Annotated in this window: 49 protein-coding genes and 1 other RNA gene (1 of these 50 running past the window's edge); 14 read left to right on the top strand and 36 right to left on the bottom strand. The window is 62.8% G+C overall.

Features of this window, described 5'->3' with window-relative positions:
* The 22 genes from recN to V6766_RS19800 form a co-directional block, all read right to left on the bottom strand.
* On the bottom strand, positions 1-1,275 hold the 5' portion of the coding sequence (gene recN / locus V6766_RS19905; RefSeq protein WP_448469421.1) for a DNA repair protein RecN. 393 nt of this gene lie to the left of the window's left edge; only the first 1,275 of its 1,668 coding nucleotides appear in the window; it begins with the start codon at positions 1,273-1,275; its stop codon lies beyond the left edge, outside the window.
* Between the two features lie 28 nt (positions 1,276-1,303).
* The gene (locus tag V6766_RS19900; RefSeq protein ID WP_448469419.1) at positions 1,304-2,164 is read right to left on the bottom strand and encodes an outer membrane protein assembly factor BamD; all 861 of its coding nucleotides are present in this window, start codon (positions 2,162-2,164) and stop codon (positions 1,304-1,306) included.
* Between the two features lie 247 nt (positions 2,165-2,411).
* Positions 2,412-3,350 (bottom strand): UDP-3-O-acyl-N-acetylglucosamine deacetylase, encoded by a 939-nt coding sequence (gene lpxC / locus V6766_RS19895; protein WP_448469417.1) that lies wholly within the window; start codon positions 3,348-3,350, stop codon positions 2,412-2,414.
* A gap of 283 nt (positions 3,351-3,633) precedes the next feature.
* On the bottom strand, positions 3,634-5,223 hold the full coding sequence (gene ftsZ / locus V6766_RS19890) for a cell division protein FtsZ (RefSeq protein ID WP_448469415.1): 1,590 nt from the start codon (positions 5,221-5,223) through the stop codon (positions 3,634-3,636).
* Positions 5,224-5,281: 58 nt separating this feature from the next.
* A complete protein-coding gene (gene ftsA, locus V6766_RS19885; RefSeq protein ID WP_448428239.1) occupies positions 5,282-6,601 on the bottom strand; it encodes a cell division protein FtsA in 1,320 nt (439 codons plus the stop codon).
* Complete coding sequence (locus tag V6766_RS19880; protein WP_448469413.1) at positions 6,598-7,476, bottom strand: cell division protein FtsQ/DivIB; 879 nt, start codon at positions 7,474-7,476, stop codon at positions 6,598-6,600. Before V6766_RS19880 ends, ftsA begins: the two co-directional genes overlap by 4 nt.
* A 35-nt stretch (positions 7,477-7,511) precedes the next feature.
* Positions 7,512-8,435, bottom strand: a complete 924-nt coding sequence (locus V6766_RS19875; protein WP_448469411.1) for a D-alanine--D-alanine ligase — start codon at positions 8,433-8,435, stop codon at positions 7,512-7,514.
* Positions 8,436-9,083: 648 nt separating this feature from the next.
* On the bottom strand, positions 9,084-10,484 hold the full coding sequence (gene murC, locus V6766_RS19870; RefSeq protein WP_448469409.1) for a UDP-N-acetylmuramate--L-alanine ligase: 1,401 nt from the start codon (positions 10,482-10,484) through the stop codon (positions 9,084-9,086).
* Positions 10,484-11,596, bottom strand: a complete 1,113-nt coding sequence (murG, locus tag V6766_RS19865; RefSeq protein ID WP_448469407.1) for an undecaprenyldiphospho-muramoylpentapeptide beta-N-acetylglucosaminyltransferase — start codon at positions 11,594-11,596, stop codon at positions 10,484-10,486. The genes murC and murG overlap by 1 nt, the downstream gene beginning before the upstream one ends.
* Before the next feature lie 3 nt (positions 11,597-11,599).
* Positions 11,600-12,760: a putative lipid II flippase FtsW gene (gene ftsW / locus V6766_RS19860; protein ID WP_448469405.1), complete on the bottom strand. Its 1,161-nt coding sequence runs from the start codon at positions 12,758-12,760 to the stop codon at positions 11,600-11,602.
* Between the two features lie 3 nt (positions 12,761-12,763).
* On the bottom strand, positions 12,764-14,170 hold the full coding sequence (gene murD, locus V6766_RS19855; RefSeq protein WP_448469403.1) for a UDP-N-acetylmuramoyl-L-alanine--D-glutamate ligase: 1,407 nt from the start codon (positions 14,168-14,170) through the stop codon (positions 12,764-12,766).
* A gap of 4 nt (positions 14,171-14,174) precedes the next feature.
* Positions 14,175-15,275 carry a phospho-N-acetylmuramoyl-pentapeptide-transferase gene (gene mraY, locus V6766_RS19850; RefSeq protein ID WP_448469401.1) on the bottom strand — a complete coding sequence of 367 codons (1,101 nt, stop codon included), beginning with the start codon at positions 15,273-15,275 and terminating at the stop codon, positions 14,175-14,177.
* A gap of 128 nt (positions 15,276-15,403) precedes the next feature.
* Entirely contained in the window at positions 15,404-16,825 is a 1,422-nt protein-coding gene (locus V6766_RS19845; protein ID WP_448469399.1) for a UDP-N-acetylmuramoylalanyl-D-glutamyl-2,6-diaminopimelate--D-alanyl-D-alanine ligase, read from the bottom strand.
* Positions 16,822-18,285: a UDP-N-acetylmuramoyl-L-alanyl-D-glutamate--2,6-diaminopimelate ligase gene (locus V6766_RS19840; RefSeq protein WP_448469397.1), complete on the bottom strand. Its 1,464-nt coding sequence runs from the start codon at positions 18,283-18,285 to the stop codon at positions 16,822-16,824. Before V6766_RS19840 ends, V6766_RS19845 begins: the two co-directional genes overlap by 4 nt.
* 45 nt (positions 18,286-18,330) lie before the next feature.
* Positions 18,331-20,088: a peptidoglycan D,D-transpeptidase FtsI family protein gene (locus V6766_RS19835; protein ID WP_448469395.1), complete on the bottom strand. Its 1,758-nt coding sequence runs from the start codon at positions 20,086-20,088 to the stop codon at positions 18,331-18,333.
* Complete coding sequence (gene ftsL / locus V6766_RS19830) at positions 20,085-20,462, bottom strand: cell division protein FtsL (RefSeq protein WP_347442995.1); 378 nt, start codon at positions 20,460-20,462, stop codon at positions 20,085-20,087. Before ftsL ends, V6766_RS19835 begins: the two co-directional genes overlap by 4 nt.
* On the bottom strand, positions 20,462-21,481 hold the full coding sequence (gene rsmH / locus V6766_RS19825) for a 16S rRNA (cytosine(1402)-N(4))-methyltransferase RsmH (RefSeq protein ID WP_448469392.1): 1,020 nt from the start codon (positions 21,479-21,481) through the stop codon (positions 20,462-20,464). Before rsmH ends, ftsL begins: the two co-directional genes overlap by 1 nt.
* Positions 21,482-21,498: 17 nt before the next feature.
* Positions 21,499-21,936 (bottom strand): division/cell wall cluster transcriptional repressor MraZ, encoded by a 438-nt coding sequence (gene mraZ, locus V6766_RS19820; RefSeq protein WP_018063609.1) that lies wholly within the window; start codon positions 21,934-21,936, stop codon positions 21,499-21,501.
* A gap of 334 nt (positions 21,937-22,270) precedes the next feature.
* Positions 22,271-22,666: RNase P RNA component class A (gene rnpB / locus V6766_RS19815), an RNA gene on the bottom strand.
* A 40-nt stretch (positions 22,667-22,706) separates the two neighbouring features.
* Positions 22,707-23,894 (bottom strand): NAD(P)/FAD-dependent oxidoreductase, encoded by a 1,188-nt coding sequence (locus V6766_RS19810; protein WP_448469390.1) that lies wholly within the window; start codon positions 23,892-23,894, stop codon positions 22,707-22,709.
* A gap of 87 nt (positions 23,895-23,981) precedes the next feature.
* Positions 23,982-24,632, bottom strand: coding sequence for a DUF1176 domain-containing protein (locus V6766_RS19805; RefSeq protein ID WP_448469388.1), 651 nt, complete (start codon positions 24,630-24,632; stop codon positions 23,982-23,984).
* A 1-nt stretch (position 24,633) separates the two neighbouring features.
* Entirely contained in the window at positions 24,634-25,344 is a 711-nt protein-coding gene (locus V6766_RS19800) for a TerB family tellurite resistance protein (RefSeq protein WP_448469386.1), read from the bottom strand.
* Positions 25,345-25,582: 238 nt separating this feature from the next.
* On the opposite strand from V6766_RS19800, the gene ftsH reads away from it, so the two are divergent.
* The 6 genes from ftsH to V6766_RS19770 all read left to right on the top strand — a co-directional run bounded on the left by ftsH (position 25,583) and on the right by V6766_RS19770 (position 32,774).
* Positions 25,583-27,412: an ATP-dependent zinc metalloprotease FtsH gene (gene ftsH / locus V6766_RS19795; protein ID WP_448469384.1), complete on the top strand. Its 1,830-nt coding sequence runs from the start codon at positions 25,583-25,585 to the stop codon at positions 27,410-27,412.
* Between the two features lie 181 nt (positions 27,413-27,593).
* On the top strand, positions 27,594-28,808 hold the full coding sequence (locus tag V6766_RS19790) for a pyrophosphate--fructose-6-phosphate 1-phosphotransferase (RefSeq protein WP_448469382.1): 1,215 nt from the start codon (positions 27,594-27,596) through the stop codon (positions 28,806-28,808).
* A gap of 44 nt (positions 28,809-28,852) precedes the next feature.
* Positions 28,853-29,494: a hypothetical protein gene (locus V6766_RS19785; protein ID WP_448469380.1), complete on the top strand. Its 642-nt coding sequence runs from the start codon at positions 28,853-28,855 to the stop codon at positions 29,492-29,494.
* A gap of 112 nt (positions 29,495-29,606) precedes the next feature.
* On the top strand, positions 29,607-30,845 hold the full coding sequence (locus V6766_RS19780) for a DUF3419 family protein (protein ID WP_448469378.1): 1,239 nt from the start codon (positions 29,607-29,609) through the stop codon (positions 30,843-30,845).
* Complete coding sequence (locus tag V6766_RS19775) at positions 30,838-31,479, top strand: class I SAM-dependent methyltransferase (RefSeq protein WP_448469376.1); 642 nt, start codon at positions 30,838-30,840, stop codon at positions 31,477-31,479. Before V6766_RS19780 ends, V6766_RS19775 begins: the two co-directional genes overlap by 8 nt.
* A gap of 101 nt (positions 31,480-31,580) precedes the next feature.
* Positions 31,581-32,774 (top strand): lytic murein transglycosylase, encoded by a 1,194-nt coding sequence (locus V6766_RS19770; RefSeq protein WP_448469374.1) that lies wholly within the window; start codon positions 31,581-31,583, stop codon positions 32,772-32,774.
* A gap of 78 nt (positions 32,775-32,852) precedes the next feature.
* On the opposite strand, the gene prfB is transcribed toward V6766_RS19770, so the two are convergent.
* The 3 genes from prfB to V6766_RS19755 form a co-directional block, all read right to left on the bottom strand.
* Positions 32,853-33,981, bottom strand: a protein-coding gene (prfB, locus tag V6766_RS19765; protein WP_448469372.1) for a peptide chain release factor 2 whose coding sequence is annotated in 2 segments (ribosomal slippage) — positions 32,853-33,911 and positions 33,913-33,981 — 1,128 coding nt in all. Because the reading frame shifts where the segments join, the coding sequence is not laid out codon by codon here.
* Positions 33,982-34,060: 79 nt separating this feature from the next.
* Positions 34,061-36,511, bottom strand: a complete 2,451-nt coding sequence (locus V6766_RS19760; protein ID WP_448469433.1) for a penicillin-binding protein 1A — start codon at positions 36,509-36,511, stop codon at positions 34,061-34,063.
* A gap of 240 nt (positions 36,512-36,751) precedes the next feature.
* Positions 36,752-37,960 (bottom strand): N-acetylmuramoyl-L-alanine amidase, encoded by a 1,209-nt coding sequence (locus V6766_RS19755; RefSeq protein WP_448469370.1) that lies wholly within the window; start codon positions 37,958-37,960, stop codon positions 36,752-36,754.
* A 697-nt stretch (positions 37,961-38,657) separates the two neighbouring features.
* Here V6766_RS19755 and V6766_RS19750 point away from each other — a divergent pair.
* On the top strand, positions 38,658-41,675 hold the full coding sequence (locus tag V6766_RS19750; RefSeq protein ID WP_448469368.1) for an Rne/Rng family ribonuclease: 3,018 nt from the start codon (positions 38,658-38,660) through the stop codon (positions 41,673-41,675).
* Positions 41,676-41,989: 314 nt separating this feature from the next.
* Here the strand turns inward: V6766_RS19750 and V6766_RS19745 are convergent, their stop codons facing one another.
* Positions 41,990-43,144, bottom strand: coding sequence for a pyridoxal phosphate-dependent aminotransferase (locus V6766_RS19745; protein WP_448469366.1), 1,155 nt, complete (start codon positions 43,142-43,144; stop codon positions 41,990-41,992).
* Between the two features lie 245 nt (positions 43,145-43,389).
* Here V6766_RS19745 and V6766_RS19740 point away from each other — a divergent pair, with 245 nt between their 5' ends.
* The 5 genes from V6766_RS19740 (at position 43,390) to aat (ending at position 47,232) form a co-directional block, all read left to right on the top strand.
* Entirely contained in the window at positions 43,390-44,202 is an 813-nt protein-coding gene (locus V6766_RS19740; protein WP_448469364.1) for a DsbA family protein, read from the top strand.
* 107 nt (positions 44,203-44,309) lie between these two features.
* Positions 44,310-44,747, top strand: a complete 438-nt coding sequence (gene aroQ, locus V6766_RS19735) for a type II 3-dehydroquinate dehydratase (protein WP_448469362.1) — start codon at positions 44,310-44,312, stop codon at positions 44,745-44,747.
* A 22-nt stretch (positions 44,748-44,769) separates the two neighbouring features.
* The gene (accB, locus tag V6766_RS19730) at positions 44,770-45,249 is read left to right on the top strand and encodes an acetyl-CoA carboxylase biotin carboxyl carrier protein (protein WP_448469360.1); all 480 of its coding nucleotides are present in this window, start codon (positions 44,770-44,772) and stop codon (positions 45,247-45,249) included.
* Between the two features lie 15 nt (positions 45,250-45,264).
* A complete protein-coding gene (gene accC, locus V6766_RS19725; RefSeq protein WP_448469358.1) occupies positions 45,265-46,611 on the top strand; it encodes an acetyl-CoA carboxylase biotin carboxylase subunit in 1,347 nt (448 codons plus the stop codon).
* Between the two features lie 3 nt (positions 46,612-46,614).
* Positions 46,615-47,232: a leucyl/phenylalanyl-tRNA--protein transferase gene (aat, locus tag V6766_RS19720; RefSeq protein ID WP_448469356.1), complete on the top strand. Its 618-nt coding sequence runs from the start codon at positions 46,615-46,617 to the stop codon at positions 47,230-47,232.
* 7 nt (positions 47,233-47,239) lie between these two features.
* Here aat and V6766_RS19715 read toward each other — a convergent pair whose 3' ends face one another.
* The 5 genes from V6766_RS19715 to gatB form a co-directional block, all read right to left on the bottom strand.
* Positions 47,240-47,650 (bottom strand): DUF2155 domain-containing protein, encoded by a 411-nt coding sequence (locus V6766_RS19715; RefSeq protein WP_448469431.1) that lies wholly within the window; start codon positions 47,648-47,650, stop codon positions 47,240-47,242.
* Positions 47,651-47,870: 220 nt separating this feature from the next.
* Positions 47,871-48,269 carry an NADH:ubiquinone oxidoreductase subunit NDUFA12 gene (locus V6766_RS19710; protein ID WP_018063635.1) on the bottom strand — a complete coding sequence of 133 codons (399 nt, stop codon included), beginning with the start codon at positions 48,267-48,269 and terminating at the stop codon, positions 47,871-47,873.
* A 143-nt stretch (positions 48,270-48,412) separates the two neighbouring features.
* Entirely contained in the window at positions 48,413-48,892 is a 480-nt protein-coding gene (locus tag V6766_RS19705; RefSeq protein WP_448469429.1) for an N-acetyltransferase family protein, read from the bottom strand.
* A gap of 1 nt (position 48,893) precedes the next feature.
* Positions 48,894-49,397: an N-acetyltransferase family protein gene (locus tag V6766_RS19700; protein ID WP_448469354.1), complete on the bottom strand. Its 504-nt coding sequence runs from the start codon at positions 49,395-49,397 to the stop codon at positions 48,894-48,896.
* Positions 49,398-49,401: 4 nt separating this feature from the next.
* Positions 49,402-50,904, bottom strand: coding sequence for an Asp-tRNA(Asn)/Glu-tRNA(Gln) amidotransferase subunit GatB (gene gatB / locus V6766_RS19695; protein WP_448469427.1), 1,503 nt, complete (start codon positions 50,902-50,904; stop codon positions 49,402-49,404).
* A gap of 571 nt (positions 50,905-51,475) precedes the next feature.
* On the opposite strand from gatB, the gene V6766_RS19690 reads away from it, so the two are divergent.
* The gene (locus V6766_RS19690; RefSeq protein WP_448469352.1) at positions 51,476-51,733 is read left to right on the top strand and encodes a YjhX family toxin; all 258 of its coding nucleotides are present in this window, start codon (positions 51,476-51,478) and stop codon (positions 51,731-51,733) included.
* Between the two features lie 151 nt (positions 51,734-51,884).
* Positions 51,885-53,315, top strand: a complete 1,431-nt coding sequence (locus V6766_RS19685) for a DUF1254 domain-containing protein (RefSeq protein ID WP_448469350.1) — start codon at positions 51,885-51,887, stop codon at positions 53,313-53,315.
* A gap of 79 nt (positions 53,316-53,394) precedes the next feature.
* On the opposite strand, the gene V6766_RS19680 is transcribed toward V6766_RS19685, so the two are convergent.
* The 5 genes from V6766_RS19680 to V6766_RS19660 form a co-directional block, all read right to left on the bottom strand.
* Entirely contained in the window at positions 53,395-53,667 is a 273-nt protein-coding gene (locus V6766_RS19680; RefSeq protein WP_448469348.1) for a hypothetical protein, read from the bottom strand.
* Positions 53,668-53,697: 30 nt separating this feature from the next.
* Positions 53,698-53,850 (bottom strand): hypothetical protein, encoded by a 153-nt coding sequence (locus V6766_RS19675; protein WP_448469346.1) that lies wholly within the window; start codon positions 53,848-53,850, stop codon positions 53,698-53,700.
* Entirely contained in the window at positions 53,819-54,454 is a 636-nt protein-coding gene (locus tag V6766_RS19670; protein ID WP_448469344.1) for an EAL domain-containing protein, read from the bottom strand. Before V6766_RS19670 ends, V6766_RS19675 begins: the two co-directional genes overlap by 32 nt.
* Before the next feature lie 119 nt (positions 54,455-54,573).
* On the bottom strand, positions 54,574-56,169 hold the full coding sequence (gene serA / locus V6766_RS19665; RefSeq protein ID WP_448469342.1) for a phosphoglycerate dehydrogenase: 1,596 nt from the start codon (positions 56,167-56,169) through the stop codon (positions 54,574-54,576).
* Positions 56,170-56,258: 89 nt separating this feature from the next.
* Complete coding sequence (locus V6766_RS19660; RefSeq protein ID WP_448469340.1) at positions 56,259-57,428, bottom strand: phosphoserine transaminase; 1,170 nt, start codon at positions 57,426-57,428, stop codon at positions 56,259-56,261.
* Between the last annotated feature and the right edge of the window lie 243 nt (positions 57,429-57,671).

Below are 57,671 nucleotides of genomic sequence, written 5' to 3'. Positions count from 1 at the left end.
CGGCCCTGCCCTGGTGCCCGGATTGGTCTGCACCTCGAAGGAGACGGTATCGATGCCCTCCGCGCCGGCCGCCTCGTCATCGGCGGAAACCACGGCGGTGAACCGCGCCCGCTCCAGTTTCAGCGCCGGCAGCTCCGCCATCACCGCGGCGCTCAACTGCTCGCCGGCTACCTGGCGACGCTCCGAAAGCGCGCGTGCCGCGGCAAAATAGGCGGTTTCGGCAGCGGTCACGGCCTCGGTCAACGCCGCAAGCTTCGCCTCGCCGGCATCGAGTTCGTCGAGATCGGCAACCATGCGTTCGGCCAGCGCCGGCAGTTCCGTGACCGGCACATTGTATTTGCGGGCAGCGCCCCGCAGCGCAAACAGCCGCTCCTCGGTAAGCTCCAGTTCCTTCGGGTCGAAGGCCGCACGATTAAGCGCCGCCTCCACCTCCATCTGCGCGCTGGAGAGCTTTTCGAGCGCGGCATCCAGAAGCTCGACCGTCTCTTCCAGCAGGCCCGGCGCCTCGTGCGACTTGCGCTCCAGCCGGCGCACCAGCGAGGCGATCATCGGCACCGGCGAGGCATTGCCGTTTAAGAATTCCAGCGCCTCGGCGATGTCGCCCGCGATCCGCTCGGACTTCATCATGGTCGCGCGTTTTTCGGCCAGCGCATCCTCCTCGCCGTCCACCGGGGAAAGCTCCTGCAACTCATCCACGGAGGCGCGCAAATAGTCCGCCTCACGCATCGCCGCCTCAATATGGGCACGATGCTGTTTCAGCTTGCGCTCCGCGTCCCGCCAGCCGCGGTAGAGACCGGCGACGTGCTCTGCTTCAGCCGTCAGCCCGCCGAAGGCATCGAGCAGAAGGCGGTGGCCGTCGGTATCGATCAGCGCGCGCTCGTCATGCTGGCCGTGGATCTCAACAAGCAGCCGTCCGGCCTGCCGCATCATCTGCACGCTCACCGACTGGTCGTTGATAAAGGCGCGGGTGCGGCCATCGGCCGATTGCATCCGCCGGAAGATCAGGTCGCCATCATCGTCGAGACCGTTTTCGCGCAGATGCAGCCGCACCGGATGATCCATCGGCACGTCGAACACCGCGATCACCTGCCCCGAATCCTGCCCGTGACGCACCAAGGCGCCATCGCCGCGCGCGCCGAGCGCGAGCGAAAGGCTGTCGAGCAGAATGGATTTTCCCGCGCCAGTCTCGCCGGTCAGCACCGAAAGACCCGCGCCGAGGTCAAGCTCCAGCCGCTCGATCAAAACGATGTCCCGAATGGAAAGCTGGACGAGCATGTTTTTCGCGACCTGGCGGATGCGCCGTTTAGCTCGGCGTGGCGTCCGAAACAGCGGAGCCCCGGCCGGCCGATTTCGGTTCAAGCCCCTTGGAATTCAGGAGCTTATACGCACGCGCATACCACGGGCTGTCGGGATAGTTATGCCCGAGCACCCAGGCCGCGTTCTGCGCCTCGGAGACCACGCCCATGGCGTAATAGGCCTCGACAAGGCGCTCCAGCGCTTCCTCGATCTGGTTGGTATCGGAATACTCGTCGACCACCTGATTGAAGCGGGAGATCGCGGCGACATAATCCTTGCGTTCCAGATAGTAGCGGCCGACCTGCATGTCCTTGCCGGCGAGTTGGTCGCGGGCGTAGCGGATCTTGGCGCGGGCGTCACCGACGTAATCGGAGTTCGGATAATTGTCGATCACCTTCTGCATCGCGACGATCGTTTGCTCGGCCGCCGTCTGGTCCTGGGTGACGTCGACGATTTCCTTGGAATAGGCAAGGCCGATCAGATACTGCGCATAAGCCGCATCCTTGGAGTTCGGATAAAGCTGAACATAGCGCGTGCCGGATTTGACCGCCGCCTCGTATTTGCGCGAACGGTATTCCAGATAGGTCTGCATCAGGAGCGCCTGCCGGGCATAGTCGGAAAGCGGGTTCTGGTCCTGCACCGCCTTGAACTTCCGCAGCGCCTCGCTCACCTTGCCGGCATTGATGTTGGCAAGCGCCTCATCATAGACCTGCTGGGGCGGATCGGCCTCATACTGCAGCGTGGTGATGTCGACATCCTTGTCCCGGGAGCAGCCGCCAAGAACGATACCTGCTCCGATAATTATGGCCGCCGGCAGCGCCGCTGCGCGAAACGCTCCCCGTCTTTTCCGGTTCAAAGTATCAGACATTGCTTGTGCCCCAGTTGCGCGTCATACCGACGCATTTCTGTTTCAACCGACGTTTTACGCATATCCCGCTGCCAAGAGCAATCGCAGGCGCGCGAAAAACGCACAAATTAATGGCGCTTCAATAGCGCATTCTTAAGCAGCCCGAAAGGCAGGAAGCGGCCCGAGCGGACAGAGCCAGCAAATGAAAAGGCGGACCGCCGCAAATGCGCCGATCCGCCTGAATATTTTAGCTTTATCCGATAAAACCTCAGGACGCGGGCCCGGCCGCCACCACGTCTTCCTGACGCAGGCGGAATGGCAGCGCGCCCCGCGGCGAAACGATAACGGCAGCGCCGGGCGTTTCGAACAGCTTGCGCACGGCGGCGGCATTCAGCGCGTGACCGCCGCGATAGGAGCGGAAGGCGCCGGCGAAACGCATGCCCATCATCGCCAGATCGCCAACGGCGTCGAGCGTCTTGTGACGAACGAACTCGTTTTCGTAGCGCAGGCCCTCGGCATTGATGACGCGGTCGTCATCGGCGATCACCACCGAGTTTTCGAGCGACGAGCCGAGTGCGAAACCACGCGCCCACATCGGCTCGACGTCACGCATAAAGCCGAAGGTGCGCGCGCCGGAAAGTTCCCTGCGGAAGGTATCGGCGTTCATGTCGCCGGCCCATTTCTGGCGGCCGATGACCGGCGTCTCGAAATCGATCTCGACGTCGAAACGGGTGCCGTCATAAGGCGAGAACTCGGCCCAGCCGGCGCCGCTTTCAACGCGCACCGTCTTGGCAACCTTGATATAGCTGCGCTGCCTGGAAAGCTTGACGATGCCCACCTCATCCAGCGCGTCGACGAAAACCCGCGAACTGCCATCCATGATCGGCATTTCTGCGCCGTCAACGGAGATGACGAGATTGTCGATGCCAAGCGCGTAGATCGCGGCCATCAGGTGCTCGATCGTGGCGATCCATTCGCCCGGATGCGTGCCGAGAACGGTGCAGAGCGCGGTCGGGCCGACATTGTCGGCGACAGCCTTGAAGCTACTGATGCGCTTGCCGTTTTCGTAGCGTTCGAACAGGATGCCCTGATCGGCCTCGCCCGGCTGCAGGACAATCGTCGCCGGCTTGCCCGAATGCACGCCGATCCCCGAAATCCTGACGGAGTTCGAGATGGTCGTCTGCAATCCGAAAATACCTGTCGACATGATCATGTCCCTACTCAACTGAATTGCGACCCTGCCTTATCAACGCCAAATACCGTGTTCAGGTTGCGCGGCGACCTCCAGAGGACGGCGTGCGCATGGCGTGCGGCGAGTCGATGCCTTGCATGTAGTTACGCATACGTCCGCACGATTCCAAATCACTGTTTCTTTCGTAATGTTACGAAACACATAAAAACCCGGCCGCGCGGGCGGCCGGGTTCGTTGTGCGAGAAGGTTTTCAAAAAGACGGTTACCGGTCCCCTAACGAATGGGGACCGATCGAGATTCAGTTCGCCTGACGACGCAGGAAGGCGGGGATATCGAACTGATCGTCATCCTGACGGGCCGGCTGCGCTTCGGCACGGCGCGGCGCGTAGGGGTTCTGCTGCGGCTGAGCCGGCTGCGCGGGTTCGCGACGAGCCGCCGACTCCTCGTGATGGCCCTCGAAGCTTTCGTCGCCGCGGCCAAGCGTGTTGGAAAGGCGCTTGAACAGGCCCTTCGGTCCGCGCTCTTCATGCTCCTGACGACGGCTTGCGCTCATTTCGCCCTGAACCACCGGCGGAAAGTCGGAGACTTCCGGCATGCGGCGCGGCTCGGCCATCTGCGGGCGAGCTGCCTGCGGCGCGGCCTGACGCGGAGCCTGAGCGGAGAAGATCTGGCTCTTCGGCTGCATCTGCGGGGCCTCGGCGCGCGGCTGCGGCTTTGCCTGCTGCGGCTGATGGCTCATCGCCATCTGCAGCTCGCGTTCCATTTCAGCTTCGGCGGAACGGATCGTTTCGGCGATCGGGTCCTGGCGCGGCTGGGGGGCTGCAGGCTGAGCCGGCTGGCTCGGCTGGGCGTTGCTGGAGCGGATTTCCGGCGCGCGGGTCTCGCGGCGCGGTTCCGGCGCATCCTCGTCGCCGTGGTTGATCGAACGGTCGATGCCGGTGGCGACGACGGAGACGCGGATGATGCCTTCCAGTTCCTCGTCGAAGGTGGCGCCGAGAATGATGTTGGCGTCCGGATCGACTTCTTCTCGAATACGCGTTGCAGCCTCATCGACTTCGAACAGCGTGAGGTCACGGCCACCGGTGATCGAGATCAGCAGGCCCTGAGCGCCGCGCATCGAGGTTTCGTCGAGCAGCGGATTGGCGATCGCGGCTTCGGCGGCCTGCATTGCACGGCCTTCGCCGGATGCCTCGCCCGTGCCCATCATGGCGCGACCCATCTCGCGCATCACCGAACGGACGTCGGCGAAGTCGAGGTTGATCAGGCCTTCCTTGACCATCAGGTCGGTGATGCAGGCAACGCCCGAATAGAGCACCTGGTCGGCCATCGCGAAGGCGTCGGCGAAGGTGGTCTTGTCATTGGCGATCCGGAACAGGTTCTGGTTCGGAATGACGATCAGCGTGTCGACCGACTTCTGCAGTTCCTCTATTCCGGCGTCAGCGAGACGCATGCGGCGCTGGCCTTCGAACTGGAACGGCTTGGTGACGACGCCGACGGTCAGGATGCCCTTGTTGCGGGCGGCCTGTGCGACGATCGGAGCAGCGCCCGTGCCGGTTCCGCCGCCCATGCCGGCGGTGACGAAGCACATATGGGTGTTGTTGAGGTGATCGATGATCTCATCGATGCACTCTTCGGCAGCCGCGCGGCCGACTTCCGGCTGCGAGCCGGCGCCGAGACCTTCGGTGACGCCGACGCCAAGCTGGATGACGCGTTCGGCCTTGGTCATGGTCAGCGCCTGGGCATCGGTGTTGGCGACAACGAAGTCGACGCCCTGGAGGCCCGCGGTGATCATGTTGTTGACGGCGTTGCCGCCGCCGCCGCCGACACCGAAAACGGTGATGCGCGGCTTCAGTTCAGTAATATCTGGCTTCTGCAGCGTGATAGTCATGAGTTTCGTTCCTTCTCGCTATGGCCGTACCGCCTAGCCGGCCAATCTCTGGTGTTCGTTAAAAACTTTCCCTGAACCACTGGCCGACGCGTGCTAGGCGTCCGCCACCCGACGACAGAAAGCCCCGCTGCTCGCTGCCATAGGTTTCGCTCTCCGCAAGCTGCGGATAGATCAGAAGGCCCGCGGCCGTCGAAAACGACGGCCCCTTGGCCGGAAGCGGCAGACCGGAAACGCCCATCGGACGACCGATGCGGACATTCCTGCTCAGGATCCGCCGCGACAATTCACTGAGGCCGATCAACTGGCTTGCGCCGCCGGTCAGCACCACCCGCTTTCCGACAACCGCCGAAAAGCCCGAAAGCTGGATCCGGTCGCGGATCAGTTCCAGCGTTTCCTCGATCCGCGCCCTGACGATCTTCGAAAGCAGCGCCTTCGAAACCTGACGGGGCTGGTCGTGATCATCCTCGCCGATGGAGGGCACCGCGATCATCTCGCGCTCATCGGCGCTGGAGGTGATCGTCGAACCGTGCACGCATTTCAACCGCTCGGCGTCTTCCATCCGGGTCGAAAGACCGCGGGCCAGATCGGTCGTCACGTGATGGCCGCCGAGACTGATCGCATCGGTATGAACAAGCCGGCCTTCGGAGAAGACCGAGATCGACGTGGTGCCGGCGCCCATGTCGATCGCCGCGCAGCCGAGTTCGACTTCATCGTCCACCAGAGCGGCAAGACCGCTGGCGTAGGGGGTCGCCACCATGCGCTCCACGGAGAGATGCGCGCGGTTGACGCAGAGTTCGAGATTGCGCAGCGCCAGCCGTTCCGCCGTCACCACATGCAGGTCGACGCCGAGCGTCTCGCCATACATGCCGAGCGGATCGCGGATGCCGCGCTCGCCGTCGAGCGTGAAGCCGGCGGGCAGCGAGTGCAGCACCTGCCGCTCCTCGTTGATCGAGCGGCGGGAGACGGCGGACAGGACGCGGCGAAGATCGGAGGAGTCCACGTCCTGCCCGCCAAGGTCGATCGCCGCGGTATAGGTATCGCTCTTCAGGCGACCGGCCGAAACATTGACGATCAGGCTGTCGATGGTGATGCCGGCCATGCTTTCGGCCGCGTCCACCGCAAGCCGGACCACATGTTCCGCCGCATCCAGATTGACGATCACGCCGCTCTTGATGCCCTGCGAACGCTGATGGCCGATGCCGATGATCTCGATATTGTGGGTGCGGCCCGGCAGGATCTGGCTCTCCTCACGCGGGGTCAACCGCGCGATCATGCAGACCACCTTGGAGGAGCCGACATCGAGAACGCTGACGATATGCGTCTTCTTGGCCGAAAGAGGCTTGGCGCGACTGAAGCCGGACGAGCGGAACAGAGTCAAAGTCGCCTCCCCTTGTTCTTGAATGTCTTCTGCAGCGCTTCCGTGGCCTCAGTGCGGCGCTCCATGGCGTCGGGCGTCAGCTGGATCGCGACCCGGTCGTCGAGACGAAGGTCGACGGCGGCGATTTCGCGCTCGAGGATGGAGCGTTCGGCCTCAAGCTTGCGCAGGCGAACCAGCGCCGCATCGCTGCCTTTTTCCGGCAGCTTCACGATCATGCCATTGTCGAGATAGAGGTCCCAGCGGCGTTCATCGACGCGCTTGAAGGCGCGCACGCGCTCGGAAAGCTCCGGCCATTCCTGCATCAGGTCCTCGACATCCTTGGCCGCGACATTGCCGCCCTGGCCAAGCACCAGCGGCAGGCGGCGGAATTTCGGCGCGCTCAGCGGACCGATGATATTGCCGTCACGCTCGACCATCAGAAGCCGACCGTCTTCCTGCTGCCACAGCGCATAGGGAACGCGCTCCTTCAGCGAAATCTTGAGCGTCGAGGGATAGACCTTGCGGATATCGGCATCGGCGACCCAGGGGAGATTCAAAAGCTGGCCGCGCGCCATCTGGATATCGACGCCCTGCAGCGAATAGGCGCCCTCAAGGCCGAGGCTCTGCAGGACCACGATTTCCGAGGTCTCGCTATTGCCCGAAATCTCGATATCCTCCACCGCGAAGCCGGAGAGCTGGAAGGCGGCGCGGCGCACGAGATCACCCTTGCCGGCCACGATCACGGCGTTGGCGCCGACGGCGGCGAAAAACACCAGCGCGGCGGCGCTGCCGATATGTCTGGGAGCGCCGGTGCGACCGGTGAAGATGCCGGTCGTGGCGCGCACCAGACGGCGGAAAGGACGCGGCAATACGCCCGCGCGGCTGCCCTGAGCCATGCGATCGCTTACCCCGCTATCATCCCTTCCAGTCTTCAACGCAAACACGAAGCGTCCTCCACCATCCAACGGAGAAAAGCACCAAAACTCATACCGGCTTCCGCCGCCATTTCAGGAACCAGGGAGGTGGGGGTCATGCCGGGCTGGGTATTGATTTCCAGCCAGATCAGCCCGTCCTCGCCCCTCTCCTCATCAAACCGGAAATCCGAACGGCTGACGCCGCGGCATCCCATGATCTGATGCGCCTGAACGGCCAATGATTGAATCTTTTGGTAAATATTCGGTTTAACTTCCGCCGGCAGAATGTGTTTTGAGCCGCCGGGTTTGTATTTTGCGTCGAAATCGTAGAATTTCTGACCCACCGGCACGATTTCGGTCACGCACAGCGGCTTGCCGTCGACCACACCGCAGGTGAATTCGCGCCCGCGCACGAAACGCTCGACCATGACGGCTTCACCATAAGGCCATTCGGCAGACGTGATCGACTGCGGCGGCGCGCTCTGGCCTTCATCGACGATGACCACGCCGAAGGACGAGCCTTCATTGACGGGCTTAACCACATAGGGCGGCGCCATCGGATGCGTCTTGCCGATTTCGGAACGCTGCATCAGCCGGTCTTCCGCTACCGGAATGCCGCCGGCGGCAGCAATGCGCTTTGCCTGGATCTTGTTCATGGCAAGCGCCGAGGCCAGCACGCCGGAATGGGTGTAGGGGATTTCCAGATATTCGAGGATGCCCTGAATGGTGCCGTCTTCGCCGAACGGCCCGTGCAGCGCATTGAAGGCGACATCGGGCTTCAGCTCGGCAAGCACGCTCGCCACATTGCGGGTGACATCGACGCGGGTGACGCGGAAGCCTTCCGCCTCCAGCGCGTCGGCGCAGGGGTTACCCGAGGCAAGGCTCACCGGCCGCTCGGAGGAAAACCCGCCCATCAATACCGCTACGTGTAAGGCACCCATGCCCGTCCCCATCTTTTCCAGCCAAAGCCGGAAAGCACACTCACAATGCCGCTTTTTTAAGGAAAGCGTGATGGGGCCATTAGTGAACGAGGATGGTTAATGAAGCGTTTACTTTGGTTAACCGGGCCAAAAAAATCCATGCGATGAAACGGGTTAAGGGGGCGATGACAGCGCTGGTCAATTGATCGAGAATGCGCTGTTAGCACAGTATTCTTGGGTCAGAAGCGTGTTGCAACTGTCATGGAATGACCGAGCACAAAACAACAGATGAACCAGAAATACCTGAAACGCCCAACGGACGGCGTAACCACAACGCCCCAACCAACTTGAAATCACCTGATAGCTTTTCGGCCCGCGCCGACCCCTCAGCACCGATCTCCCCCTTTTGAGGGGGAGATGTCGCATATGACTTTTTCGCATAGCCCCCAATCTTCTCGCCCCGGAGGGGAGAGATGTCGCGAAAGCGACAGTGAGGGGGGAGCATATCACCGCGAGCGCCCTCACAGTTCTGGGAGGCTGCTTCACCCTCACTGCCCCTGTCGGGGCATCTCTCCCGCAAGCGGGAGAGAGTATCGGGAGCAAGCTGCCACGCCATATGCGATACCCCTGCCTTTCAAGGGGAGAGATTGTGGGGGGCAATCTCACGAATCACGCCTGCGCCGCCAGTTCCCCCGGCAGCTTTGCAGCCCAGTTGGTGATGCTGCCGGCGCCGAGCAGGACGACGAAGTCGCCGGGTTTGGCGATCTTGGCCACGGCGCCCGCAAGGCCCGATTCATCGGCCAGATATTGCGCGTCACGGTGGCCGGCGGCCTTCATGCCGGAAACCAGCGTTTCGGCATCGAAGCCCGGGCGCGGATCCTCGCCGGCAGCATAGACCGGGGCGATGAACACGGTGTCGGCGTCGTTGAAGCAATTGGTGAAATCCTCGAACAGGCTTTCGAGGCGGGAATAGCGGTGCGGCTGGTGGACGGCGATGATCCGCCCCTGACAAGCCTCGCGTGCCGCCCTCAGCACCGAACGGATTTCAACCGGGTGATGGCCGTAATCGTCAAAGATCTGCGCGCCATTCCATTGGCCCACCAGCGTGAACCGGCGCTTGACGCCGCCGAAGGCGGCCAGCCCCTTGCGGATATCCGCCTCGGAGATATGCAGTCGGTCGGCGACCGCGATCGCCGCCGTGGCATTGGAAACATTGTGGCGGCCCGGCATCGGCAGGGAGAGGTTTTCGAGCTTGACCGAGGGACGGCGACGGCGGCGGATATCGACGTCGAAGATCGTGCGCGTGCCCTCGTTGCGGATATTGGAAAAGCGCACATCGGCCTGACGGTTCTCGCCATAGGTCACGATGCGGCGATCCTCGATCTGGCCGACCAGCGTCTGCACTTCGGGATGATCGAGGCACATCACGCCACAGCCATAAAACGGCACGCTCTCGACGAATTGCCGAAAGGCCGCGCGCACGCCGTCAAACGTGCCGTAATGATCGAGATGTTCGGGATCGATATTGGTAACGACCGCGATTTCGGCGGGGAGCTTCAGGAAGGTGCCGTCGGACTCGTCGGCCTCGACCACCATCCACTCGCCCTCGCCCATGCGCGCATTGGTGCCATAGGCATTGATGATGCCGCCATTGATGACCGTCGGGTCCAGCCCGCCGGCCTCCAGGAGCGTCGCCACCATAGAGGTGGTCGTGGTCTTGCCATGGGTGCCGCCGATGGCAATCGCATCGCGGAAGCGCATCAGCTCGGCGAGCATTTCGGCGCGGCGCACCACGGGCAGATGTTTTTCGCGCGCGGCGGTGAGTTCCGGATTGGTACGTTTGATCGCGGAGGAGACAACGACGACTTCGGCATCGCCCAGATTTTCGGCCTTGTGGCCGATGAACACGGAAATGCCTTTCTCGCGCAGCCGGACGACATTGGCGCTTTCGGCTTGGTCGGAGCCCTGCACCTTGTAGCCGAGATTGTTCAGCACCTCGGCAATTCCGCTCATGCCGATGCCGCCGATCCCGACAAAATGGACGACGCCGATCGCTTCAGGCATTCTCATCAGTCAATTCCTTCAATCTTCTGTCCCGACGCCAACGCCTCCGCCATGTCGGCGAGTTTCTGCGTTGCATCGGGCCGGCCGGCCGCGCGCGCGGCGGCGGCGGCGGTTTCAAGTTTTTCGGGATGCTCGATCGCATCCTTCAGAATGTCCGCGAAGCGCTCGGTGGTCAGTTCGGACTGGCGCACGACTTCTGCGCCGCCCTTGGCCTCGACGAGGGCGGCATTGGCCGCCTGATCGTGATCGAGCGCATGCGGATAGGGCACATAGATCGCCGGCCGGCCGATCACCGAAAGCTCCGACACGGTGGAAGCTCCCGAGCGGCACACCACAAGATGAGCGCCAGCAATCCGTTCCGCCATATTGCCGAAGAACGGCGAAATCTCTGCCGGCACGCCAAGCGCCTCAAAGCGTTCCGTGACGGCCTCGACATCTTCCGGGCGGGCCTGCTGGGTCACCGTCACGCACCGGCGAAGCTCTTCCGGCAGCGCGGCAATCGCATCCGGCACAGCTTCGGCAAAGAAATGCGCGCCCTGGCTTCCGCCGAAGACCAAGAGGTTGAAGGTTTCGCCTTCGCTGCGCGCCGGATAGGACGTCTTCGCCGCTTCGAGCACGGCCGGACGCACCGGGTTTCCGGTCTCGAATATCTTCGCGCCTTGCGGCTCGCCGGAGCGGGTCAGGAAACCGCCTGCAATGGCGTTGACGCGTGGCGCCAGCATCTTGTTGGCCCGGCCCATCACCGCATTCTGCTCATGCAGCATTGTCGGGATGCCGCCGCTTGAGGCAGCGTAAACCGGGGGCACCGTCGGGTAGCCGCCGAAGCCAATCACGGCTGCCGGCCGGTATTCTGCAAAAAGCGATCTGGCGATCCGCGACCCCTTGAACAGGGTGAAGCCAGCGCGAATGACGGCAATCGGGTTCTTCGACCCGATCGTCGCAGACGGCACGACATGGATTTTTTCGGCCGGAAAGGTCCCGGCGTAACGCTCGGCGCGGCTGTCTGTCACAAAGTGCACTTTGTGCCCGCGCGCGATCAACTCATGGGCCAGAGCTTCAGCCGGAAATACATGTCCGCCTGTCCCCCCGGCAGCCAGGAAAAACAGTTTGCTGTCCATCATCTACTCCGCCGGTACGCCGCGCGGTCGGCCCGGCTCGAAGAAGTGGTCCTGGCGCGCGCGCTTGTCGGGGCGGTGGCGGGTGAGCGCCAGCACGAAGCCCGCGCCGATGCAGGTTGCGATCATGGACGAGCCGCCGGCCGAAATCAGCGGCAGCGTCATGCCCTTGGCCGGCATCAGCTGCAGCGCCACGCCGATATTGATCACCGACTGCATGCCGATCTGCAGCACGAGGCCGGCGACGGCGAAGCGGGCGAAATCGTCGCGCTCGCGATAGGCATGGCTGAGGCCGCGCAACACGATGAAGGCGAAGATCGCGACGATGAACATGCAGAACAGGATGCCGAATTCCTCCGCTGCCACCGAGAACACGAAGTCGGTATGGCTGTCCGGCAGCCGCCGCTTGACGATCCCCTCGCCCGGCCCGAGACCGAACAACCCGCCATTCTGGATTGCCTTGGCGGCAAGCTCCACCTGAAGGTTGTCGCCTTCCCCGGTCAGGAACCGGTCGATACGCGAGGTCACGTGCGGCAGCCAGGTATAGGCCGCCAGAATGCCCGCGACGCCGGCGCCGCCGAGGCCCGCGATCCATATCCACGACATGCCGGCCATGAAGAAGATGCCGCCCCAGACGATGCCGAGCAGCACGGTCTGGCCGAAGTCCGGCTGGGCGATCAGGAGTACGGCGGAGACGATGAACAGCATGCCGGCGAACAGGTTACCCGGGATTTCCGGATAGCGCTGATGCTCGGCGAAAAGCCAGGCACAGACCACCGCGAAGGCCGGCTTGAGGAACTCCGAGGGCTGCACCGAAAAGCCGGCAAGCACGATCCAGCGGCGCGAGCCATTATTGGAGGTGCCGATGAACAGCGCCGCGACCATTGCCAGCAGCGAGCCGATGAGAATGATCACCGCCAGACGGCGGATCATGCGCGGCGAGCAGAAGGAAAGCGAAATCATCACCGCCAGCGACGGGATAATGAAGATCGCGTGACGGGTGACGAAGTGGAAACTGTCATAGCCGAGGCGTTCGGCAACGGCGGGCGAAGCGGCAAAGGAAAGCATGAAGCCGATGCCCATCAGCACGATGAAGGCTGCCAGCAACCATCGGTCGATGGTCCAGAACCAGTCTGCGATTGGGCCTCGCTGAACGCGACTGACCATGGATCAGGCCTCCCTGCCGGTTGCTGCAAACGGCTCAATGCCGTCAAGCGCCATCACGGCGCTGACGAAAGCATCGCCGCGTTTTTCGAAATTCCTGTACTGGTCGAAGCTGGCGCAGGCCGGCGACAGCAGCACCACCGGCGTCTCGGCCTTGCTCTTCGCCGCGTCGTCTGCTGCTTGTTTGACGGCGTTTTCCAGCGTGCCGCAGATCACGGTGTCGGCAGCGCCCGAAAGCGTGGTCGAAAAGGCCTCCGCCGCCTCGCCGATGAGATAGGCGCGCGCGATCTTCGGAAAAAAGGGCGCGAGCGTGCCAATGCCGCCTTCCTTGGGGCGGCCACCCGCGATCCAGTGGATATGGTCGAAGGTCTTCAGCGCCGGGGCCGAGGCTTCGGCATTGGTAGCCTTGGAATCATTGACGAAAATCACGGAGCCCAATCGCGCCACCGGCTGCATGCGGTGGGCAAGACCGGGGAAGTTCGCTAGACCATCGCGGATTTCATCGTCCGTCAGCCCGACCGCACGGCAGGCCGCGATCGCGGCAGCGGCGTTCTGGCCGTTATGCGCGCCGCGCAGCACCGGATGGCTGGCAAGATCGGCAATGACCGCGCCGTCTTCAACGGAGACGATCGCCCCGTCATCAAATGCGAGACCACGGCTGATATGGGCGCGATCGCTGGAGATCGAAATAACATCGTGACCGGCCGCCACAAGCCGTTCCCCGATCGCCCTGCAGTAGGCGTCATCCGCGCCAACCACCGCGCGCTTTGCCCCGGCCACCAGCCGCTCCTTGATCGCGGCATAGCGCGTCATGTCGCCGTGACGGTCGAGATGGTCCGGCGTCAGGTTGAGCAGCAGACCAACATCGGCATCCAGCGTCGGCGCAAGGTCGATCTGGTAGGACGAGCATTCGACCACATAGATGCGTTCGGGTTGAAGAGGGGCAAGATCGAGGACGGCGCGGCCGATATTGCCGCCGACCTCCACATCGCGGCCTGCCGCCTTCAGGATATGGCCGATCAGCGCCGTGGTGGTGGACTTGCCGTTTGTACCGGTGATCGCGATCAGCTTTGCCTCGGGACACACTGCCCGGCGTTCGCGCGCCAGAAGCTCGACATCGCCGATGATCTCGGTGTCCGCCAGTTTCGCCTGCTCCACCACCCAATGCGGTTTGGGATGCGTCAGCGGAACACCGGGCGAAAGAACGAGTGCGGCAAAGCCGCTCCAATCCATATGGCGCAGATCGGCGATCGGAATGCCCTTTTCCGCGGCCAGCCGGCAAGTCTCGGGGTTGTCGTCGAAGGCCGTGACCTGCGCTCCGCCGGCGACCAGCGCCAGCGCGGTCGCCATGCCCGACCCGCCAAGCCCGAACAGCGCGACCTTCTCGCCGGAAAATTGCGTGACCGCGATCATCGACCTACCTGAGCTTCAGCGTTGAAAGGCCAAGCAGCGCGAGGCCGAAGGAGATGATCCAGAAGCGGATAACCACCTGGCTTTCGGTCCAGCCGAGCTTTTCGAAATGGTGATGGATCGGCGCCATCAGGAAGACGCGCCGCTTGGTGCGCCGGAAGACCGCGACCTGGATGATCACCGAGAGCGCTTCCAGCACGAACAGGCCGCAGATGATCGCCATGACGATCTCGTGCTTGGTGGCGACCGCCACAGAGCCGATCAGGCCGCCCAGCGCCAGCGAACCGGTATCGCCCATGAAGATGGCGGCCGGCGGCGCATTGAACCACAGAAAGCCCATGCAGGCCCCGATCACGGCGGAGAGCAGCACCACCAGTTCGCCCGTGCCCGGCACGTAGTTGATCTGCAGGTAGGTCGCGAAAACGGTATTGCCGACGACATAGGCGATCAGCGCGAACGAGCCGGCGGCGATCATAACCGGCACGGTGGCAAGGCCGTCGAGCCCGTCCGTCAGGTTAACGGAATTGCCGGCGGCGACGATCACGAAAGCGCCGAACGGGATGAAGAACCAGCCGAGATCGATCACGAAGTCCTTGAAGAAGGGAAAGGTCAGCGCCGAGCCAAGGGTCGCGCCGTCAATGCTGGCGAGATTGGCCGCGTACATCATGAATGCAACCGCGACGCCGGCAATGACGAATTCGAAGAACAGGCGGCGGCGGCCGGAAAATCCCTTGTCGGACTGCTTGGTGACCTTGAGATAGTCGTCATAAAAGCCGATCGCGCCGAAGCCGAGCGTCACCAGCAGCGTGGCCACCACATAGGCGTTGGAAAGATCGGCCCACAACAGCGCGGAACCGATAATGCCGGCCAGGATCATCAGCCCGCCCATGGTCGGCGTGCCTGCCTTCTTGAAATGGGTCTGCGGCCCGTCTGCGCGGATCGGCTGGCCCTTGCCCTGGCGCAATCTCAGCGCGGCGATGATCCGGGGGCCGAACAGGAAGACGATCAGTGCCGAGGTGAATACGGCGGCGCCGGAGCGGAATGTGATGTAGCGGAACAGATTGAAAAACTGAAACCTGTCCGACAACTCCACGAGCCAAATCAGCATGAACGCCCCTTTCCAGAAAAGGCAGAGCGCGCGCCATCATTCCCTTTCGGGCCACGGCGGGCGCAGTCATTTATTGTTGTTCGCAGCATGTTGAACACCGGTATGCCACGAAATTGTTTACGCCCGGTTTACCCTTCCGCCGGATAGGTCTCGGTCAGTTTCTGAACGATGACGCCGAATCCCATTCCGTTTGACGACTTTAGCATTATCGTGTCGCCGGCCGCGACAGCGCCAACGGCGAATTCAGCCAATTCGGCGGCGTTGTCGCGATATTCCACAACAATGCTTTCCGGCAGCGCCTCACGCAGCGCCTGCATCTCGTCGCCGGCAAGCCACACATGGGTGACCCCGGCCGCGACCAGCGGACCGGCGAGCGCCTCATGCGCGTCGCGGGCATAGTCGCCGAGCTCGAGCATGTCGCCGAGCACCGCGATGCGCCGTCCGGGTTCGTTGCCGGAGCCCAGAAGCTCCAGCGCCGCCCGCATCGAGGCCGGGTTGGCATTATAGCTTTCGTCGATCAGCGTAAAGATGCCATCGGGCGCCTTCAGGCGCTGACGCCGTCCCCTGCCCTTCATCTGCTCGACGGTCTCGAACGCGCCGAGCGCAGCCTGGACATCGCCGCCTGCTTCCGCGATCGCGGCAAGGGCCGCAAGCGCATTTTCAGCCATGTGCTGGCCCGGCAGACCAAGGTTGAAGGCGGTCGGCTCCTCCGTGCCAAGGGCTGCGAGCACATGGCCGCGCTCGGTGCGCTTGTCGCTGACGGTGCGGTATTCCAGCAGGCGGTAATCGGCCTTGGCATGTTCGCCGAAGGAGACGATGCGCGCGCCAAAGCGCCGGGCGATCCGCGCCAGGTTGTCGAAGGCATCGATATCGCGATTCAGGATCGCAGCGCCGTCCGGTTCCAGGCCCTCGAAAATCTCGGCCTTGGCCGCGATGATTTCCTTGATGCCGGAGAAGTTGCCGATATGGACGGGGGCAACGGTGGTGATTACCGCCACATGCGGGCGCACCATTTTCGTCAGCGGCCGGATTTCGCCGGAATGGTTCATGCCGATCTCGAAAACGCCGAATTCGGTATCGGCCGGCATGCGGGCAAGCGTCAGCGGCACGCCCCAGTGATTGTTGAACGACGCCACCGCCGCATGGACCTTGCCGGAGGCGTTCAGCCCCGCCGCCAGCATCTCCTTGGTGCTGGTCTTGCCGACCGACCCCGTGACGGCGATGATCCGGGCGTCGGTGCGCGCCCTTGCCGCCATCGCCAGACGCCCCATGGCTTCCAGCACATCATCGACGACGATCATGCCGCAGGTCAGCCTTCCCAGCGCCGGCAGCTTGGCCTCGGCCACCACCAGCAGCGTCGCGCCGTTCTTGGCGGCGAGCCCTGCGAATTTATGGCCATCCACACGGTCGCCGACGATGGCGAAGAATGCCTCGCCATGGGAGATCGTGCGGCTGTCGATGGAAATGCCCGTAACGCCTTCCGGCAGTTCGCCCACCGGACGCCCGTCCATGGCCTCGACCATTTCGGCTGATGTCCAAAGCAAACTCACGATGCGCGGCCCTCCAATGCCTTCTTGACTTCGGCAAGGTCGGAGAAGGGCCGGGTCACGCCGCCCGCCGTCTGCCCTTCCTCATGCCCCTTGCCGGCTACGATCAATGTATCGCCCGTCTGCAAAAGCGCGACGGCGTGGGCGATCGCCTCGGCCCGGTCGCCAATCTCGGTGGCATCGGGTGCTGCCGCCAGTATCTCCGAGCGAATTACGGCGGGCACCTCGGAGCGCGGATTGTCATCGGTGACGATTACGATATCGGCAAGCCGGGTAGCGATTTCGCCCATGATCGGACGCTTGCCCTTGTCGCGATCGCCGCCGCAGCCGAAGACCACAATAACCCGGCCGGTGGTGAACGGCCGCACCGCAGTGAGCACCTTTTCCAGCGCATCGGGCTTGTGGGCGTAATCGATATAGGCAAGAGCGCCATTTTCGGCCTTACCCGCAAGCTGAAGCCGGCCGGCAGCGCCTTCCACCTTTTCCAGCGCCAGAAGCGCCGTCCTCGCGTCAACGCCCGTTGCAATCGCAAGCCCGGCGGCAACCAGCGCGTTCGAAATCTGGAACTCGCCGGCAAGCGGCAGCCGCACCTCGTAGATCGTGCCGTCATGCAGGATTTCGGCAAACTGGCTGTCGCGCTTCTGCTCGACGCGCTTCAGCGCCAGAAATTCACCCTTGCGACCGACGGTGAGCACGCGCTGGCCAGCGCCTTCCGCCGCGGCAATCGCGCGATCCGACCATTCGTCATCGGCGTTGATAATGGCCGGCGAACCGGTCGGCAGAACCCGCTCGAAAAGCTGCATCTTGGCCGCGAAATAATGCTCCACGGTCGGATGATAATCCATGTGGTCGCGGCCGAGATTGGTGAACGCGCCGGCCGAAAGCCGAACGCCGTCGAGCCGGTACTGGTCGAGCCCGTGACTGGAGGCCTCCATCGCGCCATGGGTGACGCCGTCGCGCGCAAGCTCGGCAAGCAGCGCATGAAGCGCCACCGGATCGGGCGTGGTCAGAGAACCATATTCGGTGCGGCCGGGCGCCGTGACGCCGGTGGTGCCGATCATCGCGGCGGAAAGGCCGGCTTGCGCCCAGATTTGACGGGTGAAGGAGGCGACGGAGGTCTTACCCGCCGTGCCGGTGACGGCCACCATGGTTTCCGGCTGCGCGTCGTAGAACCGGGCGGCGGCGATCGCCAGAAAGGCGCGCGGGTTTTCAACTGTGAGCACAGGGATGCGGGCGTCGTCGTGAGGCGAAGCGCTAATCGCCGCGACCGCGCCGCGCTTGGCGGCGTCGTCGATGAAGGCAGCGCCATCCGCCTTGCTGCCAGCGATCGCCACGAACAGCGCGCCGGGCCCGGCCTTGCGGCTGTCGGCGGTCAGAGAGGTGATATCGAGCGCGCCGGCGCTGCCGGCAAGCGCCGCATTCAGTTCGGGAAAGGCCGTTCCGGCGAGAGCGCTCAGTTTCATCGTGTCAGTCTCTGTTCTGCACCCGGCGGGCCGGATGGCATGGCATCAGTAGGAGGCGAGGAGGGCTGCCCCTTCCGCGCCGAAATCGGGATCAACGCCGAGGATTGGCGCCGTCCGGCGAATGATTTCGCCATTCATCGGCCCGGCGTTCCAGGCGGCCGTACGACCGGGGACCCCCTCGACCTTCTTGGCATCGTCAATCGTCACCAGGACGACATATTGCGGGTTGTCCATGGGAAATGCGGCAAGAAAAGCGTTGAAATTGCGATCTTTCGAATATTTCCCATCGATAATCTTCTCCGACGTGCCGGTCTTGCCGCCAACGCGGTAGCCCGGCACCTGGCCGTTGCGGCCCGAGCCGTCCGTACCGTTCAGCCTGAGCAGATAGCGCATCTTGTCGCTGGTTTCCTTGGAGACCACGTGCTTGGCGATCCGGTCGGCCTCCTCGCGGCTGCGCGGCAGGAAGGTCGGCGTCAGAAGCTTGCCGCCATTGACGAGCGCCGCCGCGGCGGCTGCCGTCTGCAGCGAGGTCGTGGTCACGCCCTGGCCGAAGGACACGGTCGCGGAAAAGACGCCACCCCATTTCTGCGGGCGCTGGGGCGTTCCCGCGCCGCCGATCTCGGTATCCATCTTGTCGAGCAGGCCGAGATTCTCAAGGAAAGTACGCTGGTAATCCGGACCGACAGCGGCGGCGATGCGCGACGCGCCGATATTGGAGGAATAGGTGAAGACTTCGGGATAGGTCAGAATCCGGTTCTGGGCGTGGTCGTCGCGGATGCGCGAGCGGCCGAAGATCAGCGGCGTTTTCGCGTCCACAAGGCTGTTCATGTTGAACTTGCCGGATTCCAGCCCCATGGCCAGCGTGAAGGCCTTGAAGGTCGAGCCCATTTCGTAAACGCCGGTGATCGCGTCGTTCAGCATCCGCGGATCGGTCGCCGGCGGCGGATTGTTCGGGTCGAAATCGGGCACGGATGCCAGCGCAATGATCTCTCCGGTATTCACGTTCAAAACAGTGCCGGTGGCGCCGATGGCGTGGAACTTGTTGACGCCCTCCACCAGAACGTCGCGCAGGATGCTCTGCACGCGCAGATCGATCGAGGTCTCGAACGGCTTCAGGTCCATCGCGCCCGACAGACCGAGTCCCATCAGGCCGGAAATGCCGTCGGTCTTGTCCATGTAGCGCTCGATGCCGGACAGGCCGCGATTGTCGATATCGACGAGACCGAGGACGTGAGCCGCCTGCGGGCCGCCGGGATAAAAGCGGTGCACTTCCGGGCGGAAGCCGACGCCCGGCACGCCGGCGGCCAGCACCTGGCTCTGTTGCTTGGGCGTGATCTGCCGCTTCAGCCACACGAATTCGCCCTTGGAGTTCAGCAACCGATAGGCGCGCTTGGCATCGAGATCGGGAAAGATCGGCAACAGCGCATCGAGAACATCGTCGGCGCTGGTGATCATCGAGGGATCGGCATAGAGCGACATCATCCGGACGTCGGTCGCCAGCACCGCGCCGTTGCGGTCGACGATATCCGGGCGGCGCGCCAGCGTCAGCGGCATGGCCGCGCGGGCAACCGCGCCATCATCCTTGGCCAGCGAATAATGCACCAGCCGTCCGCCGATTACGGCATAGACGGCGACGAAGGCGAAGGTAACGAAGCCGACGCGGCTGCGCGCCAGATTGACCCGCTTCTTGGCCGTGCCCTGAAACACGTTGGACTCCGCAACTTCTGGCTGTGCCTTCGCAACGCGGCGCGCCTTGGGCTTCAGTCTGGGCTTCAGTTTGAGGATGCCGGGAAGCTTGATCATGGTGTCACCGATCCGGTTATGACGATATCCGTGCCATCGGGGGCGTCGCCGGCCATCAGCGGCGGCAGCTCCTCTTCGACGGGCTCGGCTTTGATGGGGGGAAGCTGGTCGAGCGTTGCAATCTGCTCCGGTTCGGCCGGGTGCAGGTCAAGCTCGGCCGCGAAGAACTCGGCAAGCCGCGCCATCCGCGCGGGCTGGGTCAACAGCGCCTCGTCGGCCTTGAGAAGGTCGATATTATTCTGCTCCAGCGCGATCTGGTCATCGAGCGCGCGCACCTCGTCATAGGTCGCCTCGACGCTGTATTTGATCGTGTAGGTGACCGTCGCGGTCGCGACCATGACCAGAATAAGGATGAGATCGAGCGGACGAAGCATCAGGCGCCTCCAAGGCGGGAAATATCGGCGAGAGACGGCAGGCCGAAGGCATCGAGCCCGGTTTCAGGCGCCGGCGCCGCGGTGCGGATCGCAGCGCGGAGCTTGGCCGAGCGCGCCCGCGGGTTCTCCGCGGCCTCGGCCTCGCTCGCCGCAATCATGGCCTTGCCCGGCTGGTCGAAAAGTGCGGGCGCCGGCGGGACTTCGGGCAGGTGGCGCGAGCCGCCGGCCTTGCCGAGGCGCGCCGAGATGAACTGCTTGACGATCCGGTCTTCCAGCGAATGGAAGGTGACCACCGCCAGCACGCCGCCGGGCTTCAGCGCGCGTTCGGCCGCAAGCAATGCACCGGCCAGTTCGCCGAGCTCGTCATTGACATAGACGCGCAGCGCCTGGAACACGCGGGTTGCCGGATGGATCTTGTCCTTGGCGCGGCGCGGGGTGACGATCTCGATCAGCCCGGCAAGGTCGCGGGTGGTCGCAAAGGGCTCCTCGGCGCGCTTCTTCTCGATCGCGCGGGCGATGCGGCCGGCATTCTTTTCCTCGCCGAGAATGCCGAAAATCCGCGTCAGGTCCCCGACCTTCGCACGGTTGACGACATCGGCGGCGGAAACGCCCTCACCCGACATGCGCATGTCGAGCGGGCCGTTCTTCTGGAAGGAGAAACCGCGCTCGGCCTCATCGATCTGCATGGAGGAGACGCCGATATCCAGCACCACGCCGTCAAGCCCGCCTTCCGGAGCAAAGCGATCGAGTGTGGAGAAACGGGCGTGATGCAGAGAGAGGCGCGGGTAGCGCGCGAGAAGGTTCTTGGCAGCGGCGATCGCGTTCGGATCGCGATCGAGGCCGATGACCTCGGCGCCTTGCTCTAGCAGCGCGCTGGAGTAGCCGCCCGCGCCGAACGTGCCGTCGAGAATGATCTTGCCGGGCGCCGGCTTCAACTGAGCCAGCACCTCGGCAAGCATAACCGGAATGTGACGAACCGGTCCGCCATTGGCATCTTCTGTGCCAGGATTCCCCGCCATTCCGTTTCCCCGTTTCATCAGGCGCCCGCCCGCCCGCCGAGACGGGCCTTGCGCGCTTGCGCCTGCGCTTCCTGAAATGCCTGCGGCTCCCAAAGCTGGAAGTGATCCGCCCGCCCCACAAATGTGACCTCCGTATCGATGCCGGTGAAATCGCGGATGAAGTCCGTGACCATCAACCGCCCCTCGGCATCGAGTTTCGCGAACACGCCGCCACCATGGATCAGCAGCGACATGCTGTTTGCTTCCGCCGAGAACGGGTCCTCCTGATCGATCTGCCGCTCGAAGCGGTCGAGCAGATCGGGACCGCCGATGCTGATTGCCGGGAAGACGAAATCCTGGAAGCAGTAAAGCTCCGTGATATTCCGCTCCGCCAGCACCGTGCGGAATACCGCAGGCACCGACACCCTTCCCTTGGCGTCGACCTTCTTGGTCGCGTTGGACAGAAACCGGTTCATTACGCGCTACTACCGACGTCTCAAGCAGCCACTCGCGGGCCGCCAACCCAAAGGAATACCCTGGAAAACCAAACCGCCCGTCGGGCGAACTCAGCATGAAAAACAAACACTTAAAGCCATCGCGCTGCCCGGAAGCCGCATCCGCATCGGGCAGCGAATTTATGCTTAATGGGATAACATGGGCAGATTTGGGCGTCAATGGGATAAGCCGTTATTAACCGTGTCGACAGCACTTTCAGAAAGGCTGATTCTATCAGCCCGCCCTTAACGAAAGCTTTCATTGCGACATGCCAAACGGCGCGCCCAAGCGCCCGTTTTTGAATGAAAAAAGGAAATGACCAGTTGGCCTGTAAGCCGGGTTCTGTATGGCTTTGCGGTTGCCCGCAAAACGTGGCGGCCATTCATCTGGGACAACGCTTGCGCGCTGCCTCTCGCAACCCACCCGGACGACCGGCCTGGAAACAGGCTGGCGACAAGCGCCGCGTCATCCCTATTCGGTTTTGCTCCCGGTGAGGTTTACCGTGCCGCCTTGCGTTGCCGCCGGCGCGGTGGGCTCTTACCCCACCCTTTCACCCTTACCCGGCAAAAGCCGGGCGGTTTGCTTTCTGTGGCACTGTCTCTGGGGTCGCCCCCGCCGGACTTTCTCCGGCACCGTGTTTCCGTGGAGCCCGGACTTTCCTCACCCTGCCGCCTTTCGGCATTGGCAAAGCGCGGCCGCCCGGCCAACTGGTCGGGCCTTCCTAGTGCGTTTTGGGATGGAAGGAAAGAGATTACGAAAACGACGGCGCGAAATCGTCCGGGTAGCCCTCGCCCGCAAGCGTGCCCTTGGCCATCAGCACCGCGCCGAGCCGGCCGATCTCGTCGGAACTCTTGGCCGCCGCCCCGCAGCCGGCCGTCAGCACCGCAATCCGCGGTGACGGCGAAAAGCCGATCATCGGATAACCCGAAGCCGAATAGGTCGTCACGCAGGTGCCGGTTTCCGATTGCAGCACCTTCAGCTTCGGCATCAGCTCGCAGATGATCCGGGTCAGATGCTCGCGCGTGGCGTTATGCCCCTTCGAGCGGAACCAGTCGCGGATATCCGCTTCGCTTGAAAGCGGCACATCTTCGGGATCACCGCCGATCTTGATATACCAGCGGCCATCGGGATAGCGGATCGGCGGCAGAAGATAGATGCCGTCCTCGTCAAATTCCGCCTTGTAGATCAGGCTTGGCATGGCCGAAAGCGACCGGGCTTCCTCCTCATCAACCTCGAAATAGGCGATGGTGCGGGCAAAGACGGTGAGATCGATCTTCGCCGGCAGAAGCTTCTCGTTGATGGTGAAGCCGCCGGCGGCCACCAGAACCTTGTCGGCCGTCATCGTTTCGCCGGCATCGGTGGTGACGCTGACACGCGCGCCGCCATCGCTCACCTCGGTCACGGTCGCGGCAATCACCTCCGCCCCGGCCTTTCTGGCAAGAAGGGACTGCGCTGCAACAAGCCGGCGCGGCGAGATATAGCCGGCACGGCGCGGTTCGAACACGCCCTCCGTTTTCGGCGCGAAGGCGAAGTAAGGGAATTTCTCCCGAAGCCCCGCCCCTTCAACAATCTCCGCCGACGCGCCGCATTGCCCGGCGGCATCCATGATGGTTTCGACATAGCGCCCGCGCGAGCGCCCCGGCCCGACGATCAGCGCGCCGACCTCGCCGAAGAAGTCGATGCCGCTGTCACGCTCGATATCCCGGTAGCGCGCGATCGAACGATTGGCGAGCCGCGCCCAGACCGGATTGCGGTCGATGGTGCGGGTAATGCGGCCCTCATCATAATGGCTGGCGAAGACGCCGGTGTGGGCCGCCTTGTCCGCCGGCTCGTCCGGTCCGATGACGGCGACGCCCTCTTCCATGCCCGCCAGATGGCGCGCGGCTGCTGCGCCCATCAGACCGCGCCCGATGATGATTGTCCTGAAATGTCGTGTCACGACCCGCTCCCTGGAAGTTTGGCGAAGCTTCACCGAGCCGGGCCGTCAATGCAAGGGAAAGATAACGGTTTCGGCTCAAGGGACGCTTCAGGGGCCGGCGTCATACAGCGTGAATTGGGTATCGATCAGCGCTTCGGGCGGGTCTTCGAGATTGGCCTCGTAGATCGGATCGATAACATAGTGCTGGAGCACGAAACTGCCCTTGTCGAGCGTCCAGCGCCCGGCGGAATAGGCATCCCCCAGACCGCGCCATTTCTCGAAGGTGGAGATCGTGTTGGTCTCGGCATCGAACTCCGGATTGACCAGGATCGTGCCGGCCGAAAAGCCGGTGACCTCGGGATCGCGGACCAGCTTGGTATAGGTGTCGTCGCCGGGCTCGTAATCGACGGAATAAGCGGGCGCAGCGAAGGATACAATCTCGCCCTCTTCCGGAAAGCCGTCCTCGCGGGCAAAGACATAGGCCACGGCGACGTTATAGGCGCCGATGCCGCAGGTGATCTGGTAGAGCCGCCCCTTCACATCCTCCACCGTCCCGTCATAGCGGGTCTCCGGCCATGACACGTCGAACGCCTGATCTTCAAGCCCGTCGAAGCGTTCGGCAAGGTCGCTCTCGCACTGTCCGGGATGGGCGGCGACGACCATGGCCTTCGCGGTCGCAAGTCCGTCATCGGCGGCCAGGACAGGTCCGGCGGGGATGAAGGCCGCAGCAAAAAGCAGGCGGAGACGCGCAGCACTCATGTCATGCCGCCCGCTGATCGCGCTCGATCGCCTCATAGGCCGCATTGATGCGGGCCATGCGGTCATTCGCCGCGGCATGGAATTCCTTGGGCACGCCGCGTGCGATCAACCGGTCGGGATGGTTTTCGGCCACCAGCGCGCGATAGCGGCTGCGGATGGTCTTGAAGTCATCATTGCGGGAGACGCCGAGCACGCCGTAGGGGTCGCGATCGCCCATATCCATATGACGCGCGCAGATGGTCTGGAAACGGGCCTCGCTGATGCCGAAGATCTCGGCGACATGAGCCAGGAAATCCAGTTCCTTCTCGTGGATATTCCCGTCAGCCTTAGCGATATGGAACAGGCCGTCAATGACCTCTTCCAGCAGCGGGCAACCTTCCTCGCCCTCCGAGCAGAGCCCCTTGAGCTTGCGCGCATAGGCATCGTAACCGGCGATATCCTGCCGGGCGAGGTTATAAAGCCGGGCGACGTTGACGCGCTCTTCCTCCGGGATTTCGAAAATCTCGTGGAAAGCGGCGACCTCTTCCATGGTCACGAATCCGTCGGCCTTCGCCATCTTCGCCGAAAGCGCGATCAGCGAAACGGAAAACGCCACCTGGCGGCGGGTTTCGGGGTCGCCCTCGAACAGCGTGCGCACGGCTTCGACCACGCCCGACAGGACGTTGCCGGTGGACTGGCTGACGAAATGGACCAGTTTTTCCCAGAATGACATTCAACAGGCTCCCGGCGGTGAGACCCGCCTTCTCAAGAATCGCAAGATTGGACAAAAACGGCGACGCATGCAAGTCGAACCGACTGGTTCAATCAGAAATTTTTCGTGATCGCGCTGCGACATTTTCGCCCCGCCCTGCGCGCGTTCCAGCGCCGCGCCCGCCTTTTCCCATTGCCTGCCCGGCAAGCGGGTGGCTATAGACATTGGCAAGGCACGCACGACCGGGAGAATTCGCGCCATGGAACGCAAGAATACATTCAACCTTGGCTATTTTCTGGTGGCCTTCCTGATTGTGATTGGATTCCAGCTCTGGTTCACGGCGCGCGACGTCGCGCGGATCAGCTATTCCGATATGATCAGCTACATCGAGAAGGGCCAGGTCCAGTCGGTCGCGATCGCCGAAAACACCATCGAGGGCAAGTTCAAGACAGCGGTGGACGGCAAGGAATATTTCGTCACCTACCGCGTTCCGCAGGAACTGGCGGTCGATTTCGACAAATACAAGGTCGATGTCACCGGCGTTCCCGATCACTCGCTGCTGACACAAATCCTCTCCTGGGTACTGCCGATCGTGATCTTCTTCGCGATCTGGGCCTGGTTCTTCCGCAAGTTCGCCGAAAAGCAGGGCATGGGCTTGGGCGGCATGATGAATATCGGCAAGTCCAAGGCCAAGATCTATGTCGAGCGCAATACCGGGGTGACCTTTGACGACGTGGCCGGCGCCGACGAGGCCAAGCTCGAACTGAAGGAAGTCGTCTCCTTCCTCACCGAACGCGAGAAATACGGCCGGCTCGGCGCGCATATTCCGAAAGGCCTGCTGCTGGTCGGCCCGCCCGGCACCGGCAAGACGCTGATCGCCAAGGCGGTCGCGGGCGAGGCCGGCGTCACCTTCTTCTCGATCTCCGGCTCGGAATTCGTCGAGATGTTCGTCGGCGTGGGGGCTGCGCGCGTGCGCGATCTGTTCAAGCAGGCCCGCGAGATGGCGCCCTGCATCATCTTCATCGATGAGCTCGACGCGCTGGGCCGCGCCCGCAATTCCTTCGGCATGGGCGGCAATGACGAGAAGGAGCAGACGCTGAACCAGCTTCTGGTGGAACTCGACGGCTTCGATCCCGCCGCCGGCATCGTTATCCTGGCCGCCACCAACCGGCCGGAAGTGCTCGACCCGGCGCTGACGCGGGCCGGCCGCTTCGACCGTCAGGTGGTGATGGACCGCCCGGAACGCACCGGCCGCGCCGCCATCCTCGCCGTTCACATGAAGAAAATCCGGCTTGCCGAAGATGTCGACGCCGGCCAGGTCGCGGCGTTGACGCCGGGCTTTTCCGGCGCCGATCTCGCCAACCTCGTCAACGAGGCCGCGATCTTCGCGACAAGGCGCGGCGGCGAGAAGGTGACGATGGAAGACTTCACCCAGGCCGTGGAGCGCATCGTCGCCGGGTCCGAACGGCGCGGAAGGCTGCTGAACCCGGACGAACGCGAACGCGTCGCCTTTCACGAAATGGGCCATGCGCTGGCCGCAGCCGCCCTGCCCAAGACCGATCCGGTGCACAAGATCTCGATCATCCCGCGCTCTATCGGCGCGCTCGGTTACACCATGCAGCGCCCGACCGAGGACCGCTTCCTGATCACCGCAGGCGAACTACGCGACCGCATGGTGGTGCTGCTTGCGGGCCGGGCGGCGGAAGACATCGTCTACGGCGAAATCTCCACCGGCGCCTCCGACGATCTCGCCCGCGTCACCGATATCGCCCGTCAATACGTCATGAGTTTCGGCATGGACCCGGATATCGGCCAGGCGGCGCTGGAACAGAAGCGCGCCCAATACATGCCCGAGGCCCCCGGCATGGGCGGCGCCAAGGATTATTCCGACGTCACCGCCCGCGAGATCGACCTCGCGATCCGCAAGCTGATCGACGAGGCTTATGAACGCGCCAAGGAAGTCCTCAACCAGCGCCGCAAGGACCTCGACGATGGCGCGCGCATGCTGCTGGAAAAGGAAACCATCACCCCCGACGACTTCCCGCCGCTGGTCCAGCAACCCCTGGCGCAGGCGCGGGTTCTGGGGTGAACGCCTACGTCGTGATCGCTGGTCACCTATCTACGGCAAGCAAAAAGAAACCTGGTTTACTCTGAAAGAGTTTCCAGTTGCATGCCAGCCGCGTCAAACCGATTTTATTGCTGAACGGTCTTTACACCCCGGCGCGGCTGACGCATCCATGTCGCGAAGTCGCAGCCAGGAAAGAGGTCCGATGTCCCAGCACAAAGTCGCCATGCTCACCGCCGGGGGGCTTGCCCCCTGCCTTTCCTCCGCCGTTGGCGGGCTGATCGAGCGCTATTCGGACATTGCGCCCGACACCCAGATCATCGCCTATCGCTCCGGCTATGCCGGGCTTCTGACCGGCGACAGCATGACGATCACGCCCAATATCCGCCAGCAGGCTCATCTCCTGCACAAGTTCGGCGGCTCGCCGATCGGCAACAGCCGGGTGAAGCTCACCAACCGCAAGGATTGCGAAAAGCGCGGCCTGGTGCCGGAAGGCGCCGATCCGCTGCAGGTTGCCGCCGAGCAGTTGACGAAGGACGGAATCACTATTCTCCACACGATCGGCGGCGACGACACCAATACGACCGCGGCCGATCTCGCCGCCTATCTCAAGACCAATGGTTACGACCTGACCGTGGTCGGCCTGCCCAAGACGGTCGACAACGACGTCAAGCCGATCCGCCAGACGCTCGGCGCATGGACTGCGGCAGAATACGGCGCGGCCTTTTTCGACAATATCTCCAACGAGCAGAGCGCCGCGCCCCGCACGTTGATCATCCACGAGGTGATGGGCCGGAGCTGCGGCTGGCTGACGGCGGCCACCGCGCGCGCCTATCTCGACCGGATCAAATCGACCGAATTCGTGGACGGCATGCTGATGAACCGGGCGATGAAGATGATCGACGGTGTCTACCTGCCGGAAACCGCCTTCAACCTGGAACAGGAAGCGGACCGTCTGAAGCAGGTGATGGACGAAAACGGCACCGTATCGCTGTTCGTTTCGGAAGGCGCCTGCCTCGACGCCATCGTCGCCGAGCGAGAGGCTTCCGGAGCATCGATCGCCCGCGACGCCTTCGGCCACGTCAAGCTCGACACCATCAATGTCGGCGACTGGTTCGCCAAACAGTTCGCCTCCCTGCTTGGCGCCGAGCGCGCAATGGTGCAGAAATCCGGCTATTATGCCCGTTCGGCCCCGGCCAACAATGATGATCTGAGGCTGATTCACTCCATGGTGGATCTTGCCGTGGAAAGCGCGCTGGACGGCGTTTCGGGCGTCACCGGCCATGATGTGGAACGCAGCGGGCAGTTGCGCACGATCGAATTCGACCGAATCAAGGGCGGCGGCAGCTTCGAGATCGAAACGCCGTGGTTCATTGCCGCAATGGAGGAAATCGGCCAGGAAATCGCCCCCGCCGATTGACCTTTTCCGCCGCGAGGGTTTTTATAATCATTGCGGATGGAGGAATGCCCTTGAGTACCGGTATCGTGGCGGCATACGCCGCGCTCGTTTTCCTGCTCTTCTCTCTGCCTTCGGGTCGAATGCTGGATTTCGCCGACAGGCGCTATCAGCGCGGGCTGAAGGCCCTGCCGGCGGTCGGCCTCGGCATATTGCTCGCCCGCGCCATCTTTTTCGGCATCGGCCTTGCGGCGGCCATGGCCTTCGTCAGCGTTATGCCGAGCGGCATGGCGCTCGCGCGGATCGTCGCCTGCGTTGTGATCGTCATCGCGGTGGTGAAGGGTTTTTCCGGCCTCAAACGCCCCTTCCCCGGCGCCGATAACGACAATATCGCCAAACCCCAGCCCTTGCGGAGCATCTGGCAGGGGATGCGCTGTCGCGACGGCGCGGCCCGGGAAACGGCGCTGGCCGCTGCGGTGCTGGTGCTGTTCATCGGCGCATCGACTGCCAATCTCGAAACGGCAAAGATGCTCGCGGTCGCCCATCTGGCGGCAAGCGTCTCGGCGCTTCTGGTTTACGCCGCCTTCGCACGTCCGGTCCTTGCCCGGCTCAACCAGCGCCAGGATGCCGCCCGGCGCGAGCGCGTCGCCCGGCTGCTGCGCTCCGGCCTGCCGCGGGTCTCCGCCCGCTTCCGCAAGGACGCCGCCTGATCGCGGCGTCTGTGGACTGGCCACGCATCGTCATCAAAGCGTAGCACAAGCGCGCTAGCCCTGCTCGAAGACGCGGCGCGTGAAGTCCGCGCGCGACAGAGGGCGAAAAGCGATGAGTGCAGTCGAATACGGCAGAGGCAAAACCGGGCGGCTCAAATCGGCGCTGCTGCAGCACAAGGCCTTCAGCCGGGAAGGCCTTTCGGAACGGTTTTTCGGGCTGCTGTTCTCCGGCCTCGTCTATCCGCAGATCTGGGAAGACCCGGATGTCGACATCGCCGCGATGGAACTCGGTCCCGATCATCGCATCGTCACCATCGGCTCGGGCGGCTGCAATGTGCTCGCCTATCTCAGCCGCGGCCCCGAACATATCGACGTTGTCGATCTCAACACCCACCATATCGCGCTCAACCGGCTGAAGCTCGCCGCCTTCCGGCACCTGCCCGACCACGAGGCGGTGCTACGCCTGTTCGGCAATGGCGAGAATGGCAGCGCGCGCGACTACGAGACCCACATCGCGCCGCATCTCGATGCTGAAACCCGGCGCTACTGGGAAGGCCGCGACGGCCTCGGCCGCAAGCGCATCTCGGTGTTCGAGCGCAATATCTACCGCACCGGCCTGCTCGGCAATTTCATCGGCGCCGGTCATCTGGTGGCCCGCCTCCACGGCGTCGATATCACCGAACTGACGCAGGCGCGCTCCATGCGCGAACAGCGCCGGTTCTTCGACGAACGGATCGCGCCGCTGTTCGACAAGCCGCTGATCCGCTGGACGACGGCGCGGAAATCATCGCTGTTCGGCCTCGGCATTCCGCCGCGGCAATATGAGGAGCTTGCGAAGTCGAGTGAGACCGGCACGCTCGCCCCCGTGCTGCGGCAAAGGCTGGAAAAGCTCGCCTGCCAGTTCCCGCTACACGAGAACTACTTCGCCTGGCAGGCCTTTGCCCGCCGCTACCCGGACGATGGGCCGATGCCGACCTATCTTCAGGAAGCAGCCTTCCCGGCCATCCGCGCCAATGCCGAGCGCGCGACGGTCCACCACGCAAACTTCACCGAATTGCTCGCGGGAAAGCCCGCCGAAAGCGTGGACCGCTATGTCCTGCTCGACGCGCAGGACTGGATGAACGACGCGCAGATCAATGCGTTGTGGAGCGAAATCACCCGGACCGCGCGGGAGGGCGCGCGGGTGATCTTCCGCACCGCCGGCGAGAAAAGCATCATCGAAGGCCGGCTCCACCCGGAAACTGCCGGGCAATGGACCTATCTCGCGCAGACCTCCAGGGAACTCGGCATGCTCGACCGTTCGGCGATTTACGGCGGCTTCCATATCTACGAGAAAACGCGGAATGGCTGACGTTCCGGCGCGCGACCACGCCGCTGCCATGGACGCGATGTACCGCTATCAGCGGCATGTCTATGACCTCACGCGGAAATACTATCTTTTCGGCCGCGATCGCCTGATCGATGGCCTGGACTGCGCGCCGGGCGACAAGGTGCTGGAAATTGCCTGCGGCACCGGCCGCAATCTGGTCAGCATTGCCAAGCGCTACCCCGGCGCGCGGCTTTACGGCCTTGATATATCGGAGCAGATGCTGGTCACCGCCCGCGCCAAATTCGCGAATGCCGCCGAGCCGCCCGTGCTCGTCGCCGCCGATGCCTGCGATTTCACGCCGGCCATATTGGGCGAGACCGGCTTCGACCGCATCGTCATCTCCTATGGCCTTTCCATGATCCCCGACTGGCAGCAGGCCGTAAAACTCGCAAGACGCGCCCTCAATCCCGGCGGCTCGCTGCATATCGTCGACTTCGGCCAGCAGGAGGGGCTGCCGGCGTGGTTCCGCGCAGGGCTTCTGGCGTGGCTCGCGAAATTTCACGTGACGCCGCGCGCCGATATGGTGGCCGTGCTTGAGGCCGAGGCGATCGACGCCGAACTTCGGTTCGAAACCATCGGGCGCGGCTATGCCTGGCACGCCATCCTTCGCGCATAAGCAACAATTTCAGTTTTTAATGAAAGCTTAGGTGGTCTAGGTTAGCGTGCGAACCGATCTGACGGGTCCCGCGCGGGCCGAAAGTTTCTGAGGAGACGTCCATGCTTTCAAAATCGATCCGGGCGGTTGTCGTTGCCGCCGGACTGACATCACTTTTCGCCGGCCCCGTTGCCGCCCAGCAATGCGGCGGCGATTTCGGCAGTTTTCTGAGCGGGGTCAAGGCCGAGGCCGTCCAGCGCGGGCTTTCGCCGCAGGCAGCCGACGCCGTGCTTTCCGGCGCTTCCGTCAGCCAGAGCGTGCTGAACCGCGACCGCGCGCAGGGCGTGTTCAAGCAGACCTTCCTCGAATTTTCGCAGCGCACCGCCAGCAATTCGCGTCTGCAGACCGGCAAGAAGAAGATGCAGCAATATGCCAGCACCTTTGACCGCGCCCGCCGCGAATTCGGCGTTCCCGCCGGCGTTCTGACCGCCTTCTGGGCGATGGAGACCGATTTCGGCGCCGTCCAGGGCGATTTCAATACCCGTGACGCGCTGGTCACGCTGTCCTATGACTGCCGCCGCCCGGAAATCTTCCGTCCGCAGCTTATCGCGCTGATCGAGATGACCCAGCACGGCGATTTCGATCCGGCGACCGAGACCGGCGCCTGGGCCGGCGAGCTCGGCCAGGTGCAGATGCTGCCTGAGGATATCATCCGCTTCGGCGTCGATGGCGATGGCGATGGCCATGTGCGCGTCAAGAAGAGCTCCCCCGACGCGCTTCTGACCGCCGCGAACTATATCCGCAGCCTCGGCTGGCGTCCGGGCGAACCCTGGATCCAGGAAGTGGTGCTGCCGCAGAACCTGCCCTGGGACAAGACCGGCTTCGGCGGCGGGCTGACCGCCGGCCAATGGTTCAAGCTCGGCGTGCAGCCGCGCGACGGCAATACCCGATTTGGAAATCTGCCGGCCGCGCTTCTGATGCCGCAGGGCCGGTTCGGACCGGCATTCCTGGCCTATCCCAACTTCAACGTCTATCTGGAATGGAACCAGTCCTTCATCTACACCACCTCGGTCGCCTTCTTCGCGACCCGGTTCGAGGGCGCGCCTGCCTATAATGCCGGCAATCCCGAACGCGGCCTGAGCGACAGCCAGATGAAGCGGCTCCAGCGCGTACTGGCGCAGAAGGGTTACGACGTCGGCGATATCGACGGCATTCTGGGTGCTGGCACCCGCAACGCCGTACGCGCCGAACAGCTCCGCCTCGGCCTGCCCGCCGATGGCTGGCCGACCGTCCAGTTCATGCAGCAACTGATGTAAGGTTGCAGGCAGACAAATACGAAAAAGCCGCGCCGAAGCAAATCCGGCGCGGCTTTTTTAATGCGGCTTCAATGAAGCTCAGTCGATATCCTCGACGCCCTCGCTGTTGCCTTCGATGCGGTGGGCGAGCGCTGCTTCCATGAAGGGCGTCAGCGCGCCGTCGAGAACGTCCGAGGGCGATGTGCTTTCAACGCCGGTGCGCAGGTCCTTGACGAGTTGGTAGGGCTGCAGCACGTAGGAGCGGATCTGGTGGCCCCAGCCGATATCGGTCTTGGAGGCCGCTTCCTGGTTGGCCGCGTCCTCGCGCTTCTGCAATTCGGCCTCGTAAAGGCGGGCGCGCAGCATGTCCCACGCCTTTGCGCGGTTCTTGTGCTGGGAGCGTTCCTGCTGGCACTGCACCACGATCCCGGTCGGGATGTGGGTGATGCGCACGGCAGAGTCCGTAGTGTTGACGTGCTGGCCGCCGGCGCCGGAGGAGCGATAGGTATCGATCCGGCAATCGCTCTCGTTGATGTCGATCTCGATCGAATCGTCGACCACGGGATAGACCCAGACGGAAGAGAACGAGGTGTGACGGCGCGCATTGCTGTCATAGGGCGAAATCCGCACCAGACGGTGCACGCCGGATTCAGTCTTCAGCCAGCCATAGGCATTGTGGCCCTTGACGTGGATGGTCGCGGACTTGATGCCGGCCTCTTCGCCGTCATGAACTTCCAGCACCTCGACCTTGTAGCCCTGCCGCTCGGCCCAGCGGGTGTACATGCGAAGCAGCATGTTGGCCCAGTCCTGGCTTTCCGTGCCGCCCGCGCCGGAATGGACTTCGAGATAGGTGTCGTTGCCGTCGGCCTCGCCGGAGAGCATGGCCTCCACCTGACGACGCTCGACATCGGCGAGCATCTTGCGCAGGCCCTGTTCGGCATCGCGCACGACGTCCTCGTCGCCCTCTTCCTCACCGAGTTCGATCAGTTCGATATTGTCGGAAAGCTCGTTTTCGACCCGGCGCACGGCGGAAATGCCATCTTCCAGAAGCTGGCGCTCGCGCATCAATTTCTGCGCTTCTGCGGCATCATTCCAGATATTGGGGTCTTCTGCCTTGTTGTTCAGCCAGTCCAGCCGTTTGATTGCCTGATCCCAGTCAAAGATGCCTCCTCAGCAGGCCAACACCCTGCTTGATATCGTCGACAATACCTTCGATTTCCGCGCGCATGATACTCTCTGTCGTTCCTGAAAATCCGTTTGGCCGGTGAATAAGGGGGCGGCGGGCGGATGTAAACCCCGCCGCCGCCTCAATAGAGGCCGCTGGAACCGGTGGAGATCGCCTTCTGGGCCTGCGGGGATTCACGCAGGATCTGCTCGGGCGACTTGTAGCTGCTCATGTCGATCACGTCGAAGGCTTCCGCCGGGCCGGAGCCGGGCTTGAACGCCTCCATGATGACATTGGGACCGGAGCCGGAGGCGCGCATGCCGGTGGAGCGGTTGACCGCGATATTGGTCATGCCTTCCGGCTCGATGAAGTTTTCCTTCGGCAGCGTCTTCAGCGCGTTGGTCATGAACTCGTTGAAGATCGGGGCCGCGAGCCCGCCGCCGGTGCCATGGCGCCCAAGCGTGGCGGGCTGGTCAAAACCGATATAGAGGCCGGCCACGAGATTGGGCGTGAAGCCGACGAACCAGGCATCCTTCTCGTCATTGGTGGTGCCGGTCTTGCCGGCAACCGGGCGGTCGAGCTTGACCGCGCTTGCCGCCGTTCCGCGCTGCACCACGCCCTCCATCATCGAGGTGATCTGGTAGGAGGTCATCGGGTCCAGCACCTGCTGGCGGGCATCCACCAGGATCGGCTCGCCCTGGCCGCTCCAGACCGGCGCGTTGCAGTTTTCGCACTCGCGCTCCTCATGCTTGAAGATGGTCTTGCCGTAACGATCCTGGATACGGTCGATCAGCGTCGGGTTGACCTGCTTGCCGCCATTGGCGATCACCGCATAGGCCGAAACCAGCCGCATCACCGTCGTCTCGCCGGAGCCGAGCGACATGGCCAGCACCGGGTCCATGTGGTCATATATGCCGAAGCGCTCGGCATAATCGGCGACCGTTTCCATGCCGAGGTCGTTGGCAAGGCGCACCGTCATCAGGTTCTTCGATTTCTCGATCCCGGTGCGCAGCGTCTGCGGACCGGAGAAGTCGCCGGAATAGTTCTGCGGCTTCCACAGCTCTCCGCCCGACATGAACTCCACCGGCGCGTCCATGACCACGGAAGCAGGGGTGTAACCATTGTCGAGCGCCGCGGCGTAGACGAACGGCTTGAACGAGGAGCCCGGCTGACGCATCGCCTGAGTGGCGCGGTTGAACTGGCTCTTGGCAAAGGAGAAACCGCCGACCATGGCAAGCACGCGGCCCGTTTCCGGGTCCATGGCCACCAGGCCGCCCTGCACCTTTGGCACCTGGCGAAGGCGGTAATTATTCCCCTCGCCCGTCGGCTGCACGTAGACGACATCGCCCGGCGACAGCACGCCTTCGGGACTGGTGGCGTTCTTCTTGCCCTTTTCGAGGAAGCGATAGGCCCATTTCATGTCGGCAGCGGGGATAAAGCCGGTATCGCGCGCCTCGGCCACCCGACCGGCGGCATCGAGCGGCGGACGCAGGCCGATCTCGGCCCCGTCCGCGCTGACGCTAAGCACGACCGCGATCTGCCAGTCCCGCACGTCCCAGAGCGGCGTCATCTTCGCCAGCGCCGGGCCCCAGTCCTCTGCCGTCGAGATCTGGTCGATCGGCCCGCGATAGCCGGCGGCCTCGTCGTACTTGATCAGCCCGTCACGCAGCGCTTCCTGGGCATAAAGCTGCATCTGCGGATCAAGCGAGGTGCGCACCGAAAGCCCGCCCTCGTAAAGCATTTCCTCGCCATACTCGTCCTTCAGCTCGCGCCGCACGGCCTCGGCGAAATATTCATCGCCGACAACGGGCTGGTTCTGGTAGCCCGAAACCACGCCAAGCGGCTCGGCGCGGGCGAGGTCCGCCTCCGCGGCGGTGATATAGCCGTTTTCCTCCATGCGGCTGATCACCCAGTTGCGGCGTTCGATCGCGGCATCGGGATGGCGATAGGGATCGTAATTGGCCGGTCCCTTCAGCACAGCGGCGAGATAGGCGCTTTCGGCAATCGTCAGGTCCGAGACCGGCTTGTCGAAATAGGTCAGCGCGGCATCGGCGATGCCGAAGGCGTTGCGGCCGAAATAGACCTCGTTGAGGTAGAGTTCCAGGATCGTGTCCTTGGAATAGGCCTGTTCGATACGGAAGGACAGGATCGCCTCCTTGACCTTGCGCTCATAGGTCTGGTCCGAGGTCAGAAGGAAGTTCTTGGCGACCTGCTGGGTAATCGTCGAGGCGCCGACGGGGCGACGACCGGTGCCCATATTCTTCACGTTCGTGACCACCGCGCGGGCCAGACCAACGACGTCGATGCCGGGATGGGTGTAGAAATTCTTGTCCTCCGCCGAAAGGAAAGCGCCGCGCACCCGCATCGGAATGGCATCGATCGGCAAGAACAGGCGCCGCTCATGGGCATATTCGGCCATCAGTTCGCCATTTCCGGCATAGACGCGGGTCGTCACCGGGGGCGTGTATTGCGCAAGCACCTCGTAGTCCGGAAGGTCCTTCGCCACATTGCCGAGATAGATCCCGATGCCGACCGCAACGACCAGGAAAAGCGCGCATGCGATGCCGAAGAGATATCCGATGAACTTGATCACAGTCACGTGTTTTTCATACCTTGTCCTGAACGCGGCGCCGGTGACGCAGCCTTGGCCGCGCCCCGGGTTTCCGGCAGGCTTTGCCGATGCTTTCCCGCATCGCCCCGCCTTCGCCGCCATCGATTTATCGCAGATATCGCCCGCTGGCCCGAATTAAAATACCCCGTCATCCTTTTTACAACGAATGTGCGCTTTTTGCGACGACAGCTTTGATAAACCTCTCTTTATCGTCCGAACGGCCTATGGCATGGCCGATACCATAGGGCTGCGATAGCGCGTCACCGCATCGACCAGCCTGCCGACGAGCTTGTCGCGCCAGACCGGATCGAGCATGCGCTTCTCATCCTCGGGATTGGACAGGAATCCGATCTCGAGCAGGATCGACGGAATATCCGGCGCTCTCAAGACCATGAAGCCCGCATAGCGGTGCGGGTTGTTGATCAGGCTGATCTGCCCCTCGAAAGAGGCGACAACCTGATCCGCGAGCGAAATCGAAAAGCTCTGGGTCTCGCGCCGCGTCAGATCCAGCAGGATGTCGGTCACCTCCTCCGGCTCGACCGAGGCCTCGATCCCCATGATCTCGTTGGAAAGGTTTTCGCGCTTGGCAAGCGCCGCGGCCAGACGGTCGGAGGCCCGGTCGGAGAGCGTGTAGACAGTCGCGCCCGAAATATCCGGCTGGTTGAGCGAATCGGCATGCAGCGAAATGAACAGGTCCGCGCCATGCTGGCGGGCCAGTTCGACGCGTCTGGTGAGCGACAGATAGATGTCGTCGTCGCGCGTCAGATAGGAATCATAGCCGGGCACCGCCTGCAGCTTGCGGGCGAAGGCGCGGGCGAAATCGAGGGTGATGTCCTTTTCCAGCGTGCGGGTATCCTCGCCGATCGCCCCGGTGTCGATGCCGCCATGGCCAGCATCGATGGCGACCACGAAACTGTCGTCCTCCTCCGGCGCGGCAACATCCTGCCGGGCAAAGGCTGCGGCAGGCGTCTCCTGCCGGCCGGCGAGAAGCTTCTCGAAGACCGCCTCGTCAGCGATCGCGAGGTCGATCACCAGACGGAAGCCGGCGTCGCCTTCCTCGCGCACTTCCGCAAGCGTCATCTGGATCGGCTCGCGCGCCGAGAGCACGATGCGCGACTGACCGGGCCCGGTGACGCCGTAGCGGATGTCGCTGATCAGCCCGCGCGCGCCGACCGCGTCATCGGAAAACCCAAAAGCGGTGGCGGGCAGCGTGATCACCAGCCGCGCCGGGTCTTTCAGATAGTGATAGCTGAATTCGGGCTCGCGATCGAAATCCACCACCAGCCGGGCCCGCGCGTCATCGCCGACAAGCAGCGCGTTGTACGCGATCAGCGGCGCGGCGGCATCCTTGTCGGACGCAAGCGCCGGAGCGGATGGCGAAAGCGCGCACGCCAAAGCGAGAACGACTAACAAAGGTCGAAGGACCAGCATCGTCAATCGTGCAAAAACAAGGCTTTGCTGCCTTCCCCTCATGCCACCTCTCACCGGACTTTCCGTGCAAACCCGCTTTCGCCTTCAAGGCCTCCCGTTTAAGGCCAGACGCATGGCAAAAACGTGACGCCGTCCGAAACATATCGGCCTTCGCCACAACCTTGCGTCGTAATAAAGCAGATTCGGCAATTTCTCAAATATTACCGTGGATTGGATTTTTCTTGCTATTGCATCAACGAATACATACTAATGTGGCTCAGGTGGACATTTATGACGGGACAATTGCGCGCAAGGGCAGCCGGTCTTTCCACGATTGGCGCCACATGAAGCGATTGAGCGTCCGCCGTCGTTCCACTCAACGGACAGTATTTCCTGGCCGGCATACGCTACTCACAAAAGCGTTGCGGCTTAAGGGTCAATGCTTCCAGGGCTTTCCCGGAAGCGATTTCATCGCCCCGAATTCGGGGTTAGGCAATGTTTGTTTCGACTGGCTATATATGAGAACGAAGCGTCAAATTCTTCCATCGGCCCGCGCCCCCTTCGAGGGCGCCGGACTGATTCGAGAAGCAGCCGCCCGCGTTTCGTTGCGACGGTCGGACATTATTTCATCCGGCGTTTCCGCTGGCGACCATTTCCGGACAAGGGCATCGACCCGCTCCGAAGCCGCCAGCCATGCGCGCCGAGGAGCTCATCTTAAATGGCAGATAAAATGCTTATCGACGCGTCTCACGAAGAAGAGACACGCGTCGTTGTCGTCCGCGGAAATCGTATAGAGGAGTTCGATTTCGAATCGCAGCACAAGAAACAGCTGCGCGGCAATATTTACCTTGCGAAGGTCACGCGGGTGGAGCCCTCTCTCCAGGCCGCCTTTGTCGATTATGGCGGCAACCGCCACGGCTTCCTCGCCTTCTCGGAAATCCACCCCGACTACTACCAGATTCCGCTCGCCGATCGCGAAGCGCTGCTGCGCGAAGTCTCCGACAGCGATGACGACGACGATACCGACAGCGCACTGTCGCAGCCGTCGGAAGCCTCCGAAAAGGCCGCCGCCGAGGACGAGAGCAAGCCGAAGCCGCGCACCCGCCGTGGCCGCGCCAAGTCCTCCAAGGCCAAATCCGACGACGCCAAGACTGAGGACGCAAAGGCCGAAGAGGCCAAGCCGCAGGACGCCAAGTCGGACGAAAGCGCTGAACCCAAGGCCGAAGCGACCGCCGACAGCGAGACCGCCGAAAAGGCCGATGCGGCGGAAGCCGACGCCAAGACGGCTGACGTCGATGCCGCGGCAGCCGCCGAGACCGAGGACGAGGCCGCCAAGAAGCCGAAGCCGCGCCGCCGCCGCAAGCCTGCGGCGAAGAAGGACGCCAAGGCCAGCGACGAGGTCGAGAAGCCCGCTGAAGCCGAAGCTTCCAACGACGGCGCCTCTGAAGACGGTTCCTCCGATGGCGACTCTTCCAAGGATGGCAAGGGCCCGACGCATATGGCCGCCGAGGTCGATGCCGACACGGTTTCCGAAGACGTGGACGATGACGACGACAGCGTCGAATCCGTCGGCGCCGAGGACGCCATGGAGGAAGTGCCGGAGTACAACCACCGCAAGGCGCGCAAGCAGTACCGCATCCAGGAAGTCATCAAGCGCCGCCAGATCCTGCTGGTGCAGGTTGCCAAGGAAGAACGCGGCAACAAGGGCGCGGCGCTGACCACCTATCTCTCGCTTGCCGGCCGCTATTCGGTGCTGATGCCGAACACCGCGCGCGGCGGCGGCATTTCCCGCAAGATCACCAACCCGGCCGACCGCAAGCGGCTGAAGGATGTCGCCAAGGATCTCGAAGTTCCGCAGGGCATGGGCGTGATCCTGCGCACCGCCGGCGCCAACCGCACCAAGGCCGAGGTCAAGCGCGACTTCGAATATCTGATGCGGCTTTGGGAAAACGTGCGCACCAAGACGCTGACATCGACGGCCCCCTGCCTCGTCTACGAGGAAGGCAGCCTGATCAAGCGCTCGATCCGCGACCTTTACAACAAGGATATCAGCGAGATCATCGTTTCCGGTGAAAACGGCTATCGTGAAGCGAAAGACTTCATGAAGATGCTGATGCCTAGCCACGCCAAGGTGGTGCAGCGTTACCGCGACGTCCATCCGATCTATTCGCGCTCCGGCATCGAAGCCCAGCTCGACCGCATGCTGCAGCCGCAGGTCACGCTGAAATCCGGCGGTTACCTGATCATCAACCAGACCGAGGCGCTGGTCGCCGTCGACGTCAACTCGGGCCGTTCCACCCGAGAGCACTCGATCGAGGACACCGCGCTCCAGACCAACCTTGAGGCGGCGGAAGAAGTGGCGCGCCAGCTTCGCCTGCGCGACCTTGCCGGCCTCGTGGTCATCGACTTCATCGACATGGAAGAAAAGCGCAACAACCGCGCCGTCGAGAAGAAGCTGAAGGACTGCCTGAAGCACGACCGCGCCCGCATCCAGGTCGGACGCATCTCGCATTTCGGCCTTCTGGAAATGTCGCGCCAGCGCATCCGCGCATCGGTGCTGGAGTCCACCACCCAGGTCTGCAGCCATTGCGGCGGCACCGGCCATGTGCTTTCGCAGTCCTCCGTCGGGCTGCACGTGCTGCGCGGCGTCGAGGAATATCTGCTGAAGAACACCACGCACAACATCACCGTGCGGACCACGCCCGAGAACGCGCTCTATCTGCTCAACCAGAAGCGCAACACGATCGTGGACTATGAGGCCCGCTTCGGCGTCGAGATCATCATCAAGGCCGACGCCACGCTCACCACCACCCATTTCGAGATCGATCGCGGCGAGCCCGTGGAAACGCCGGTCAAGATCGAGACGCTGCTCGACTTCCCCGATGAGCCGGAAGACGACATCGTCGAAGAGGTCAACGAAACCGAAGACGACGACAATGGCCGCTCGCGCCGCAAGCGCCGCCGCCGCCGTGGCCGCAACGGCCAGCAGAACGATGAGGGCGACAACGAACAGACCGCCGAGGCGAGCGGCGATGACAACCAGTCATCGGCCGGCGACGACGGCGACCAGGGCTCCGACAAGCCGCGCCGCAAGCGCCGCCGCGGCAAGCGCGGTGGACGCCGCAACCGCAGCGACGAAAATGGGCAGCAGACAGCCGACGGCAACAACGCCGACGCGGCGGAAACATCGGCTGACAGCCAGCCTGATAATGACCAGGCGGATGATGCGGGCAATCGCCAGCCGGCTGAAGAGGTCGCTGCCGAAGCGGTAGCCTCCGATACGGTCAGCGATGCACCGGCCGCAGAAGCACCGGCCGCGGAAGCAGAAGCGGAGCAGAATGCATCCGACCAGGCGTCCGAGGTCACCGAGGACGAAGCCATGGCCGAGATCGAAGGCCGAAAGCCGCGCCGTCGCCGCAAGCCCAAGCGCGCCGAAAGCGAATCCCCGGCCGTTGAGGCAGACGCGGAAACGGCCACGCAAGCCGTCGAGCAACTACCCGCCGAGCCGGCCGGCGCCGGCGAGGCCGAAAAGGAAGTAACTGCCGAAGCGGCCGCGGATCTCGACGAGGTGTCGCCGGAAGCGGCTTCCGCCGAGCAGACGCCCAAGCGCTCCAACCGCGCCTCCAACGTCACCCATTCCGCCCCGGTGGTCACCTCCGACGGCGCAAAGGCTGAAAACGACGGCGAGGAAGCCAAGCCGAAACGCGGCTGGTGGAACCGCCGCGGCTTCTTCTGAGCCCGGTTGACATGAATGAACGAAAGGGCCGCCGTTTGCTGAGAACGGCGGCCCTTTTTGTTTTGAACCCTTAACCCAGGGTCTTTCCGCATAGCCTCCCAATCTTCTCGCCCCGGAAGGGAGAGATGTCGCGACAGCGACAGTGAGGGGGGAGTCTATCCCCTCGAACGCCCTCACGATTTGAAACGCTGAACCACCATCAATGCCCCTTTCGGGCATCTCTCCCGCCAGCGGGAGAGAGTATCGGGAGCAAGACCGCCTCCGCGTGCCAATAGCCGTGCTCACAGGACGAACGCGGCATGACGTTGCAACTATCACCCCGGCAGCCAGTTGCCGATCCGTTCCACGGCCTCGGCGATCTCGGCCTCGGTGCCCGCGTAGGAGAGCCGCAGATAACGCCCGCCGTTTTCCGGATCGAAATCGACGCCGGGCGTGACCGCGACATTGGCCTCGTGCAGGATCTGCCGGGCGAAGGCGAGGCTGTCATTGGTGTAGCGCGAGACATCGACATAGGCGTAGAAAGCCCCGTCCATCGGCGAGGCAACCGGAAGGCCGATCTCCGACAGCGCCCTGGTCAGGAAATTGCGGTTGTTGCGGTAGATCTCGCAATACCCGTCGAGCTGCTCTCGCGCTGTAAGCGCCGCCTCTGCTGCGATCTGGGATAGATCGGGCGCGCAGATATAGATGTTCTGCGTCAACTGCTCGAACACCCGCACCAGCTTTTCCGGCAACACCATCCAGCCGATCCGCCAGCCGGTCATGCAGTAATATTTCGAGAAGGAGTTGATCACTACCGCCTCGTCGGTGAAGGAAAGCGCGCTCGCCTCCTCGCCCGAAAACACCAGGCCGTGATAGATCTCGTCGGATATGAAGGCGGTTCCGCGATCATGGCACCAGTCGGCAAGCCGCTTCAGCGCCGCGCGGCCGGTCACCGTGCCAGTCGGGTTCGCCGGGCTTGCGAGCAGCACGCCGGCAAGCGAGACGCCATGCGCCCTCTCCGCCTCCTCCAGCGCCTCGGGCGTCAGCGTGAAGTCGTGTTCGGCATTGGCGTCCACCTCGACCACCTTGAGGTCGAGCGCCTTCAGGATGTTGCGGTAGGCGGGATAGCCGGGCCTTGCGATCGCGACAGCATCGCCGGCATCGAACAGCGCCAGGAATGCGAGATTGAAGCCGGCCGAAGACCCGGTGGTGACTGCAATGCGGGCCGGATCGATGTCGATGCCCATGCGGGCACGGTAATCGTCGGCGATCGCCGTCCGCAGGCTTTCGCGGCCGAAGGCGTCGGTATAGCCGAGACGTCCGTGCTCCAGCGCAGCGCGGGCGGCCGCAAGTGCGGCGTCGGGGGCCGGATGCGAGGGCTGGCCGACGGCCATGGAAATCACCGGCCGGCCGGCCTTTTTCAACCGGTTCGCCTCTGCCAGAACGTCCATAGCCAGGAATGAATCGATGTCGCTGCGCTTCGACGGCATGCCGTTTCCTCTTTCAGATGGTCCGGTTCCGGGATGGACCAATAACCCGATCCCCGCAATGCCGCAGCGCAAAAAAACGGGATTTTGATCGGCAAGGCGGCAGAATTGAACCCGCCGCTCTGGACAACGCCGCCATTTGCGCACAATTGGTTTCTAAGAGCGATCCGGGCCTGAAAGCGCGGGGCTGCGCACAACCAATGACTGTTTCGCATGTCGGCGAGACGAGGATGCCGGAAGGGGAGAACATGTCTTCAAAGGGACTGACACTGGCGGTCACCGCTATTTTTGCGACCGCAATCGCATCGGCGGCAGCCACCACGGCAGCGATCTACCACTTCGCCCCGAACCAGACCGCGGAAACAGCGGCGGCCCCGCCGGCAGACGATCAGGCAGATTTCGGCCAGCGCGTTCACGATTACCTCATCAGCAACCCGGAAGTGCTGCTCGACGTGCAGGTGGCGCTTCAGCGCAAGCAGGCGGATGAGCAGCAGGCCCAGGCTTCCCAGGTGATCGCGCAGAATCAGGACAAGCTCTATCTGCCGGCCTATGACAGCGTCATGGGCAATCCCGATGGCGAGATCACCGTCGTCGAGTTCTTCGACTATAATTGCGGCTATTGCCGCCGCGCGCTTGACGACATGGACGCGATCCTCGCCACCAATGACGATGTCCGCTTCGTGCTGAAGGAAATACCGGTGCTCGGTCCGGAATCCGAAGCCACCCAGCGCATCTCCTACGCCTTCTTCAAGGCCGCGCCCGAAAAATACGAGGACTTCCACCGCGCGCTGATGGGCTCCGGTTCACGGGCCACCGAAGCGAGCGCCCGCTCAGTTGCGGCCTCCCTTGGCGTCGACGATCAGGCGATCGACCAGGCCATGCAGGAATACCCGGCGGAAGAGGCTCTTCAGGAGCATTTCGGCCTTGCCGGCGCGCTCGGCGTCTCCGGCACGCCGTCGTATATCGTCGGCGATGTGATGCTGCCGGGGGCGGTCGGCGCGGACCGCCTGCAGGAGACCATCGACAATATCCGCGACTGCGGCAAGGGCGTGTGTTCTTGACTATTTTTGGCTGAACAAGCTTAACCACATCCCGGCAACGGTGTGTCTTGGGGCTTTTCCTGTAAGGCTTGAACGTCTATAGGAGAAGGCGAAACCGGAATTGATGTATGACACGCGCGATCTTCGTCCTCAACGGACCAAATCTCAATCTGCTGGGCCAGCGCGAGCCCGGCATTTACGGCGATATGTCGCTCGCCGCGATTGAGAATGAATGCCGCAAGCTCGGCGAGGAACTCGGTTTTTCGATAGACTTTCGGCAGTCCAATCATGAGGGCGTGCTTGTCGACTGGCTTCACGAAGCCAATGAGAAAGCGGCCGGCGTCGCCATCAATCCCGGTGCCTACGGGCATACATCCATTGCGCTTCACGACGCGATCCGCGCCATTGCCGTGCCGGTCGTGGAGCTCCATATCTCCAACATTCATGCCCGCGAGGCGTTTCGCCACAAGAGCATGATATCGCCTGCGGTGAAGGGGGTTATCTGTGGTCTCGGACAAGACAGCTACCTTCTGGCGATACGCGCTTTCAAAACCCTCGCGGAATAACAAGAACAAAGGAAAACATCCCATGGCAGATCAGAAGAAGGCTGTTGACGCGAAGCTCGTGCGTGAACTGGCGGTGATCCTCAACGATACCGAACTGACGGAAATCGAGGTTGAGCAGGACGGCATGCGCATCCGGGTCGCCCGTGAGATCATGGCCGCTCCGCAGCAGATGATGCATTACGCCCCGGCCCCGTCCGCCGCTCCGGCTGCTGCGCCCGCACCCGCCGCTGCCGCTGAGCCGGCCGCCGCTGTCGCCGCGCCCAAGCATGACGACGCCGTCAAGGCGCCCATGGTTGGCACGGTCTATCTCGCGCCTGCCCCCGGCGCCCGCCCGTTCATCGAAGTCGGCGCCAACGTCAAGGAAGGCCAGACGCTGCTGATCATCGAAGCCATGAAGACGATGAACCAGATCCCCGCGCCCAAGAGCGGCAAGATCGTGCAGATCCTCGTCGATGACGCCCAGCCGGTCGAGTTCGACGAAGCGCTCGTCGTCATCGAATAACGGGTGGCAGAGCTCATGTTTTCCAAGATCCTGATCGCCAACCGAGGCGAAATCGCGCTTCGCGTTCTGCGCGCCTGCAAGGAGCTCGGCATCGCGACCGTCGCCGTGCACTCCACGGCCGACGCCGACGCCATGCATGTGCGCCTTGCCGACGAGAGTGTGTGCATCGGCCCGCCGTCGTCGCGCGAGAGCTATCTCAACATCCACCAGATCGTTGCCGCTTGCGAGATCACCGGCGCGGACGCCGTGCATCCGGGCTATGGCTTCCTCTCCGAGAACGCCAAGTTCGCCGAGATTCTCGAGGCCCACGGCATCACCTTCATCGGCCCCACCAGCGAGCATATCCGCATGATGGGCGACAAGATCACCGCCAAGACCACCGCGGAAGATCTCGGCATTCCGGTGGTTCCGGGCTCCGCCGGCTCCGTCGACACCGATGACGATGCCTTCCGCGCGGCGGAAGAGATCGGCTATCCGGTGCTGATCAAGGCGACGGCCGGCGGCGGCGGGCGCGGCATGAAGCTCGCGCGCTCCAGGGATGACCTGATCGAGGCCTACCGGACCGCGCGCGGCGAGGCCGCTGCCGCCTTCGGCAATGATTCCGTCTACATGGAAAAATATCTCGACAAGCCTCGCCATATCGAAGTGCAGGTGTTCGGCGATGGCGAGGGCGATGCCGTCCACCTTGGCGAACGCGACTGCTCGCTGCAGCGCCGCCACCAGAAGGTCTGGGAAGAGGCGAATTCGCCGGCGCTCAACGTCGAGCAGCGCATGAAGATCGGCGAAATCTGCGCGGAAGCCATGCGCAAGATGAAATATCGCGGCGCGGGCACGATCGAGTTCCTGTATGAAAACGGCGAGTTCTACTTCATCGAGATGAACACCCGCCTGCAGGTCGAACACCCGATCACCGAAGCGATCACCGGCATCGACCTCGTGCATGAGCAGATCCGGGTTGCCGCCGGCGCCGGGCTTTCGGTCAGCCAGAAGGACATCACCTTCTCCGGGCACGCGATCGAATGCCGCATCAATGCGGAAAACGCTGCGACCTTCCGGCCGTCGCCGGGCACGATCACGCATTTCCATGCCCCCGGCGGGCTTGGCGTGCGCATCGATTCCGGCGTCTATCAGGGCTACAAGATTCCGCCCTATTACGACAGCCTGATCGGCAAGCTGATCGTTCACGGCCGCACGAGGGTGGAATGCATGATGCGGCTGAAGCGTGCGCTCGACGAGTTCGTCGTCGACGGCATTGACACGACGCTGCCGCTTTTTCAGGATTTGATCGCCAACCAGGATATCGCCAATGGCGATTATGATATCCACTGGCTGGAACATTATCTGGAAAACAAACCGAAGTAGCTCATGGAAAGAGGCAGCGCAAAAGGCAGCGGCATAACCCCGGAACTGCTTTTGAATGCTTACAGCATCGGCCTCTTCCCCATGTCAGAATCGGCCGAGGATACGGAGCTGTTCTGGGTCGAGCCGGAAGTCCGCGGGATTATCCCGCTGGATGGCCTGCACATCTCCCACAGCCTGCGCAAGCAATTGCGCAGGTCACCCTACGAAATCCGCTTCAACCACGATTTCGACGCCGTGATGGCGGCCTGCGCCATGCCCGCGCCGGATCGCCCACAGACCTGGATCAATGCGGAAATCCGCTCGCTCTACAACGCGCTGCACCGCATGGGCCACGCCCATTCTGTGGAGGCCTATGAGGATGGCGCGCTTGTCGGCGGGCTTTACGGCGTATCGCTGAGGGCCGCCTTTTTCGGCGAGAGCATGTTTTCCCGCCGGCCGAATGCCTCGAAGATCTGCCTCGTGCATCTGGTGGAGCGGCTGAGGGCCAACCGGTTCCAGCTTCTCGACACGCAGTTCACCACCGATCATCTGAAGACGATGGGCGCGATCGATATTTCCAAGGATCGGTATATGACGCTCTTGAACGCGGCGCTGGTATGGCCGGATCAGCCGTTTCCGTGAGCGGAAATCAGGGCGCGGGCACGTCCGCGCTCGCCACGCAATCCGTCAGCCAGACGTCGTAGATCGGGTCTTCCACGGCGTTGAGCGCCGGCGAATCGGCAAACATCCAGCCGGAGAAGATACGGCTGACATCGTTCTGCAGCGACACCTTGTCGACCTGCACGAAGGCATCGATGCGCTGCTCCTCGGTATCGTCTCGCGAGTAGCAGACCCGCGGAGTCACCTGCAGTCGACCGAACTGCACGGTCTCGCCGACATAGGCATCGAAGGTGTAGGTGCGGCCGGTAATCTTGTCGATGCCGCCAAAGACGGCGACCGGGTTTTCAACACGGGCGGCCAAAGCGGGCGTCGCCGCCGCAAGCGCTGCCGCGACCAGGCCGAATGTCGCGACCGCTTTTCCGAAACCCGTTTGACGCATCATTCATCCCTCTAAGCTGAAAACTGGATCGGAACCGCCCGTCTCCCCTTTTGGGTCGTACTCGGGTCGAATACCCAGGCGACACGGAGAACGCTGCCTGGACCCTCGGGTCAAGCCCGAGGGTGGCGCAGAGAATAGGGAAATCCGGTCATCAGACCCTCGGTTATCCCATTCCTCTCCGCGAGCGATTCGATACCGCCCAATTGCGGCAGAAACGCAGTCAGCCGCCGGGCGTCCAGGCGTCGTAGTCGCCGGTGACGCGGTCGCGTTCGCCCTGAACGGCAAGCGAGCCCTTGGGCCGATAGGCGTAGGCCGTGCCGGTCTGGTTGGGATTATGCGGCTTTTCCCATTCGCGCGGCTTGTAGCCCTGCTCGGTCGGCGGCGTATCGATGCGGTGGTGCATCCAGCCATGCCAGCCGGGGGGAATGGAGGACGCATCGGCATAGCCCTTGTAGATCACCCAGCGGCGCTTCAGGCCATAGGTGGACATGCCGCCTTCGTAATAGATGTTGCCGAACTCGTCCTCGCCGACCTTCTTGCCGAAGCGGCGCGTGAACACATCCGTACCGATGGTCGATCCGTTCCACCAGGTGAACATCTTGGTCAGAAAGCCAGCCATTTTCTTTCCTTCGTCCCGGCCCGAAGGCCTTTTGCATTTTCAGGCGCGTCGGGTTTTCGAAAAACCGGCTACCACTTTTTCGTCCAACGCTCTAACCCGTGTATGGCGCGTCATCCCGCTCTTGTCCAGAGCGACGAGACGTCTCACGCGCCGTGAAGCTTCATTTTGAAGCCGTGATGCGACTTTCGAAAGCCCAGCCGCTCATAGAAGCGGTGGGCGTCTTCACGCGCCGCGTTGGACATAAGCTGCACAAGACGACAGCCCTCGATCTTCGCCTCGTCGATCGCCGCTTCGATCATCTTCGCCCCGATGCCGCGGCCGCGCCAGTCGGGATGGGTCTGCACCGCCTCGATCGTCAACGAGGCCCCACCCCGGCCCGTCAGCGTGCGGATATAGGTTGTCTGGAACGTGCCGACGATGATGTCATCGAGCTCGGCCACATAAAGCGTGTTGCTGGCCGAGGCCTTGATCGCCTCGAAGGCGTCGCGGTAATCGTCATAGGCCTCGTCCGACGTGGTGTCGCCATGCCCGCCAAGCGTGTCGGCGGCGAAGATCGAGATCAGCACCGGCAGGTCATCGAGCCGCGCCTCGCGAATGACGAGGTTTTCCAGATCGGTTGCCATATCAGACATTGGCAAGGTCCTTTTCCATGCGGATGGCCGGAATGCCGGAATTGGGCGCGCCGCATTCATTGTGACGCCCGACCTCGCGCATGCCATGCGCCTCGTAAAAGCGGATCGCCGGCGCGTTCTGCGGAACGACCTCCAGCGCAAGCCGCTTGGCATTGGGAAAGCAGGTTTCGATCTCGGCAAAAAGCTGTTCGCCGATGCCTTGGCGCTGAAAGCCGGGCAGCACGTAAAGCTGGCTGAGATTGACGATCTCGGCATTATCCTTGTCGGGGGCGGCGAAGGCCATGCCGCCGATCATGACGCCGCTGTCGGCCACCAGGAACTCGCCATGGGGCCGGCGCAGCCGACGCAGCATCGCTTCCGGCGACAGCCAGCTATTGATGATCGTCTCGACCTTCTCGGGCCCGAGAATCTCGTCATAGGTCACATGCCAGGTCTCGGCCAGCAGGCTGCACACTGCCGGAATATCCGCCTCCATCGCCGTACGGACAAAGAACATCGGCTTACTCCGTGACGCCCAGCTTTTCCTTGACCAGCGCCTGCACCGCCTGCGGGTTGGCCTTGCCCTGCGAGGCCTTCATCACCTGGCCGACGAACCAGCCGGCAAGCGAGGGCTTGTCCTTGACCTTTGCGGCCTGTTCGGGATTGGCGGCGATGATCTCGTCGACGATCTTTTCGATCGCGCCGGTATCGGTCACCTGCTTCATGCCGCGGTCCTCGACGATCTGTTTCGGATCGCCGCCCTCGTTCCAGACGATCTCGAACAGATCCTTGGCGATCTTGCCGGAGATCACGCCTTCCTTCAGCAGGTCGAGAATGGCGCCGAGCTGTTCCGGCGAGACCGGCGTTTCGTCGATGCCCTTGCTTGCCTTGTTGAGCGCGCCGAGCAGATCATTGATCACCCAGTTGGCCGCAGCCTTGGCATCGCGCCCCTCGGCAAGCTTCTCGTAATAGTCTGACACCGCCTTGTCGGAGACCAGAACGGAGGCGTCATAGACCGACAGGCCGAGTTTTTCGACGAAGCGAGCCTTCTTGTCGTCGGGAAGTTCCGGCAGGTCCTTCGCCAGTTCCGCGATGAAGGCATCGTCGAATTCGAGCGGCAGCAGGTCCGGATCGGGGAAATAGCGATAGTCATGCGCGTCTTCCTTGGAGCGCATCGAGCGGGTCTCGCCCTTGACCGGATCGAAAAGGCGGGTCTCCTGATCGATCTCGCCGCCCTCCTCCAGAATATCGATCTGGCGCCGGGCCTCGCTTTCGATCGCCATGCCGACGAAGCGGATCGAGTTGACGTTCTTGATCTCGCAGCGCGTGCCGAATTCACCGCCGGGCTTGCGCACGGAGACGTTCACGTCGGCGCGGAGCGACCCCTCATCCATGTTGCCGTCGCAGGTGCCGAGATAGCGCACGATGGTCCTGAGCTTGGTGACATAGGCCTTGGCCTCGTCGGCGGAGCGCAGGTCCGGCTTGGAAACGATCTCCATCAGCGCCACGCCGGAACGGTTCAGATCGACGAACGAAAATGAGGGATGCTGGTCATGCATCAGCTTGCCGGCGTCCTGCTCCAGATGCAGGCGCTCGATGCCGATCTCGATATCCTCGAAATTGCCCTGTTTGTCGGGGCCAAGCGAAATCGTGATCGTGCCCTCACCGACGATCGGATCCTTGTACTGGGAAATCTGGTAGCCCTGCGGCAGGTCCGGATAGAAATAGTTCTTGCGGTCGAAGATCGAGCGCTTGTTGATCTTGGCCTTGAGGCCGAGACCGGTGCGCACGGCCTGTTTCACGCATTCCTCGTTGATGACGGGCAGCATGCCGGGCATGGCCGCATCCACCAGCGAGACATTGGCGTTGGGCGCCTTGCCGAATGTGGTGGACGAACCGGAGAACAGCTTCGCTTTGCTGGTGACCTGCGCATGCACCTCAAGACCGATGATGACTTCCCAATCGCCGGTGGCGCCGGGAATCAGGCGTTTGGGATCGGGCGTGCGGGTATCGACAATGGTCATGGTCAGCTCATCGTTCATTCACGGGATATCGTTGGTGAGGTAGAGCAAAGTGGGGCAAGACGCAAGCGATTGGGTGGGCCGCAGCCCTTCAAAACCTTGACCTTCGGCCGCAGCGCGACTATCTCGTGTCGGTCAACACGGAGTGTTTATGTCTAACCGTCAGGAATCCCGGTAAGGGCCCTGCCCGCTCTGCCCCTTGGGGCATGATGCGCGCAGCGGCCGAAAACGAAGAGCCCCGCAAGGCAAATGCTTTCGGGAACCGTTTTCACGCGCCTATACCAAGGATCAGCGATTAGAGCGCATATGACCGGCGCGATTTTGAAAGCCGGCTAGGCGAAAACCGCAGTCGTAGCCATAGCTACGGCGAGGATTTTCAACGACGCAGGCTTTCAAAAGCGTCCGGCCCTTTAGGGTGCGGCTGGAATGACCGCCGAGGGCGTCAAAATCCTCGCGCGATGCTACGGCATCGCTCTGCGGTGTTTTCCTACTCGGACAGTCATTCCAGCGCGCATCATATGGGTTCTAATCACTGGTCCTTGGTATCACCGGCGCCCATCCGGAAATGACGACCATGGACATCTCGCGCGATGAACAGCGCATACTTCACCTGCTCGCCCAGGGCGGCAGGATAGAACTCATCAGAACCGAAAAACGGAAGATCGAGCGGATCGACTGCTACACCCGCGAGGGCTGGCGCTATCCCGGCCTCGATCTGACATTGTTTCGCAAGCTGAAAGCCAAGCGGGCGATCCGCTCGCGCGGCGGCAAGCCGTACCAGATCACCACACGAGGTCTGGAACTGGTGCGCAGCCAGCCGGACAACCGTTGAAAGACGGGGCGCGGCGCATCACTGCGCCGCGCCCTCCCCCCGAAAGCGCGCAATCTGCGTCAACCTGACGCGGCGCGGCAAGCATTACGCGTCATAAAATTTCTTCAACTTTACCGCTAACTCGGGTATCACAACTTAGAGGAGATTCCCGATGAAGCTAAAACCAGTTGCCATTGCCGCGCTCAGTCTCGCGGTGACATTCTCGCCGGTGGTCAATGCTCCGGTGTTTGCCCAAACCCAGGTCGAGGCCAAAAGCCCGCTGACCGAGGAACAGGCAAAGGCGATCGTCTATTCGATCTATGTCATGGCCTATCCGATGGTGCTGATGGATGTCAGCACGGCGATCTCCACCAATGTCGCCGAGCCGGGAGGCGTCAGCGCGCCGATCAACCAGTTCGCCAATCTGGCGGCCTTTCCCGATGCCTCCTTTGACACCGTTGTCCGGCCCAATGCCAACACGCTCTATTCCTCGCTCACCTATGATGTTTCGAAGGAGCCGCTTATCATTTCGGTTCCGCCGTCGAAAGGGCGGTACTACCTCTTCCAGATGATGGACGAGTGGACCGAGGTCTATGCCGCACCCGGAAGCCGGACCACCGGCGATGACGCCTATACCTTCGCGATCGTTGGTCCCGGCTGGCAGGGCAAACTGCCGGACGGCGTCAGGGCCTATCAAAGTCCCACGGCCAATGGCTGGATGCTCGGGCGCATAGAGACCAAGGGCACGGCCGATTACGACGCGGTTCACGCCTTCCAGAAGGACCTTAAGGCCGTGCCGCTCAGCGCCTGGGGAACCGACTATGTTGCGCCGAAAGGCACGGTCAACGCCGCGCAGGACATGACCTCCCCGGTTACCCAGATCGAAAAGCTCGACGGTGCGGCCTTCTTCCAGCGCTTCGCCGAACTGATGAAGAAAAACCCGCCGCATGCCAACGACGATTCCGCCGTCGACCTGATGCGCCAGATCGGGCTGGTGCCCGGCGAAAGCTACGATCCGTCGAAACAGCCGCAGGCCGTGCAGAACGCCATCGCAGAGGCGCCCGCCAAGGTTCTGCCCTTCATCAAGAACACCTGGGTGAAGTCCGGCGAACTCGTCAACGGCTGGCGGATCAATCTGACCGGGATCGGCAGCTACGGCTCCGACTACATGCATCGGGCCGGCGTTGCCTTTGGCGGGCTCGGCGCCAACAAGCCGGTTGACGCCGTCTATCCCAGCGCCTTCGTGGATGCCGATGGCAACCCGTTCGACAGTTCCAACAACTACGTCCTGCATTTCGACAAGGGCGAGACCCCGCCGGCGCGCGCCTTCTGGTCGGTCACGCTTTATAATCAGGATCAGTTCTTCGCCAAGAACCCGATCGACCGCTACACGCTCGGCAGCAACGACCCGCTGAAGGAAAATCCCGACGGCTCGATCGATATCTACATTCAGCGCGAATCGCCCGGCAAGGACAAGGAAGCCAATTGGCTGCCGGCGCCCGAGAGCGGCCACTTCAGCCTGACGATGCGCCTCTACTGGCCGGAACTCGCCGTGCTGAGCGGCGCCTGGAGCCCGCCGGCGGTCGAACTTGCAAATAATTGAGTGCGACGAGAAAGGGCCGCGCCTTTAAAGAAGGCGCGGCCCTTTCTTCATCCTGGAATGACCCGGGTGGGCGCCGCGGTCAGGCCCCGGCAATCTCCGCCCGCAGCGCCGCGCATTCCTCCGCAAGGCTTCCCGTCGAGACCGGCCTTCCCGCGCGCCGGTACCAATAGCCGGCATTGCGGTCATCGCCTTCGATCCGGTGGCAGAGTGCGTGGGCGGCATCGAACAGGCTTTCGCCCTCATGCGCCTGGCAAAGCTCATGGGTCGCCTCCCATGCCGGCCCCATCTTGAAGCCGGCAGCCGCAAGCTGTTCCAGCGACTGATCGAGCGCGTTCAGCGCGGATGTCTGCATGATCTCCTCCTTGTCGTGTGCGGGCGCGGTTCAGCCGAGCCCGTTTATTTCCTCCGGGCCCGCGAGCCGTTCGAACAGCGGCCGGCAGAGATGATAGCCCTGCACCAGACCGGCGCCCAGCCCCGCAAGCGTATCCAGCTCCGCCGCGGTCTCAACCCCCTCGCAGATCACCTCGACCGGCATGTCGTCCGCCAGGGGCAAGCATATGACGAACAATCCTCTGGCGCGAGCAGTTGCTGTCGATGCCGCGCACCAGCGCCATATCCAGCTTCAGGATCGACGGCGTGACGTCGGCCAGGAGCGACAGTCCCGAGTGGCCGGCGCCAAAATCATCGATCGCGGTACTGAAGCCGAGCTCTTCATAGACCGTGAGGATCGCATTGAGCCGATCGGTATCGATCTGCTCGCCTTCGGTAAACTCGAAAATCAACCGCTCGGCGGGCACGCCGCAGCGACGGCTGGCGGACAGGGTCAGCCGGATGCAGGCCCGCGGCTCATAGATCGCGCGCGGCATGAAGTTGATCGAGAGCCGCGCCCCTGTTTCCACAAGTCCGAGCCCGCCGGCAAGCTCGATCGCCTTGACGCGGCAGCGCTGGTCGAAGGCGTAGAGATTCTTCTGGGTCACCTTGCTCAGGACGGAGGCAGCCCCCTTACCGGCAGTGCCGCGCACCAGCGCCTCATAGGCGAAAATCGAGCCGTCGCGGAGATCGATGATCGGCTGAAATGCCATGGAGAAGTCAAATGCCAGGGCCTCGCCATCTCGGCAGCCGATACATGTTTCAGGCATTCATACTCTCTTCAATTGACGCGTTCGCGGATACATCCCGTCAATGTAGAGCACTTTCGACACAAAAAAAGCCCGGCTCCCAAAAGGAAGCCGGGCTTGTTCTTTCTTGGCAATGGCCTTTATTCGACCGCGAATTCCAGCGGCTTGGCCTGCTTGATCGCGTCATGGGCCAGCAGCTTGTCGAGGACTTCCTGCTTCGGCTCCTCGTCAACGTAGAGCAGCGCGATCGCGTCGCCGCCCTGGTTGTCGCGGCCAAGCTGGAAGTTGGCGATGTTGACGCCGGCATCGCCCAGCGTGGAGCCCATGAAGCCGATCATGCCGGGCACGTCGGTATTGGCGATGTAGATCATGTGGCGACCGACATCGGCATCCATGTTGATGCCCTTGATCTGGATGAAGCGCGGCTTGCCATCGGAAAACACCGTGCCGGCGACCGAGCGGGTCTGCTTCTCGGTGGTGATCGTCAGCTTGATATAACCGTCGTAAACACCTGATTTATCACGCTTTGCTTCCTGCAGGATGATGCCCTTGTCCTTCACCATGATCGGCGCCGAAACCATGTTGACATCGGCCACGACCGGGCGCAGCAGGCCGGCCAGCATGGCGCTGGTCAGCGCCGTGGTGTTCATGTCGGCGAAGATGCCGTCATAAAGCACCTCGACTTCCTTGATCGGGTTCTCGGTCACCTGGCCGGCAAACGCGCCCAGCACTTCCGCCAACTTGATGACCGGCTTCAGACGCGGCGCTTCATCGGCCGAAATCGAGGGCATGTTGATGGCGTTGGTGACGGCGCCCTTCAGCAGGTAATCCGACATCTGGTCGGCAACCTGAAGCGCCACATTTTCCTGCGCCTCCGTGGTCGAAGCGCCGAGATGCGGGGTGCAGACCACGTTTTCGAGGCCGAAGAGCGGGCTCTCGGTCGCGGGCTCGGTCTCGAACACATCGAAGCCGGCGCCGGCGACATGGCCGGACTTGATGGCTTCGGCCAGAGCCGCCTCGTCAACGAGACCGCCACGGGCGCAGTTGATGATGCGCACGCCCTTCTTGGTCTTGGCAAGCGCTTCTGCGTTCAGGATGCCGCGGGTCTTGTCGGTCATCGGAACGTGGAGCGTGATGAAATCGGCCTTGGCCAGAAGCTCGTCGAGCTCGACCTTGGTGACGCCCATCTTCTCGGCCTTGTCCTGCGACAGGAAGGGGTCGAAGGCGATGACGTTCATCTTCAAGCCGAGCGCGCGGTTGCAGACGATCGAGCCGATATTGCCGGCGCCGATGACGCCCAACGTCTTGCCGGTGATCTCGACGCCCATGAATTTCGACTTCTCCCACTTGCCGGCCTGGGTCGAGGCATCGGCGGCGGGGATCTGGCGGGCGACCGCCAGCATCAGCGAGATCGCGTGTTCTGCCGTCGTGATCGAGTTACCAAAGGGTGTGTTCATGACGATGATGCCGCGGCGCGAGGCGGCCGGAATATCGACATTGTCGACGCCGATGCCGGCGCGGCCGATGACCTTGAGATTGGTCGCCGCCTCGATCAGCTTCTCGGTTGCCTTGGTGGCCGAGCGGATCGCCAGACCATCATACTGGCCGATGACTTCGAGCAGCTTTTCCTTGTCCTTGCCGAGCTTCGGCTGGAAATCGACATCAATGCCGCGATCCTTGAAAATCTGGACGGCAGCTTCCGACAGCGCGTCGGATACGAGTACGCGAGGTGCCATGATGGCCTCCTTCAAAAAGAATAATTCTCTGGAATGAACGGCTCGCGCGGGCGATCACTGTCGGCGCGAGCCTCGTCAATTCGTCTCGCTCAGGCGGCGAGCTTGGCCTTTTCAGCCTGGAACGCCCAGTCGAGCCAGCCCATCAGCGCTTCCATGTCGGCGGTCTCGACCGTGGAGCCGGCCCAGATGCGAAGGCCGGACGGCGCGTCGCGATAGGCGCCGATATCGTAGGCGACGTCTTCCTTGTCGAGCGCGGACACGATCGCCTTGGCGAACGCGGCCTGTCCGGCATCATCGAGCGCCAGCACGGCGGGATCGACGATCTTCAGGCAGACAGAGGTGTTGGAGCGCGTCTCGGCCACGTCGGCTAGGTTTTCGATCCAGTCGTTCTTCTCAACGAAATCGAAGATCACCTTGGCATTGGCATCGGCCCGCGCCATCAGGCCTTCAAGGCCACCGACCTGTCTCGCCCATTTCAGCGCGTCGAGATAGTCCTCGACGCAGAGCATTGAAGGCGTGTTGATGGTTTCGCCGACGAAAATGCCCTCGATCAGCTTTCCGCCCTTGGTCATGCGGAAGATCTTCGGCAGCGGCCATTCCGGCGTGTAGTTTTCCAGCCGCTCGACAGCGCGGGGGCTGAGGATCAGAACGCCGTGGCCGCCCTCGCCGCCCAGCACCTTCTGCCAGGAGTAAGTAACGACATCGAGCTTGTTGAAATCGATGTCCTGCGCAAAGACGGCAGAGGTCGCATCGCAGATCGTCAGGCCCTTGCGGTCGAAGGGGATGAAATCGGCGTTCGGAACACGCACGCCAGAGGTCGTGCCGTTCCAGGTGAAGACCACGTCATTGTCGAAATTGACAGTGGAAAGGTCGGGGAGCTGGCCATAGGGCGCTTCGATCTTGCGCGCGTCCTTGAGCTTGAGCTGCTTGATGACATCGGTCACCCAGCCCGAACCGAACGATTCCCAGGCGAGCATGTCGACACCGCGTTCGCCCAGCAGCGACCACAGCGCCATCTCGACCGCGCCGGTATCCGACGCCGGCACAATGCCGATGCGGTAGTCGCCGGGAACGCCGAGGATCTCACGGGTAAGGTCGATCGCTTCCTTGAGCTTCGCCTTGCCGATTTTCGCACGATGGGAACGGCCAAGCGGCGCATCATTGAGCGCTTCGGGCGTCCAGCCAGGACGCTTCGCACAGGGGCCAGAAGAAAAGCGGGGATTGGCCGGACGCACGTCCGGCTTGGTCATGTCAGTCATAGTCTACCCTTTCAGATAGTGGCCTCTCGTTGGGGAGAGGTGTCCCGCCATCGGATATATGGAAGCTTTGGGGTCTTGGCAAGCGAAATAATTGTGACGGCTTAAATGGGCAAAATCAGCCGCGCGTGGTATTTTGCCGACTGCCAGACGACCGAATACCGCGGTGACACTCACGGTAACTCAGACATCAATCTCCCCCCTTGAGGGGCAGGGCTATCGCATATGAGCGATCATTGAGATGAG

This window comes from Martelella sp. AMO21009 (genome assembly GCF_053484295.1).
This window is presented reverse-complemented; position numbering and strand designations above follow the sequence as displayed.

What these genes read in the sequence shown, in the direction of transcription:
- V6766_RS19900 (WP_448469419.1), bottom strand. Translation starts at nt 2,164, where the DNA reads ATGTCTGATACTTTGAACCGGAAAAGACGGGGAGCGTTTCGCGCAGCG.
- lpxC (WP_448469417.1), bottom strand. Translation starts at nt 3,350, where the DNA reads ATGTCGACAGGTATTTTCGGATTGCAGACGACCATCTCGAACTCCGTC.
- ftsZ (WP_448469415.1), bottom strand. Translation starts at nt 5,223, where the DNA reads ATGACTATCACGCTGCAGAAGCCAGATATTACTGAACTGAAGCCGCGC.
- V6766_RS19880 (WP_448469413.1), bottom strand. Translation starts at nt 7,476, where the DNA reads ATGGCTCAGGGCAGCCGCGCGGGCGTATTGCCGCGTCCTTTCCGCCGT.
- V6766_RS19875 (WP_448469411.1), bottom strand. Translation starts at nt 8,435, where the DNA reads ATGGGTGCCTTACACGTAGCGGTATTGATGGGCGGGTTTTCCTCCGAG.
- murC (WP_448469409.1), bottom strand. Translation starts at nt 10,484, where the DNA reads ATGAGAATGCCTGAAGCGATCGGCGTCGTCCATTTTGTCGGGATCGGC.
- murG (WP_448469407.1), bottom strand. Translation starts at nt 11,596, where the DNA reads ATGGACAGCAAACTGTTTTTCCTGGCTGCCGGGGGGACAGGCGGACAT.
- ftsW (WP_448469405.1), bottom strand. Translation starts at nt 12,760, where the DNA reads ATGGTCAGTCGCGTTCAGCGAGGCCCAATCGCAGACTGGTTCTGGACC.
- murD (WP_448469403.1), bottom strand. Translation starts at nt 14,170, where the DNA reads ATGATCGCGGTCACGCAATTTTCCGGCGAGAAGGTCGCGCTGTTCGGG.
- mraY (WP_448469401.1), bottom strand. Translation starts at nt 15,275, where the DNA reads ATGCTGATTTGGCTCGTGGAGTTGTCGGACAGGTTTCAGTTTTTCAAT.
- V6766_RS19840 (WP_448469397.1), bottom strand. Translation starts at nt 18,285, where the DNA reads ATGAAACTGAGCGCTCTCGCCGGAACGGCCTTTCCCGAACTGAATGCG.
- V6766_RS19835 (WP_448469395.1), bottom strand. Translation starts at nt 20,088, where the DNA reads ATGATCAAGCTTCCCGGCATCCTCAAACTGAAGCCCAGACTGAAGCCC.
- ftsL (WP_347442995.1), bottom strand. Translation starts at nt 20,462, where the DNA reads ATGCTTCGTCCGCTCGATCTCATCCTTATTCTGGTCATGGTCGCGACC.
- rsmH (WP_448469392.1), bottom strand. Translation starts at nt 21,481, where the DNA reads ATGGCGGGGAATCCTGGCACAGAAGATGCCAATGGCGGACCGGTTCGT.
- mraZ (WP_018063609.1), bottom strand. Translation starts at nt 21,936, where the DNA reads ATGAACCGGTTTCTGTCCAACGCGACCAAGAAGGTCGACGCCAAGGGA.
- V6766_RS19805 (WP_448469388.1), bottom strand. Translation starts at nt 24,632, where the DNA reads ATGAGTGCTGCGCGTCTCCGCCTGCTTTTTGCTGCGGCCTTCATCCCC.
- V6766_RS19800 (WP_448469386.1), bottom strand. Translation starts at nt 25,344, where the DNA reads ATGTCATTCTGGGAAAAACTGGTCCATTTCGTCAGCCAGTCCACCGGC.
- ftsH (WP_448469384.1), top strand. Translation starts at nt 25,583, where the DNA reads ATGGAACGCAAGAATACATTCAACCTTGGCTATTTTCTGGTGGCCTTC.
- V6766_RS19790 (WP_448469382.1), top strand. Translation starts at nt 27,594, where the DNA reads ATGTCCCAGCACAAAGTCGCCATGCTCACCGCCGGGGGGCTTGCCCCC.
- V6766_RS19785 (WP_448469380.1), top strand. Translation starts at nt 28,853, where the DNA reads ATGCCCTTGAGTACCGGTATCGTGGCGGCATACGCCGCGCTCGTTTTC.
- V6766_RS19780 (WP_448469378.1), top strand. Translation starts at nt 29,607, where the DNA reads ATGAGTGCAGTCGAATACGGCAGAGGCAAAACCGGGCGGCTCAAATCG.
- V6766_RS19775 (WP_448469376.1), top strand. Translation starts at nt 30,838, where the DNA reads ATGGCTGACGTTCCGGCGCGCGACCACGCCGCTGCCATGGACGCGATG.
- V6766_RS19770 (WP_448469374.1), top strand. Translation starts at nt 31,581, where the DNA reads ATGCTTTCAAAATCGATCCGGGCGGTTGTCGTTGCCGCCGGACTGACA.
- V6766_RS19755 (WP_448469370.1), bottom strand. Translation starts at nt 37,960, where the DNA reads ATGCTGGTCCTTCGACCTTTGTTAGTCGTTCTCGCTTTGGCGTGCGCG.
- V6766_RS19750 (WP_448469368.1), top strand. Translation starts at nt 38,658, where the DNA reads ATGGCAGATAAAATGCTTATCGACGCGTCTCACGAAGAAGAGACACGC.
- V6766_RS19745 (WP_448469366.1), bottom strand. Translation starts at nt 43,144, where the DNA reads ATGCCGTCGAAGCGCAGCGACATCGATTCATTCCTGGCTATGGACGTT.
- V6766_RS19740 (WP_448469364.1), top strand. Translation starts at nt 43,390, where the DNA reads ATGTCTTCAAAGGGACTGACACTGGCGGTCACCGCTATTTTTGCGACC.
- aroQ (WP_448469362.1), top strand. Translation starts at nt 44,310, where the DNA reads ATGACACGCGCGATCTTCGTCCTCAACGGACCAAATCTCAATCTGCTG.
- accB (WP_448469360.1), top strand. Translation starts at nt 44,770, where the DNA reads ATGGCAGATCAGAAGAAGGCTGTTGACGCGAAGCTCGTGCGTGAACTG.
- accC (WP_448469358.1), top strand. Translation starts at nt 45,265, where the DNA reads ATGTTTTCCAAGATCCTGATCGCCAACCGAGGCGAAATCGCGCTTCGC.
- aat (WP_448469356.1), top strand. Translation starts at nt 46,615, where the DNA reads ATGGAAAGAGGCAGCGCAAAAGGCAGCGGCATAACCCCGGAACTGCTT.
- V6766_RS19715 (WP_448469431.1), bottom strand. Translation starts at nt 47,650, where the DNA reads ATGCGTCAAACGGGTTTCGGAAAAGCGGTCGCGACATTCGGCCTGGTC.
- V6766_RS19710 (WP_018063635.1), bottom strand. Translation starts at nt 48,269, where the DNA reads ATGGCTGGCTTTCTGACCAAGATGTTCACCTGGTGGAACGGATCGACC.
- V6766_RS19705 (WP_448469429.1), bottom strand. Translation starts at nt 48,892, where the DNA reads ATGGCAACCGATCTGGAAAACCTCGTCATTCGCGAGGCGCGGCTCGAT.
- V6766_RS19700 (WP_448469354.1), bottom strand. Translation starts at nt 49,397, where the DNA reads ATGTTCTTTGTCCGTACGGCGATGGAGGCGGATATTCCGGCAGTGTGC.
- gatB (WP_448469427.1), bottom strand. Translation starts at nt 50,904, where the DNA reads ATGACCATTGTCGATACCCGCACGCCCGATCCCAAACGCCTGATTCCC.
- V6766_RS19690 (WP_448469352.1), top strand. Translation starts at nt 51,476, where the DNA reads ATGGACATCTCGCGCGATGAACAGCGCATACTTCACCTGCTCGCCCAG.
- V6766_RS19685 (WP_448469350.1), top strand. Translation starts at nt 51,885, where the DNA reads ATGAAGCTAAAACCAGTTGCCATTGCCGCGCTCAGTCTCGCGGTGACA.
- V6766_RS19680 (WP_448469348.1), bottom strand. Translation starts at nt 53,667, where the DNA reads ATGCAGACATCCGCGCTGAACGCGCTCGATCAGTCGCTGGAACAGCTT.
- V6766_RS19675 (WP_448469346.1), bottom strand. Translation starts at nt 53,850, where the DNA reads ATGCCGGTCGAGGTGATCTGCGAGGGGGTTGAGACCGCGGCGGAGCTG.
- V6766_RS19670 (WP_448469344.1), bottom strand. Translation starts at nt 54,454, where the DNA reads ATGCCTGAAACATGTATCGGCTGCCGAGATGGCGAGGCCCTGGCATTT.
- serA (WP_448469342.1), bottom strand. Translation starts at nt 56,169, where the DNA reads ATGGCACCTCGCGTACTCGTATCCGACGCGCTGTCGGAAGCTGCCGTC.
- V6766_RS19660 (WP_448469340.1), bottom strand. Translation starts at nt 57,428, where the DNA reads ATGACTGACATGACCAAGCCGGACGTGCGTCCGGCCAATCCCCGCTTT.